The organism is Blautia sp. HCP3S3_H10_2 (assembly GCF_052122375.1).
Taxonomy (GTDB): Bacteria; Bacillota; Clostridia; order Lachnospirales; family Lachnospiraceae; genus Blautia_A.
On sequence record NZ_JBQKCL010000001.1, the window covers coordinates 346,029 to 403,699 of the forward strand.

At 43.8% G+C, this 57,671-nt stretch carries 51 protein-coding genes, 3 tRNA genes and 4 pseudogenes (2 of these 58 cut by a window edge); 48 read left to right on the forward strand and 10 right to left on the reverse strand.

Annotation, left to right across the window (positions count from 1 at the left end; all coding sequences use genetic code 11):
• The 13 genes from secY to ACTQWB_RS01680 form a co-directional block, all read left to right on the forward strand.
• A protein-coding gene (gene secY, locus ACTQWB_RS01620) for a preprotein translocase subunit SecY (RefSeq protein WP_441500036.1) crosses the window boundary here: on the forward strand, window positions 1–885 show its 3' portion. The gene continues 432 nt to the left of window position 1, outside the view; 885 of the gene's 1,317 nt are visible here — the last part of the coding sequence; its start codon lies beyond the left edge, outside the window; it ends in the stop codon at window positions 883–885.
• A 70-nt stretch (window positions 886–955) separates the two neighbouring features.
• Window positions 956–1,600 (forward strand): adenylate kinase, encoded by a 645-nt coding sequence (locus ACTQWB_RS01625; protein WP_441500037.1) that lies wholly within the window; start codon window positions 956–958, stop codon window positions 1,598–1,600.
• 18 nt (window positions 1,601–1,618) lie between these two features.
• Window positions 1,619–2,374, forward strand: coding sequence for a type I methionyl aminopeptidase (gene map, locus ACTQWB_RS01630; protein WP_441500038.1), 756 nt, complete (start codon window positions 1,619–1,621; stop codon window positions 2,372–2,374).
• 54 nt (window positions 2,375–2,428) lie between these two features.
• Window positions 2,429–2,647 carry a translation initiation factor IF-1 gene (gene infA, locus ACTQWB_RS01635; protein ID WP_117852566.1) on the forward strand — a complete coding sequence of 73 codons (219 nt, stop codon included), beginning with the start codon at window positions 2,429–2,431 and terminating at the stop codon, window positions 2,645–2,647.
• A 470-nt stretch (window positions 2,648–3,117) separates the two neighbouring features.
• Window positions 3,118–3,231, forward strand: a complete 114-nt coding sequence (gene rpmJ, locus ACTQWB_RS01640; protein ID WP_003022746.1) for a 50S ribosomal protein L36 — start codon at window positions 3,118–3,120, stop codon at window positions 3,229–3,231.
• A 299-nt stretch (window positions 3,232–3,530) separates the two neighbouring features.
• Window positions 3,531–3,899 (forward strand): 30S ribosomal protein S13, encoded by a 369-nt coding sequence (rpsM, locus tag ACTQWB_RS01645; protein WP_117852568.1) that lies wholly within the window; start codon window positions 3,531–3,533, stop codon window positions 3,897–3,899.
• A 57-nt stretch (window positions 3,900–3,956) separates the two neighbouring features.
• Window positions 3,957–4,352 carry a 30S ribosomal protein S11 gene (gene rpsK, locus ACTQWB_RS01650; RefSeq protein WP_117852570.1) on the forward strand — a complete coding sequence of 132 codons (396 nt, stop codon included), beginning with the start codon at window positions 3,957–3,959 and terminating at the stop codon, window positions 4,350–4,352.
• Between the two features lie 22 nt (window positions 4,353–4,374).
• On the forward strand, window positions 4,375–4,968 hold the full coding sequence (rpsD, locus tag ACTQWB_RS01655) for a 30S ribosomal protein S4 (protein ID WP_118581181.1): 594 nt from the start codon (window positions 4,375–4,377) through the stop codon (window positions 4,966–4,968).
• 54 nt (window positions 4,969–5,022) lie between these two features.
• On the forward strand, window positions 5,023–5,982 hold the full coding sequence (locus tag ACTQWB_RS01660) for a DNA-directed RNA polymerase subunit alpha (protein ID WP_118581178.1): 960 nt from the start codon (window positions 5,023–5,025) through the stop codon (window positions 5,980–5,982).
• A gap of 86 nt (window positions 5,983–6,068) precedes the next feature.
• Window positions 6,069–6,605: a bL17 family ribosomal protein gene (locus tag ACTQWB_RS01665; protein WP_118581175.1), complete on the forward strand. Its 537-nt coding sequence runs from the start codon at window positions 6,069–6,071 to the stop codon at window positions 6,603–6,605.
• 191 nt (window positions 6,606–6,796) lie between these two features.
• Entirely contained in the window at window positions 6,797–7,654 is an 858-nt protein-coding gene (locus tag ACTQWB_RS01670) for a phosphatidylinositol-specific phospholipase C/glycerophosphodiester phosphodiesterase family protein (protein ID WP_441500039.1), read from the forward strand.
• Window positions 7,655–7,805: 151 nt separating this feature from the next.
• Window positions 7,806–9,143, forward strand: coding sequence for a MurT ligase domain-containing protein (locus ACTQWB_RS01675; protein ID WP_441500040.1), 1,338 nt, complete (start codon window positions 7,806–7,808; stop codon window positions 9,141–9,143).
• Window positions 9,140–9,865, forward strand: coding sequence for a type 1 glutamine amidotransferase (locus ACTQWB_RS01680; protein WP_441500041.1), 726 nt, complete (start codon window positions 9,140–9,142; stop codon window positions 9,863–9,865). Before ACTQWB_RS01675 ends, ACTQWB_RS01680 begins: the two co-directional genes overlap by 4 nt.
• Window positions 9,866–9,871: 6 nt before the next feature.
• Here the strand turns inward: ACTQWB_RS01680 and ACTQWB_RS01685 are convergent.
• Window positions 9,872–9,958, reverse strand: a pseudogene (locus tag ACTQWB_RS01685) (DUF6783 domain-containing protein); the annotation flags it as partial.
• Window positions 9,959–10,018: 60 nt separating this feature from the next.
• On the opposite strand from ACTQWB_RS01685, the gene ACTQWB_RS01690 reads away from it, so the two are divergent.
• A complete protein-coding gene (locus tag ACTQWB_RS01690; RefSeq protein WP_441500042.1) occupies window positions 10,019–10,669 on the forward strand; it encodes a hypothetical protein in 651 nt (216 codons plus the stop codon).
• A 71-nt stretch (window positions 10,670–10,740) separates the two neighbouring features.
• The gene (locus tag ACTQWB_RS01695; RefSeq protein WP_441500043.1) at window positions 10,741–12,210 is read left to right on the forward strand and encodes a substrate-binding domain-containing protein; all 1,470 of its coding nucleotides are present in this window, start codon (window positions 10,741–10,743) and stop codon (window positions 12,208–12,210) included.
• Between the two features lie 99 nt (window positions 12,211–12,309).
• On the opposite strand, the gene ACTQWB_RS01700 is transcribed toward ACTQWB_RS01695, so the two are convergent.
• Window positions 12,310–12,882, reverse strand: a complete 573-nt coding sequence (locus tag ACTQWB_RS01700) for a xanthine phosphoribosyltransferase (protein ID WP_441500044.1) — start codon at window positions 12,880–12,882, stop codon at window positions 12,310–12,312.
• A gap of 177 nt (window positions 12,883–13,059) precedes the next feature.
• On the opposite strand from ACTQWB_RS01700, the gene ACTQWB_RS01705 reads away from it, so the two are divergent.
• The 3 genes from ACTQWB_RS01705 (at window position 13,060) to ACTQWB_RS01715 (ending at window position 14,765) form a co-directional block, all read left to right on the forward strand.
• Window positions 13,060–13,287: a hypothetical protein gene (locus ACTQWB_RS01705; protein WP_441500045.1), complete on the forward strand. Its 228-nt coding sequence runs from the start codon at window positions 13,060–13,062 to the stop codon at window positions 13,285–13,287.
• A 110-nt stretch (window positions 13,288–13,397) separates the two neighbouring features.
• Window positions 13,398–13,754, forward strand: coding sequence for a metal-sensing transcriptional repressor (locus ACTQWB_RS01710; RefSeq protein WP_441500046.1), 357 nt, complete (start codon window positions 13,398–13,400; stop codon window positions 13,752–13,754).
• Between the two features lie 180 nt (window positions 13,755–13,934).
• Window positions 13,935–14,765, forward strand: coding sequence for a P-loop NTPase (locus ACTQWB_RS01715; protein WP_441500047.1), 831 nt, complete (start codon window positions 13,935–13,937; stop codon window positions 14,763–14,765).
• Window positions 14,766–14,773: 8 nt separating this feature from the next.
• On the opposite strand, the gene ACTQWB_RS01720 is transcribed toward ACTQWB_RS01715, so the two are convergent.
• A complete protein-coding gene (locus ACTQWB_RS01720) occupies window positions 14,774–15,661 on the reverse strand; it encodes a LysR family transcriptional regulator (protein WP_441500048.1) in 888 nt (295 codons plus the stop codon).
• Between the two features lie 353 nt (window positions 15,662–16,014).
• Between ACTQWB_RS01720 and ACTQWB_RS01725 the strand changes: the two genes are divergently transcribed.
• The 3 genes from ACTQWB_RS01725 to ACTQWB_RS01735 all read left to right on the forward strand — a co-directional run bounded on the left by ACTQWB_RS01725 (window position 16,015) and on the right by ACTQWB_RS01735 (window position 22,018).
• Window positions 16,015–19,812: a phosphoribosylformylglycinamidine synthase gene (locus ACTQWB_RS01725; RefSeq protein ID WP_441500049.1), complete on the forward strand. Its 3,798-nt coding sequence runs from the start codon at window positions 16,015–16,017 to the stop codon at window positions 19,810–19,812.
• A gap of 498 nt (window positions 19,813–20,310) precedes the next feature.
• The gene (locus ACTQWB_RS01730; RefSeq protein WP_441500050.1) at window positions 20,311–20,820 is read left to right on the forward strand and encodes an RNA polymerase sigma factor; all 510 of its coding nucleotides are present in this window, start codon (window positions 20,311–20,313) and stop codon (window positions 20,818–20,820) included.
• Window positions 20,813–22,018, forward strand: a complete 1,206-nt coding sequence (locus ACTQWB_RS01735) for a hypothetical protein (protein ID WP_441500051.1) — start codon at window positions 20,813–20,815, stop codon at window positions 22,016–22,018. Before ACTQWB_RS01730 ends, ACTQWB_RS01735 begins: the two co-directional genes overlap by 8 nt.
• A gap of 193 nt (window positions 22,019–22,211) precedes the next feature.
• On the opposite strand, the gene ACTQWB_RS01740 is transcribed toward ACTQWB_RS01735, so the two are convergent.
• From ACTQWB_RS01740 to ACTQWB_RS01755, 4 genes are all read right to left on the reverse strand, one after another.
• Window positions 22,212–22,904 (reverse strand): hypothetical protein, encoded by a 693-nt coding sequence (locus ACTQWB_RS01740; protein ID WP_441500052.1) that lies wholly within the window; start codon window positions 22,902–22,904, stop codon window positions 22,212–22,214.
• Between the two features lie 96 nt (window positions 22,905–23,000).
• Window positions 23,001–23,074, reverse strand: a tRNA-Met gene (locus tag ACTQWB_RS01745).
• A gap of 59 nt (window positions 23,075–23,133) precedes the next feature.
• A tRNA-Met gene (locus tag ACTQWB_RS01750) sits at window positions 23,134–23,207 on the reverse strand.
• Window positions 23,208–23,225: 18 nt separating this feature from the next.
• Window positions 23,226–23,298 (reverse strand) — tRNA-Val (locus ACTQWB_RS01755).
• A 525-nt stretch (window positions 23,299–23,823) separates the two neighbouring features.
• Here ACTQWB_RS01755 and rhaD point away from each other — a divergent pair.
• The 14 genes and pseudogenes from rhaD to ACTQWB_RS01825 all read left to right on the forward strand — a co-directional run bounded on the left by rhaD (window position 23,824) and on the right by ACTQWB_RS01825 (window position 43,131).
• Window positions 23,824–24,657, forward strand: coding sequence for a rhamnulose-1-phosphate aldolase (gene rhaD, locus ACTQWB_RS01760; RefSeq protein ID WP_118578371.1), 834 nt, complete (start codon window positions 23,824–23,826; stop codon window positions 24,655–24,657).
• Window positions 24,658–24,890: 233 nt separating this feature from the next.
• A complete protein-coding gene (locus tag ACTQWB_RS01765) occupies window positions 24,891–26,462 on the forward strand; it encodes an AAA family ATPase (RefSeq protein ID WP_441500053.1) in 1,572 nt (523 codons plus the stop codon).
• A gap of 672 nt (window positions 26,463–27,134) precedes the next feature.
• Window positions 27,135–28,760, forward strand: a complete 1,626-nt coding sequence (locus tag ACTQWB_RS01770; RefSeq protein ID WP_441500054.1) for an anthranilate synthase component I family protein — start codon at window positions 27,135–27,137, stop codon at window positions 28,758–28,760.
• Entirely contained in the window at window positions 28,757–30,364 is a 1,608-nt protein-coding gene (locus ACTQWB_RS01775) for a bifunctional anthranilate synthase component II/anthranilate phosphoribosyltransferase (RefSeq protein ID WP_441500055.1), read from the forward strand. Before ACTQWB_RS01770 ends, ACTQWB_RS01775 begins: the two co-directional genes overlap by 4 nt.
• 155 nt (window positions 30,365–30,519) lie before the next feature.
• Complete coding sequence (trpC, locus tag ACTQWB_RS01780; protein ID WP_441500056.1) at window positions 30,520–31,314, forward strand: indole-3-glycerol phosphate synthase TrpC; 795 nt, start codon at window positions 30,520–30,522, stop codon at window positions 31,312–31,314.
• A 98-nt stretch (window positions 31,315–31,412) separates the two neighbouring features.
• The gene (locus ACTQWB_RS01785) at window positions 31,413–32,060 is read left to right on the forward strand and encodes a phosphoribosylanthranilate isomerase (protein WP_441500057.1); all 648 of its coding nucleotides are present in this window, start codon (window positions 31,413–31,415) and stop codon (window positions 32,058–32,060) included.
• A 358-nt stretch (window positions 32,061–32,418) separates the two neighbouring features.
• A pseudogene (trpB, locus tag ACTQWB_RS01790) lies at window positions 32,419–33,603 on the forward strand (tryptophan synthase subunit beta).
• The gene (trpA, locus tag ACTQWB_RS01795) at window positions 33,596–34,375 is read left to right on the forward strand and encodes a tryptophan synthase subunit alpha (protein WP_441500058.1); all 780 of its coding nucleotides are present in this window, start codon (window positions 33,596–33,598) and stop codon (window positions 34,373–34,375) included. The pseudogene trpB and the gene trpA overlap by 8 nt, the downstream one beginning before the upstream one ends.
• A gap of 136 nt (window positions 34,376–34,511) precedes the next feature.
• On the forward strand, window positions 34,512–35,405 hold the full coding sequence (locus tag ACTQWB_RS01800; RefSeq protein WP_441500059.1) for a diacylglycerol/lipid kinase family protein: 894 nt from the start codon (window positions 34,512–34,514) through the stop codon (window positions 35,403–35,405).
• 121 nt (window positions 35,406–35,526) lie between these two features.
• Window positions 35,527–37,641 carry a glutamine synthetase III family protein gene (locus tag ACTQWB_RS01805; protein ID WP_441500060.1) on the forward strand — a complete coding sequence of 705 codons (2,115 nt, stop codon included), beginning with the start codon at window positions 35,527–35,529 and terminating at the stop codon, window positions 37,639–37,641.
• Window positions 37,642–37,737: 96 nt separating this feature from the next.
• The gene (locus ACTQWB_RS01810) at window positions 37,738–38,658 is read left to right on the forward strand and encodes an AAA family ATPase (protein ID WP_441500061.1); all 921 of its coding nucleotides are present in this window, start codon (window positions 37,738–37,740) and stop codon (window positions 38,656–38,658) included.
• Window positions 38,648–40,768 (forward strand): cobaltochelatase CobT-related protein, encoded by a 2,121-nt coding sequence (locus tag ACTQWB_RS01815; RefSeq protein WP_441500062.1) that lies wholly within the window; start codon window positions 38,648–38,650, stop codon window positions 40,766–40,768. The genes ACTQWB_RS01810 and ACTQWB_RS01815 overlap by 11 nt, the downstream gene beginning before the upstream one ends.
• Before the next feature lie 39 nt (window positions 40,769–40,807).
• Window positions 40,808–41,677: a YitT family protein gene (locus ACTQWB_RS01820; protein ID WP_441500063.1), complete on the forward strand. Its 870-nt coding sequence runs from the start codon at window positions 40,808–40,810 to the stop codon at window positions 41,675–41,677.
• A gap of 365 nt (window positions 41,678–42,042) precedes the next feature.
• Window positions 42,043–43,131 carry a PucR family transcriptional regulator gene (locus ACTQWB_RS01825; RefSeq protein ID WP_441500064.1) on the forward strand — a complete coding sequence of 363 codons (1,089 nt, stop codon included), beginning with the start codon at window positions 42,043–42,045 and terminating at the stop codon, window positions 43,129–43,131.
• 61 nt (window positions 43,132–43,192) lie between these two features.
• Here the strand turns inward: ACTQWB_RS01825 and ACTQWB_RS01830 are convergent, their stop codons facing one another.
• Entirely contained in the window at window positions 43,193–43,243 is a 51-nt protein-coding gene (locus ACTQWB_RS01830) for a hypothetical protein (RefSeq protein WP_441500107.1), read from the reverse strand.
• A 15-nt stretch (window positions 43,244–43,258) separates the two neighbouring features.
• On the opposite strand from ACTQWB_RS01830, the pseudogene ACTQWB_RS01835 reads away from it, so the two are divergent.
• Window positions 43,259–43,315: pseudogene (locus tag ACTQWB_RS01835) on the forward strand (hypothetical protein); the annotation flags it as partial.
• Here the strand turns inward: ACTQWB_RS01835 and ACTQWB_RS01840 are convergent.
• Window positions 43,313–43,486, reverse strand: a pseudogene (locus ACTQWB_RS01840) (hypothetical protein); the annotation flags it as partial. The pseudogenes ACTQWB_RS01835 and ACTQWB_RS01840 sit on opposite strands and share 3 nt — an antisense overlap.
• 75 nt (window positions 43,487–43,561) lie before the next feature.
• On the opposite strand from ACTQWB_RS01840, the gene ftsE reads away from it, so the two are divergent.
• The 4 genes from ftsE (at window position 43,562) to leuS (ending at window position 48,967) form a co-directional block, all read left to right on the forward strand.
• Window positions 43,562–44,245, forward strand: coding sequence for a cell division ATP-binding protein FtsE (gene ftsE / locus ACTQWB_RS01845; protein WP_441500065.1), 684 nt, complete (start codon window positions 43,562–43,564; stop codon window positions 44,243–44,245).
• Window positions 44,235–45,143, forward strand: a complete 909-nt coding sequence (gene ftsX / locus ACTQWB_RS01850; RefSeq protein WP_441500066.1) for a permease-like cell division protein FtsX — start codon at window positions 44,235–44,237, stop codon at window positions 45,141–45,143. The genes ftsE and ftsX overlap by 11 nt, the downstream gene beginning before the upstream one ends.
• Before the next feature lie 162 nt (window positions 45,144–45,305).
• On the forward strand, window positions 45,306–46,490 hold the full coding sequence (locus ACTQWB_RS01855; RefSeq protein ID WP_441500067.1) for a S41 family peptidase: 1,185 nt from the start codon (window positions 45,306–45,308) through the stop codon (window positions 46,488–46,490).
• Between the two features lie 74 nt (window positions 46,491–46,564).
• Window positions 46,565–48,967, forward strand: coding sequence for a leucine--tRNA ligase (leuS, locus tag ACTQWB_RS01860; RefSeq protein ID WP_441500068.1), 2,403 nt, complete (start codon window positions 46,565–46,567; stop codon window positions 48,965–48,967).
• Between the two features lie 221 nt (window positions 48,968–49,188).
• Here the strand turns inward: leuS and ACTQWB_RS01865 are convergent, their stop codons facing one another.
• Entirely contained in the window at window positions 49,189–49,590 is a 402-nt protein-coding gene (locus ACTQWB_RS01865) for a helix-turn-helix domain-containing protein (protein ID WP_373130931.1), read from the reverse strand.
• A 589-nt stretch (window positions 49,591–50,179) separates the two neighbouring features.
• Between ACTQWB_RS01865 and ACTQWB_RS01870 the strand changes: the two genes are divergently transcribed.
• The 8 genes from ACTQWB_RS01870 to ACTQWB_RS01905 all read left to right on the forward strand — a co-directional run.
• A complete protein-coding gene (locus ACTQWB_RS01870) occupies window positions 50,180–51,697 on the forward strand; it encodes an ASKHA domain-containing protein (RefSeq protein ID WP_441500069.1) in 1,518 nt (505 codons plus the stop codon).
• 108 nt (window positions 51,698–51,805) lie between these two features.
• Complete coding sequence (locus ACTQWB_RS01875) at window positions 51,806–52,348, forward strand: Uma2 family endonuclease (protein WP_368357442.1); 543 nt, start codon at window positions 51,806–51,808, stop codon at window positions 52,346–52,348.
• Window positions 52,349–52,502: 154 nt separating this feature from the next.
• On the forward strand, window positions 52,503–52,883 hold the full coding sequence (locus ACTQWB_RS01880; RefSeq protein ID WP_441500070.1) for a diacylglycerol kinase family protein: 381 nt from the start codon (window positions 52,503–52,505) through the stop codon (window positions 52,881–52,883).
• 233 nt (window positions 52,884–53,116) lie between these two features.
• Window positions 53,117–53,977: a sce7726 family protein gene (locus ACTQWB_RS01885; protein ID WP_441500071.1), complete on the forward strand. Its 861-nt coding sequence runs from the start codon at window positions 53,117–53,119 to the stop codon at window positions 53,975–53,977.
• A gap of 1 nt (window position 53,978) precedes the next feature.
• Window positions 53,979–54,953 (forward strand): sce7725 family protein, encoded by a 975-nt coding sequence (locus tag ACTQWB_RS01890; protein WP_441500072.1) that lies wholly within the window; start codon window positions 53,979–53,981, stop codon window positions 54,951–54,953.
• Window positions 54,950–56,029 carry an RES family NAD+ phosphorylase gene (locus tag ACTQWB_RS01895; protein ID WP_441500073.1) on the forward strand — a complete coding sequence of 360 codons (1,080 nt, stop codon included), beginning with the start codon at window positions 54,950–54,952 and terminating at the stop codon, window positions 56,027–56,029. Before ACTQWB_RS01890 ends, ACTQWB_RS01895 begins: the two co-directional genes overlap by 4 nt.
• Before the next feature lie 109 nt (window positions 56,030–56,138).
• Window positions 56,139–56,555: a phasin family protein gene (locus ACTQWB_RS01900; protein WP_441500074.1), complete on the forward strand. Its 417-nt coding sequence runs from the start codon at window positions 56,139–56,141 to the stop codon at window positions 56,553–56,555.
• 145 nt (window positions 56,556–56,700) lie between these two features.
• Window positions 56,701–57,671, forward strand: the 5' portion of a protein-coding gene (locus ACTQWB_RS01905; protein ID WP_441500075.1) for an ABC1 kinase family protein. It continues 679 nt past the right edge of the window; 971 of the gene's 1,650 nt are visible here — the first part of the coding sequence; the start codon lies at window positions 56,701–56,703; its stop codon lies beyond the right edge, outside the window.

Consider the following 57,671-nt stretch of genomic DNA (forward strand, 5'->3'; position numbering starts at 1 on the left):
TTCTTCAAAGGCTTAACTGTAGTTGCTTGTCTTACAGCTGGTTCTGCCATGCTGATGTGGATTGGTGAGCGTATTACAGAGAAGGGTGTTGGAAATGGTATTTCCATCGTCCTGACTGTTAATATCGTTTCCAGAATCCCAAGTGACTTATCACTGCTTTATGAGAACTTCATCAAGGGAAAAACAATTGCAAAAGGACTGCTTGCAGGACTTATTATTCTTGCAATCATCGTTGTTATGGTCGTATTCGTACTGATCCTCAATGGTGCTGAGAGAAGAATTCCTGTTCAGTATTCCAGAAAAATGGTCGGCAGAAAACTGATGGGTGGTCAGACTACCAACATCCCGCTGAAAGTTAATACTGCTGGTGTTATCCCGGTTATCTTTGCTTCCTCAATCATGTCCTTCCCGGGTGTGATCGCACAGCTTGCAGGTAAAGCAAACGGAACTGGTATCGGTAGCGAGATTATTCGTGGATTATCTTCCAATAACTGGTGTAATCCGAATCAGCTTCAGTATACATGGGGACTGCTTCTGTATGTTGTACTTTGCGTATTCTTCGCATATTTCTACACTTCCATTACATTCAATCCACTGGAAGTTGCAGACAACATCAAAAAGCAGGGTGGTTTCATTCCTGGCATCCGTCCAGGTAAACCAACGTCAGACTATTTGACTAAAATCTTAAATTATATTATATTTATAGGTGCAGTAGGCCTGATCATCGTTGCGGTCATTCCGTTCTTCTTCAATGGAGTATTCGGAGCAAACGTATCTTTCGGTGGTACTTCCATCATCATTATTGTTGGAGTTATCCTGGAGACTGTGAAACAGATCGAATCACAGATGCTTGTCCGCAATTACAAAGGCTTCCTGAACAACTAAAAGAATAAAGGTTGTGGTGCTTACGCGTCACAGCCTTAATTCGTAGTATGAGAAAAATGGAGGGGCTTTTATGAGAATTATCATGTTAGGTGCACCAGGTGCAGGCAAAGGAACCCAGGCGAAGAAGATTGCTGAGAAATATGGTATTCCGCACATTTCCACAGGAGATATTTTCCGTGCCAATATTAAAAATGGTACAGAGCTTGGAAAGAAAGCAAAAACTTATATGGATCAGGGTCTGCTTGTACCGGATGAACTTACCTGCGACCTTGTTGTGGACAGAATCCAGCAGCCGGATGCCAAGAACGGCTATGTACTGGATGGTTTCCCAAGAACAATTCCACAGGCAGAATGCCTTACCGATGCTTTAAGCAAGCTTGGAAGCAAGATTGATTATGCAATCGATGTTGACGTTCCGGATGAGAATATCGTAAACCGTATGGGCGGAAGACGTGCATGCGTAAAATGCGGTGCAACTTATCACGTTGTATTTGCAGCTCCGAAGGTTGAAGGAGTTTGTGATACATGTGGAGAAGAGCTTGTGCTCCGTGACGATGATAAGCCGGAAACAGTTCAGAAACGTCTGAATGTATATCATGATCAGACTCAGCCGCTTATTGACTACTATACAGGTCAGGGCGTACTGAAAACAGTAGATGGTACCAAGAACCTGGAAGAGGTATTTGGTGATATTGTTAAGATCCTTGGCGAATAGAATAGAGGATAAGAAGTAATGTCAGTTTCAATAAAAACAGCACAAGAAATTGAACTTATGAGGGAATCCGGACATCTTCTGGAAAAGGTTCATGATGGACTGATCCCTTATATCAAACCAGGAATGAGCACGAAGGAAATTGACCGTATCGGTGAAGATATGATCCGTTCCATGGGCTGCATTCCCAACTTTCTGAATTATGGAGGCTTTCCTGGCTCCTTCTGCATCAGCCTGAATGATGAAGTGGTCCACGGAATTCCTTCGGAGGACAAAATTATCCAGGATGGTGATCTGGTTAAGATCGACGCAGGTCTGATCTACAAAGGATATCATTCTGATGCGGCCCGTACTTATGCAGTCGGAGAAGTTTCCAAAGAGGCCAGACAGCTTATGGATGTAACAAAGCAGTGCTTCTTTGAAGGAATAAAATTCGCGAAAGCAGGAAATCATCTCAATGATGTTTCCAAGGCAATCGGAGCGTATGTAGCGAAATACCGTTATGGTATTGTACGAGATCTGGTGGGACATGGGATTGGTACCCATCTTCACGAAGATCCGCAGATTCCCAACTTCCCACAGAAACGCAGGGGAGTGAAATTACTTCCAGGTATGACACTTGCCATTGAGCCTATGATCAATATGGGCAGGGCAGATGTATGCTGGCTGGATGACGAATGGACAGTGGTGACCATGGATGGTTCCCTTTCCGCACATTATGAGAACACCATACTGATTACAGATGGCGAACCGGAGATTCTGACACTCACAAAATAATTTTTTATGCAATAGGAAATTTAGGATTCATTAAGGCGATACAGGAGGTTTAAAATGTCAAAAGTAGATGTACTTGAAGTAGAAGGCACTGTTTTAGAGAAGCTGCCAAACGCAATGTTTAAAGTGGAACTTGAGAATAAGCATGTTGTACTTGCCCATATCAGCGGTAAGCTGCGCATGAACTTTATCCGTATTCTTCCAGGAGATAAAGTAACAATGGAGCTTTCCCCATATGATCTTTCCAAGGGAAGAATCATCTGGAGAGATAAATAATTCTTATTCGGTTATAAATTAATAGCTGATTTAAGCTTGAAAAGCAATAAAAAGACTCCTGCTCCTGGATGTACTTCTGAGAGCAGGAGTCCTTCTATTATAGAAGAAAATAATTTTATGATACCAGTGTCAAAAGGTCAAAAAGCTGTTCGTGCTTGCACGATAAAGCTTTTGATCTTGGGACACGCCAAACATGAGGAAGTAGCGATTTACGCAGTAAATCAGCGGATTCCGAATGTTTGAAGGATTGTGTGAGCAGCGTATCTGCGGAACAATCCGTGGTATCGAGTTAGTGTCAAAAGACCTTTTGACACTAACATCATTTTATAAAATGTAAAAAAAATTTAAAAAACTGCTTGCATTTTGTAGACCATAATGCTACAATACAATGCGGACGCGCTTATACCATGTGTATAACTGCGCCTAAACTGCAGATTTTAATGCTATATTTTACGGAAGGAGGATTTCCAGTGAAAGTAAGATCATCTGTAAAACCGATCTGCGAGAAATGCAAGGTCATTAAAAGAAAAGGTTCTATCAGAATTATCTGTGAGAATCCAAAACACAAACAGCGTCAGGGTTGATTTATCCCGTGTTTGTGAATGCGGCTGCAGGTGAAACACCCGGCTGGGTTGTATCATCTGACATATAATGAACTAAGCATGTATTGCCTAATACCGGAGGCAACGTTGGCCCGTTGGCCGCAAATTTCGGAAAGGCTGCGAATCGCCAAAAGCAGCTGGGTGTTTTACCGAGGCACCCCAATTAGGAACTAAGAATGAAGAAAGAGTGCGTGTGGATGCATCCCATTTCACCTTGTATCTGATACAAGTGATGTACGAAGACGCAGGACTTTCAGTAAAGAAAATGGAGGAAACAGTACATGGCTCGTATAGCTGGTGTAGACTTACCAAGAGAGAAAAGAATCGAAATCGGTCTTACCTATATTTATGGTATTGGAAGACCAAGTGCAGACAAAATCCTTGCTCAGGCAAATGTAAATCCTGACACACGTGTCAGAGACCTGACTGATGATGAAGTTAAGAGACTTCAGGCTGTCATTGATGAGACAATGATGGTAGAAGGTGATCTTCGTAGAGAAATCGCCCTGAACATTAAGAGACTGCAGGAAATCGGATGCTACAGAGGAATCCGTCATCGTAAAGGACTTCCGGTTCGTGGTCAGAAGACCAAGACTAATGCTAGAACACGCAAAGGTCCGAAGAGAACAGTAGCAAATAAGAAGAAATAATTCAGTATCCTAACTATAAATTATAATTGATTAAGGAAAGCGTAGGTTAGTTTTAAAATGGCAAAAACAACTAAAAAAGCGACAACAAAACGTCGTGTCAAGAAAAACGTTGAACACGGACAGGCACATATCCAGTCTTCTTTTAACAACACAATTGTTACTCTGACTGACAACGAAGGAAACGCTCTTTCATGGGCAAGTGCCGGCGGTCTGGGATTTAGAGGTTCAAGGAAATCTACCCCTTATGCAGCACAGATGGCAGCTGAGACTGCAACAAAGGCTGCTTTAATTCATGGATTAAAAACAGTAGACGTTATGGTTAAAGGACCAGGATCAGGTCGTGAGGCTGCTATCCGTGCCCTTCAGGCATGCGGTCTTGAAGTAACAAGTATCCGTGACGTAACTCCGGTTCCGCACAACGGATGCCGTCCACCAAAACGTAGAAGAGTCTAATTGAATTAGGAGGTAAGCCAAGATGGCAGTAGATAGAACACCGGTCCTGAAAAGATGTAGATCCCTTGGAATGGATCCAATTTATTTAGGAATTGATAAAAAATCCACAAGACAGTTAAAACGTGCAAACCGTAAAGTATCTGAGTACGGTCTTCAGTTAAAAGAAAAACAGAAAGCAAAATTCATTTATGGCGTTCTGGAGAAACCTTTCCGTAACTACTACAAGAAAGCCGACAGAATGAAAGGTCAGACTGGTGAGAACCTGATGATCATGCTTGAGACAAGACTTGACAATGTTCTTTTCCGTATGGGATTCGCAAGAACAAGAAAAGAAGCTCGTCAGATCGTTGACCACAAGCACGTTCTTGTAAACGGAAAATGCGTTAACATTCCTTCTTATCTCGTAAAAGCTGGTGACAGCATCGAGATCAAAGAGAAATGCAAAGGTTCTGAGAGATACAAAGGAATCCTGGAAGTAACAGGCGGAAGACTTGTTCCGAACTGGCTTGAGGCTGATCAGGAGAACCTTAAGGGCGTTGTAAAAGAGCTTCCTACAAGAGAAGAAATCGACGTTCCTGTAAACGAGATGCTTATCGTCGAGTTGTACTCCAAATAATGAGCCCTGATAATACCCTCAATTGCATACAACCCAGAAGGAGGGAAATTTATAGTGTTTGATTTTAATAAACCAAAAATCGAAATTACCGAGATATCTGAAGATAAAAAATTTGGAAGATTCGTTGTAGAGCCTCTGGAAAGAGGTTACGGTACTACACTTGGCAATTCTCTTAGAAGAATTATGCTGTCCTCCCTGCCGGGAGCTGCAGTAAGCCAGGTTAAGATCGACGGTGTTCTTCACGAGTTCAGCTCCATTCCTGGAGTAAAAGAAGACGTGACAGAGATCATCATGAATCTTAAGAGTCTTGCAATTAAGAATAACAGTGCTGACAATGAGCCTAAGACTGCATACATCGAGTGTGAGGGCAAAGGTGTTGTTACAGCTGCTGATATTCAGGCAGACCAGGATATCGAGATCATGAATCCGGATCAGGTAATCGCTACCTTAAATGGTGGTAAGGACTGCAGACTTGCAATGGAACTTACCATTACAAAAGGCCGCGGATACGTAAGTGCGGATAAGGGCAAATCAGATGACATGCCAATCGGCGTGATTGCAGTTGATGCAATCTACAGCCCGGTTGAGAGAGTCAATATGGTTGTGCAGAATACACGTGTAGGTCAGGTTACAGACTTTGATAAGCTGACACTTGATGTTTACACAAACGGCACGCTGGATCCTGATGAGGCAGTAAGCCTTGCAGCAAAGGTATTAAGCGAGCATTTAAGTCTTTTCATTGACCTTTCCGAGAATGCTAAGACCGCTGAGGTCATGATCGAGAAAGAAGACAATGAGAAAGAGAAAGTTCTTGAAATGAGCATTGATGAGCTTGAGCTTTCAGTTCGTTCTTACAACTGTCTGAAGAGAGCTGGTATCAATACTGTTGAAGAGCTTTGCAATAAGACTTCCGACGACATGATGAAAGTACGTAACCTTGGACGTAAGTCCTTAGAGGAAGTACTTGCCAAGTTGAAAGAGCTGGGCTTACAGCTTCAGCCAACCGAAGAGTAAGATTATTACAGTGGGGATTTGCTAAGCAGCAGTCCAGTAAGACCGAACAAGCGTGGACTGCTGTCCCACAGATGGAGGAAAATTAAATGGCAAAATATAGAAAATTAAGCAGAACAGCTGACCAGAGAAAAGCTCTGTTAAGAAACCAGGTTACAAATCTGTTATACAACGGAAAGATCGTTACAACAGAAGCAAAGGCTAAAGAGATCCGTAAGATCGCTGAAGGTCTTGTAGCTATGGCAGTTCGCGAGAAAGACAACTTCGAGACTGTTACTGTAACAGCTAAGGTTGCCAGAAAAGACGCTGAAGGCAAGAGAGTGAAAGAAGTTGTAGACGGTAAGAAGAAAACTGTTTACGATGAAGTTGAGAAGCAGATCACAAAAGATGCTCCATCCAGACTTCACGCTCGTCGTCAGATGATGAAAGTGTTCTACCCGGTTAAAGAAGTTCCGGCTAAGGGCGCTGGCAAGAAGAAAAACACCAAAGACGTTGATATGGTTAAGAAAATGTTCGAGGAGATCGCACCAAAATACGCTAACCGTAACGGTGGATACACCAGAATCGTTAAGATTGGACAGCGTAAAGGTGATGGCGCTATGGAAGTGCTCATCGAGCTGGTTTAATCCGAAACTGAATTACTGATCATATGGAAAGAGATATTTACGTTTCGTAGATATCTCTTTTTTCTTAATATACGCGGGCAACAAGCCAAAGTCCATGCTTGCATGAGACCTTGGCGACTGCTGCGTTAACGAGTGAAACTCGCTTACGCGGGCAACGAGCCTGAACTGAAGACAATATAAGGAATACAGATGTGAGAAAGTTAATTTATTTTATCGAAATTTGTTTGTTGGCCTGCCTTTTGACAGGCTCTGCCCAGAGAGAATCAAATGCAGATATTCCTGTGAATATACCGGAATTTAACTGGGAAAATTACAACATTATAACACATGCCCTGGGTGGAATGGATGGTCTCACATACTTAAATTCCCGTGAGAGTTTTATCAATTATTATGACAAAGGCTGCCGGCTTTTCGAAGTGGATCTGACACAGACAAGTGATGGCGTCTGGGTATGCCGCCACAACTGGAAGGAACCGCTTGGCCAGTGGGAAGGGGAAGAGCGTAAGGTACTCTCTTCTGAAGAATTTTTGAACACACCCATATATGGAAAATATACGCCGCTGACGTTTGAAGACCTGCTAAAGCTGCTGGATGAGCACCCAGATGCATTTGTTATGCTGGACTCCAAACAATACTCTGTACGCAATTACCAGCGTACGCTGGATGATTATGCCCAGTACAGGGAAATTGCAATAAATGCTGGAATTGAACACACTCTGGGACAGATCATACCTGAGATATACAATTCTGCAATGTATCCAGGAACAGCCCTGCTATATAAGTTTCCGGCATATATTTATTCCCTGTGGCAGGAGTATTCTGCGGATGAACTGCGGGAGATTGCAGATTTCTGTCAGAATAGTAAAATCAAGGCGGTAACGATATACAAAGATTATTGGTCAGAAGATGTGCAGAAAATTTTTGACGAACGGGACATTTTGGTATATATTTATACCATAAATGACAAAGAAGTGGCAAAAGGATATCTGGCGGATGGAATAAAAGGCGTCTGTTCAGATGTGCTGATAGAGTCCACTCTCGATGATTAACAGGAATCTGTCGCTAACGAAAAGACTTTCGTAAAACGAAAAAGGCTTTCATAATTGACAGATTCATGATTCGGATAACACACGAAAATTATACAAAAAGCTGCTGTCAGCCAGAAGATGGCAGGCAGCGACCAAAAAGGATTAAATACACATGAAAATCAGAACAATGGCTGCAGTCTTTGCAGCAAAAACTGCGGGCTTTGTCTGCAGGAAAATGGGCCGCCAGGGAGTTACCTGGGCGGGAAAAATCGCATTAAAGATCAATCCGGATATTCTGGAAGATCTGTCTTCCCAGGTACGAAAGAAAATCTTTGTAACCTGTGGAACCAATGGAAAAACAACTACCAACAATATGCTTTGTGCAGCCCTGGAAAATGAGGGACAGAAAGTAGTATGCAATCATACCGGTTCTAACATGCTAAATGGCGTTGTGGCAGCTTTTGTACTGGCTGCAGGTCCTACAGGTAAGCTGGATGCAGATTATGCCTGCATAGAGGTTGACGAAGCCTCTACACGCCATGTTTTTCCCGGACTGAAACCGGATTACATGCTGCTTACCAATCTGTTTCGTGACCAGCTGGACCGTTACGGTGAAATTGATATCACGATGAACATTCTGGAAGAAATGATCCGTACAGTGCCAAAGATGCAGGTAATCGTAAATGCAGATGATGCACTTTCCGCTTATCTGGCCATGGACAGCGGTAATTCCTATATTACCTACGGAATCAGCAAGCCGGTACAGAAAAGTGCAGCCAATGAGATCCGTGAGGGACGCTTCTGCAAAAAGTGCGGTGCGAAACTGGAATACAGCTTTTACCACTATAGCCAGTTAGGAGATTACAAATGTCCAAACTGTGGATTTGCAAGACCAGCGATCCAGTATGACGCACAGGATGTAAAAGTAGGCGATCAGCTGTCCTTCCAGGTAGAGGATAAGCGTCTGACTGCAAATTACAAGGGATTTTATAATGTATATAATATTCTGGCTGCTTATGCAGGCCTTCGCACAGCTGGTTTTTCAGGAGACCATTTCCAGAATATGCTGCAGAAATTTAATCCTGAGAATGGCCGCATGGAGCAGTTTCGCATTAAAGGCACTGGTGTAATGCTGAATCTTGCCAAGAATCCGGCTGGATTTAACCAGAATATTTCTGCAGTTATGCAGGATAAATCCCAGAAAGATATCATTATCACGATCAATGACAATGCGCAGGATGGAACGGATATTTCCTGGCTTTGGGACGTAGATTTCGATCTGCTTGGAGATGAAAGCATTCATTCCATTACCGTAAGTGGAATCCGTTGTCAGGATATGCGTCTACGAATGAAATATGTGGATATTCCGGTTATGCTGGAAGAGGATGTGGAAACTGCTATCCGGAAGAGAATTGAGGACGGTGTTGGCAACCTGTATGTTCTCGTAAACTATACAGCATTATTCAGTACTCACAATATTCTTAAGAAAATGGAGGGAGAAAAGGAATGAAACTGACAATCGGACATTTATATCCTGATCTCCTGAATCTGTATGGAGACAGAGGAAACATCCAGTGTCTTATGAGACGCTGCCAGTGGCGTGGAATTGAGGCTGAGACTATTCCATTTGAGCTGGGAGACAAGATCGATTTTTCCAGACTGGATATTGTGCTTCTGGGCGGAGGCTCAGACAGGGAGCAGATGCTGGTATGTGAGAAATTGAAAGAGATCCAGCCTGATTTTAAGAAATATGTAGAAGATGGAGGCGTTGTGATCGCTATTTGCGGTGGCTACCAGCTTCTGGGAAAATATTATAAGACAGATCAGGGAACCATTACCGGACTTGACCTGGTAGATCTTTACACAGAACAAGGCGAAGGACGTCTCATCAGTAATATTGTGTTAAAAAGTGAGCTTTTTGACATGCCGATAGTGGGTTTTGAGAACCACGGTGGAAGAACCTGTATCAATAACTGTAAGCCGCTTGGAAAAGTACTTTATGGCTCTGGAAATGACGGCAAAACAGGCTATGAGGGCGTAGTCTACAAGAATGTGATCGGAACATACCTTCACGGGCCGCTTCTTCCAAAGAATCCCCAGCTGGCAGACTGGCTGATCGCTCATGCTCTTGAGAAGAAATATGGGGAAGAAATTCAGCTGGCACCGCTTGATGACACAGAGGAAAAGGCTGCAAATGATTATGTATATCATAGATTTGTGAAAGAAAGCTGATGTATGTGTACCAAAATGTGTTTGAAAAACAATCCATGCAATCTGTATGCCCCACTTTGCTGGAGATTTTGCAAGAAAGCCGTTTTCAAACACGCTCTGGCAGATAAGAAAGATGGACAGTGAAAACAGCAGATAAGAAATAAGGGGAACGATATGGCAAAGGGAATCAATCAAAAAGGAAAACTCCTATATCTTGAAAAAATTTTGAAAGAAACAAGTGAGACACATCCGTGCACTATGCAGGAAATCATTGGAAGGCTTCAGGAATACGGAGTAAGCGCAGAGCGTAAAAGTATTTATGATGATATGGAAGTGCTCAGAAGCTTTGGCATGGATATTAAGTTTAAAAGAGGAAAATTTACGGGATATTATATAACCGGACAGAGCGTTGATCAGAGGGAAAACGTGGATATTCCTGGCAGTAATACTGGATTCGCAGAAGGAACCGCAGGGACTCCAGCCGGTAGCGTTCCGGCGCAGAATTCAGGACAAGAGGATAATGTGCAGGCAAAACAGAAGAAACTTTCCTGGCTGCTTCCCCCTTCCGATTCTGAGGAAGATAAGCCGGTAAAACTGCTTTGCAGCAATAAGAAAAAGAATGATATTATAGCTGCACTTGGAAATTATGCCCAGTATAAAGAAAAAGAGGATGACTGTTTTGTAGCATCTGTGCAGGTGGATGAGAATCCGGAATTTTATGGATGGCTTACACAGATGGGACGGGATGTAGTTATCCTGAAACCTAAGAAATCGGTTCAGGCGTACCGGGAATATCTGAAGAATATATTAAAGCAGTATAAATGAGAGCTTTTTATGTTTTGTGCAGAAATAAAAAGATTGGCTCCTTATAAAAGCTACATAGAAAGGATTTTTTTATGAAAAAGCAAATCGCAGCAATCCTGTCTGGAGTTCTGGTATGCAGCACTTTTTTGACCGGCTGTGGGAAAAATGAGGCTACAGAGGCGGTAAAGGAAAGTGTGGAAACAGAAAAAGAGGGTACCGGAGATCTTGACACTGAGAGCAGCCAGGAACAAAAGTCCGAAAAACAGGACAATGAAAGCTCCCAGGCAGAGGATTCTTTGACAGATGATACGCAGGACTCCCAGGCATCCAGGGAAAATCTTGACAAAGTTGGAGTACTGCTTCCAGAAGAGGGAGAGGATATTAATAGCAGTCTGGAACGGGCAGAACTGAAATCACGCCTGGAGGAGGCTGGGTATAATCCGGCACTTTATTTCGCAGGAAACGATTCAGATACCCAGATTTCCCAGATTCAGGAACTGCTTCAGGATGAGAAGTTAAAGGCATTGGTAATCTCCCCGGTAGATCCATATTCTCTCACAGATGTGCTGGAACAGGTAGAAGAGCAGTCAATTCCTGTAATTGATTATGATGACCTGATCATGGATACTGCTAATGTAAAATACTTCGTTGCCTTTAATACACGGGCAATCGGAAAAGAAATCGCAGATAATATAGTAAAGAAAGCAGAACTGGATAAGGTCCGGGAGGACAGAGGTGTCAGAACCATCGAGTTTTTAATGGGTGCACCGGACGATGATGCCTCTCTTTTCCTGTTCAATGGAATTATGGAAGGTTTGCAGGATTATATAGATGATGGAACCCTGATCTGCCGTTCCGGGAAAACGACATTTGAGGAAACTGCCATTGCAGAAGGCGATACGAGCACTGCAAAAAAACAGCTGGAATCAGTAATTGACGAATATTATCATCAGGAAAAAACGCCGGATATCATCTGTACTGCAGAGGATGCTTTTGCACTGGCAGCCATGGATATTGTAGAGGCAAAACAGATTCAGCCAGGAGATGAGACCTGGCCGCTGATCACAGGTGTGAATGCAGAGGCGGAAGCGGTAAAGAGTATTGCAGAAGGAAAATTAGGCTTTACCGTTATGATGGACAGACGAGATCTGGCCGAGGCCTGTGTGACGCTTGTAGACACTTATCTGAAAGGGGACGATGTTGAGATCAGCAACTATTCCCAGTACGATAATGGAGTGAAAATCATCGGAACCGCTACCTGTGATGGGAAGCTGATCGATAAAGACAATTACCAGATTCTGGTGGATAATGGATTTTATCTGGCGGAGATGATCGCACCGGATGTTTCTCCTACTCCTACGCCAGAGGAAGCTGGTCCTGCACCGGAGGCTTCTGTGACACCAAGCGCCAGTCTTACACCAGAGCCTGGTGCTATTGGAAATACTGCAGATGTAACGCCAAAAGAGAACCCGGAAATTACTACAGAAGAAGTTCCGTCAGTAGAAAATGGTGGGAACGAAGAAAGCAGTACCGATGCATTGGCTGTCGGAAAAGCGAAATAACAATAAAAAGCAGCTGTAAGAGTAACTGGAAATCAGTTCCCTACAGCTGCTTTTGTTCGTATACGCTTATTCATATGAAATGTGGAAATAGCACAGATTTTATTCACGGAAAGTCAGGGAATCATCGGTCATAGAGTCGATGATAGCCAGAGATTCCAGACGGACGCCCATATCACGGATCTGCTGTCCGCCCTGCTGGAAGCCTTTTTCAATAACGATACCAGCTCCCTCGAGAGTGGCACCGGATTTTTTGACAATGTCGATCAGTCCAAGGAGAGCGCAGCCATTTGCAAGGAAATCATCAATCAGAAGAACGTGATCCTCTGGTCCAAGGAACTTCTTGGAAATGATAACGTCATATACTTTCTTATGGGTAAAGGATTCAATCTTGGTGCAGTACATTTCTCCGTCAAGGTTTACACTCTGGGATTTCTTAGCAAAGACTACAGGAACATGGAAGTACTGTGCTGCGATACATGCAATGCCGATACCGGAAGCTTCAATCGTAAGAATCTTAGTGATCGGGCAGTCTGAAAAACGGGCCTTAAATTCTTTACCAATCTCATTGATCAGGTCAATGTCCATCTGATGATTCAAAAAACTGTCTACTTTTAATATATTACCTGGCTTAACAATACCATCTTTCAGAATACGTTCTTTTAAAAGCTGCATGGCTATATCTCCTTCTCGGCTTTTCGTCGTTTTTATTTTAATATTTCTATGATACGACATTCTTGTGAGAAGTTCAATTATTTTTGACAAAAAAGTGTAAAATATCTATAATGAAATTCAGGTAGATATTAGAAATCAGTAAGCAGGTATCAGGCACACATAAAGTGAGGAGAAAAGATGAAAGAATACGAAGTAATCTGGGAAATTTTCAATAAATGTCCACGAAATCAGATGCGTGATGTATTTGTGGAAGAACTGGAATTAGAAGATCCGGAGGAATATGTGAAGAATAAATTCAAAGGCAGGGAAGTATCCTATGAGAAGACCGTTCTTGCAGATGGAACTGTGATTTTTGATATTCAGACTTCACAGATTAAACAGCGCTGTTCTTTTACTGAAATATAAGTGCATAATCATGAGAATTATGATATAATAAAAAATATGGTTGAAAAGAAAATTCTGGCCGCAATAGTCAGTAAGAAACTGAAAAGACTGGAAATTTACAGGGGGATGACATGATCGAGGAGAAAACAAATGAGCAGTTGCATACCCATGTTCTGGAAGATGGCACCACAGTCATGCATTCCCATGGAGAACACGGACATCACCATAGTCACGCACAGACGAAAGCTGTGCTGAACCGGCTTTCCCGGGCCATTGGGCACCTGGAATCCATTAAGCGGATGGTAGAAGATGGACGGGACTGCAGCGAAGTTCTGATCCAGCTTTCCGCAGTGAAATCTGCAATCAACAATACAGGTAAGATCATTTTGCAGGATCATATTGAGCACTGTATTGTGGATGCAGTAGAGCATGGAGACAAGGATGCAATCAAGGAACTGGAACGTGCGATCGACCGGTTTATGAAGTAAAAAATACATGTAACTGTCAGAGATTTACCTATCGCTGTGGGAATGGATTTTTGTGCAAATGTGTTGATTATGCAAGCATGACTGGCATTTAAATCGTTACAGGTCACGGAGTGAACAGTAACCGAAAATCCGCCTGGCGTCCAACAGTTACCTGGATATTATGAAAAAGGAGATATAAAAATGGCAAAAGAATGTGACAGCAAGACTTGCGACAAATCAAGCTGCGAGGGCTGCGCCAGCAAGAAAAATCCGCAGAGCATGCAGGCTGCGATGAATGCAATGTCAAATGTAAAGCATGTGATCGGCATTGTAAGTGGTAAGGGCGGCGTTGGGAAATCCTTTGTGACCGCTTCCCTTGCAAACAGAATGGCGAAGAAAGGCTATAAAGTAGGAATCCTTGACGCAGATATTACAGGTCCGTCTATTCCGAAAATGTACGGCCTGAAAGGGGCTGCCCAGGCAGATGACAGTGGTATTTTCCCGATGGAGACTAAGAATGGAATCAAAGTAATGTCCATCAATCTCCTTCTCCCTACTGAGGACACTCCGGTTATCTGGCGTGGACCGATCCTTGGCAACATGGTAAAACAGTTCTGGACAGATGTAATCTGGGGCGATGTAGACTATCTTTTTGTAGATATGCCGCCAGGAACAGGTGATGTTCCGCTGACTGTATTCCAGTCCCTTCCGATTCAGGGAATCGTGATCGTGACCTCTCCACAGGATCTTGTAAGCATGATCGTAAAGAAGGCTTATAACATGGCTGGAATGATGAAGGTACCGGTTCTGGGCCTTGTAGAGAACTACAGCTATGTGAAATGTCCAGATTGCGGCAAAGAGCTGAAGGTATTCGGCGAGAGCCACATTGATGAAATCGCAGCATCCTTAAACGTACCGGTTCTTGGCAAAATGCCAATTGACCCGGCTTATGCAGCCAAGGTTGATGATGGTGCATTTGATGAGATCGATAACCCTTATATTGAGGCTGCAGACGCTGTTATGCCACAGTAATAAAAATCTCAGATATGAAAATAATCCATAAATTTCTCAGCTGCCTGAGGCAATGGCAGGGTATCATGATGTACCAGTACCAGCTGACGGGTGGGAAGTAGCTGTTTCAGGGTTATCCTGGACAGGGAATGGCTTTGTCCGTGCAGGACAGACAGCATATAATCCGGCACACAGGCAACCCCAAGGCCGATGCGGGCAAGATCAACAAGAAGGTCATTGCTGTTTAGTTCCACTTCGGGAATAAGGTTCTGTCTGTGCGCTGCAAAAAACTGATGGAGATATTCGCTTGTTGTGCTTTTGGAAGAAAGCATAAGGAGAGGAAACTCCATCAGTTTTTTTATTTCCAGTGTTTTTCCTTCAATGGGAAAATAATCCGGATTGGCGATAAACACATCCTGAAATTCTTTTACCACCTGGGTTTTCTTATGTGCGGAAAGCTTTGAATTAGGAAAGTTGCATACGATCAGATCTACCTGGCGGTTGTCAAGAAGCTCCACACAGCCGATAGAAGTGCTGTTGGTAACCTTGATCCGGACACCTGGATAATCCTGGTGAAAACGTTTCAGATAATCAATAAGAAAATAGCGGCAGATGGTATCACTGGCACCGATTCGCAGCTGCCCGGAAAGCCCATCTTCCCCGAGAAGCTGTGCTTCTCCCTGGGAGAGCATTTCCAGGGCAGGCTTCACATGCTGCAAAAGAACTTCCCCTTCAGGAGTGAGGGATACTTTCTTGGTACTACGGAAGAACAGCTCGTGTCCCAGCTTTTTCTCCAGAGCCTTGATGGCCTGACTCACAGCAGACTGGGAGATAAAAAGCTGTCGGGAAGCTTCGGAGAAGCTTAAGGTGGTGGCAACGTAATAGAAGCATTTGTATAATTCAAGATTGATATCCATGGAAACCTCCTGCTTTTGAAAAAAAGTAATGTGATTTGTTTTATCCCTTTTAGATGAACCAGCTGTGAATTTCATGCTCAACAGGTATGTCTGTTGAGCATGAAATTATAAAAACTGAAAATTAATTATTTATAACAATATAATAAGTAACATATATAAGTGATACACATAAATAATATAAGATATATTAATTTTACTTATGATAAATCCTATGATACTATAATAGGCGAAAATGTGCAAGAACGAAACGTAATCCATGCACAGAAATGTAACTGTTCAGATCCGTTTGGTTCTGAAGGATTACCGATAATTGGACAAAAACGTGCAATCACATTCACGAAAGGAGTTTTCCCATGAGTAACGTAAGACGAGTATACGTAGAAAAGAAACCATCCTTTGCCGTAAAAGCCAAAGAACTGAAGCATGAGATCAGCTCTTATCTGGGCATTAAGACAGTAACAAATGTGCGGGAGCTGATCCGCTATGACGTAGAGAATATTTCCGATGATGTATTTGAAAAAGCATGCCACACCGTATTTGCAGAGCCTCCGGTAGATGATCTTTACCTGGAGAAATTTGAAGCAGCAGAAGGTGCCCGCATTTTTTCCGTAGAGTTTCTTCCTGGACAGTTCGACCAGAGAGCTGATTCTGCTGTACAGTGCGTACAGTTTCTGGATGAGAACGCCCAGCCGATCATCCGTTCCGCAACCACTTATGTAATTGAGGGAAATATTACAGAGGAAGAATTTGAGGCAATCAAGAGCCACTGCATTAACCCGGTAGATTCCCGTGAGACAGGACTTCAGAAGCCAGAGACACTGGTTGCGGATTTCAAAGATCCGGAAGATGTGAAGATTTTTGACGGCTTCCGTGATATGGAAGAGGCTCCGTTGAAAGAGCTTTACAGCTCTCTGAATCTTGCCATGACCTTCAAGGATTTCCTTCATATCCAGAACTATTTCAGAAACGAAGAGAAACGTGATCCGTCCATGACTGAGATCCGTGTGCTGGATACCTACTGGTCTGACCACTGCCGTCATACCACCTTCTCCACCGAGCTTACAGACGTAAAATTTGATGAAGGTGATTACAAGGCTCCTATCGTGGACACTTACAAGAAATATCTTTCCGACAGAGAAGTCCTTTATAAGGGACGGGACGATAAATTCATCTGTCTGATGGATCTTGCCCTTATGGCTATGAAGAAACTGAAATCCGAAGGCAAGCTTCAGGATCAGGAAGAGTCTGACGAGATCAACGCCTGCAGTATCGTAGTGCCGGTTGATGTAAATGGCAAAGAAGAGGAATGGCTGATCAACTTCAAAAATGAGACACATAACCATCCTACTGAGATCGAGCCATTCGGTGGTGCAGCTACCTGCCTTGGGGGTGCCATCCGTGACCCGCTTTCCGGACGTACTTATGTTTATCAGGCAATGCGTGTAACAGGAGCTGCTGATCCTACTGTTTCTGTAAAAGAAACTCTGAAAGGTAAGCTTCCACAGAAGAAGCTGGTTCGTGGTGCAGCTCATGGATACAGCTCTTATGGTAACCAGATCGGTCTGGCTACCGGTTATGTAAAAGAAATCTATCATCCGAACTATGTAGCGAAACGTATGGAAATTGGTGCGGTTATGGGTGCTGCCCCAAGACGTGCTGTTATCCGTGAGAATTCTGATCCGGGAGATATCATCATCCTTCTTGGAGGACGTACCGGACGTGATGGTATCGGTGGTGCTACCGGTTCTTCCAAGGTTCATACAGAGGCTTCTATCGAGGTCTGCGGAGCAGAGGTACAGAAAGGAAATGCACCGACAGAACGTAAGATCCAGCGTATGTTCCGTCGTGAGGAAGTCAGCCATATCATTAAGAAATGTAATGATTTTGGTGCAGGTGGTGTGTCTGTAGCTATTGGTGAGCTGGCACCTGGCCTTCAGATTGATCTTGATAAGGTTCCGAAGAAATACGCAGGTCTTGATGGTACTGAGATCGCCATTTCCGAGTCCCAGGAGCGTATGGCTGTAGTAGTTGCTCCGGAAGATGTTGAGAAATTCCTGGGCTTTGCAAATGAAGAGAACTTAGAGGCTGTTCCGGTTGCTGTGGTAACCGAAGAGCCAAGACTGGTACTTTCCTGGCGCGGAAAAGAAGTCGTTAATATTTCCCGTGCATTCCTTGACACCAACGGTGCACATCAGGAGACAACCGTAGAGGTTGAGATCCCGAACAAAGAGGGAAATCTTTTCGAAGAACGCCCGGATGTGGCAGATGTGAAAGAGAAATGGCTTTCCACACTGGCAGACTTAAATGTATGCTCCCAGAAAGGCCTTGTGGAGATGTTTGACAGCTCTATCGGTGCAGCAAGCGTTCTCATGCCTTATGGTGGAAAGAACCAGCTTACAGAGACACAGGCAATGGTTGCAAAGGTTCCGGTACAGAATGGAACCACCAATACTGTAACCATGATGAGCTATGGCTTTGATCCGTATTTATCCTCCTGGAGCCCATATCACGGAGCTGCTTATGCAGTGACAGAATCCGTTGCAAGAATCGTGGCAGCAGGCGGTGATTACAAGAAAATCCGTTTCACCTTCCAGGAATACTTCCGTCGTATGACCGAGGATCCAAAGAGATGGAGCCAGCCATTTGCAGCACTTCTTGGTGCCTATGCAGCTCAGATGGGATTCGGTCTTCCGTCCATCGGAGGTAAAGACAGTATGTCTGGAACTTTCAATGACATTGATGTTCCGCCGACACTGGTTTCTTTCGCAGTAGATGTTGCCAAGCTTCAGGATGTGATCACACCAGAGCTGAAAAAAGCAGGAAACAAGCTGGTATGGCTTCGTGCACCGAAAGATGAGTACGATTTACCGGACTATGCAGGTATTATGGATCAGTACGAGAAGCTTCACAATGACATGCAGGCTGGCAAAGTAGTTTCCGCATATGCACTTGACCGTCATGGTATTGCAGCGGCTGTCAGCAAGATGGCATTTGGTAATGGCATGGGTGTGAAGATCGAGCACAACCTGGATCCACGTGACTTCTTTGCACCAGGTTTTGGTGATCTGGTTCTGGAAGTACCGGATGGAAAAGTTGGAGAGCTTTCCATTACTTATACCGTGATCGGTGAAGTTACAGCTGATGGTAAATTCTCCTATGGAAATGCAGTGATTACTCTTGATGAAGCTTACAAGGCATGGACAGGCACTCTGGAGAAAGTCTTCAAGACAACTTCAGGTGAAGAAAATGACGGACCAAAAGCAGTTGTTGTGAAACCGGCAGATCCGGAAGCAACCTATGAGAACGGTGTATATAATACAAAGAACATTTATGTATGCAAGCATAAAGTAGCGAAACCTCGCGTATTTATTCCGGTATTCCCGGGAACCAACTGCGAATATGACAGCACCCGCGCTTTTGAAAGAGCCGGAGCAGAAGTGGACGTAAAAGTATTTAAGAACTTAAGTGCAGAAGATATCCGTGATTCCGTGGAAATCTTCGAGAAATCTATTGACCAGGCTCAGATGATCATGTTCCCAGGCGGCTTCTCCGCTGGTGATGAGCCAGATGGTTCTGCCAAATTCTTTGCAACTGCTTTCCAGAATGCAAAGATCAAAGAGGCTGTTATGAAGCTGTTAAATGAGAGAGATGGTCTTGCACTTGGTATCTGTAACGGATTCCAGGCTCTGATCAAGCTGGGACTTGTTCCATACGGCGAGATCTGCGGACAGAAAGAGGATTCTCCTACACTGACTTATAACACCATCGGACGCCATATTTCCAAGATGGTTTACACCAAGGTGGTAAGCAATAAATCCCCATGGCTTCAGAAGGCTGCACTTGGCGGTGTATATTGTAATCCGGCTTCCCATGGTGAAGGTCGTTTCGTAGCAAACGAAGAGTGGCTTAAGAAGCTTCTGGCAAACGGACAGGTGGCTACACAGTACGTAAATCCGGACGGAGAACTGGATCAGTCTGAGGAATCTAACATCAACGGTTCTACTTATAATATCGAGGGTATCACAAGCCCGGATGGACGTGTCCTTGGAAAGATGGCTCACAGTGAGCGCCGTGATAATGGTGTTGCAATCAACATTTATGGACAGCAGGATATTCAGATTTTTGAGTCTGGTGTTGAGTATTTCAAATAAATAACTGGAAAGGGATTTCATCTAAGATTTGCATCTGAATGGTGATTTCTGTTTACCAGACATTGCCTTGAATGAAAGCTGGCATCTGTAGAATAAGAAGTGCAGATGCTGGCTTTTTTGCTATTTAATGTGCTGGGCGTCGTTACCCGTACGCGGTCTGGCAATGTATATTCACCGCCGTGCGGAGCAACGTTCCGGCAAGCTAATGACTATCTACGACTAAGACGCTCAGGAGAGCCTTCGCGTCAAGTCTCCGTAAGTCATGGATCTCGCCTCCACTAAAACCGCTCCTGAAATGCACGGCTACGTGAATATACATTGCCAAACCGCTGGTTATCGACAACTGGTTAGAATCGCGGTTTCTCAGCACATTAAATAGCAAATAAAGTGAAATATTCTCCGCCCCATCTCCGTCTAATGAATGTAAAAAGAAAAAGTTACCGCAAGCGTAACAAATGATTTCGTGTACTGCAGAACACAAAAAGGAGCGAAAACCTTATGGAAGATTTGGTGAAAAGGGCGAAATCCGGAGATTCCGGGGCATTTGCACAGCTGATCAGAAAGAATACCCAGAGCATGTACAAGGTTGCCTGGGCCTATCTGAAAAATGATGAGGATGTGGCAGATGCTATCCAGGAAACAATTTTGAAATGCTATGAGAAGCTTTCCAATTTGAAAAATGATTCCTATTTCAAAACCTGGATGATCCGGATATTGATCAATAACTGCAATGAAATGTTGAGGCATAAAGGCCGTGTTTTTCCCACGGTGGAAATGGAAGAGGGAGTCTTCGAGGAGCCAGGCTATCTGGACTGCGAATGGAAGGAAATCCTGGCTTCCCTGGATGAGAAGTATCAGGTGGTGCTTCTTCTGTATTACAGCAGATCCTTAAGTGTAAAGGAAATCGCGGCACTTCTGGAGATTAGCCAGAATACAGTGCTTACAAGGCTTTCCAGGGCCAGAAAACAGCTTCGTGCAGAGTATGAAGGAGAATATATTCATGGATGATAAACTGTTTGATATTTTTTCAAAAGAAACAGATGTGCCGGAATGCGTGTTGAGAAGAGTGGATGAAACTCTGGAAATGATAGAAAACTCTGCGGATGCAGATAAAAGCTATGAGGCAATAGACAGAACTGGCAGGAAAATAAAAAAAGCAGAAAAAACAACAATAACGCTTAATACAGTTGGAAAACGACGAAGTTCCCAAAAGAAAAACTGGAAGCGCAGCCTCATTCTGTCATTTGAAGCAGTTATGGTGTTTGGTGTGGCTGTGTTCGCAGCAGAAAAATATATGGGAATTTCCAGCTTCTGGGATGAAATGGGAAATAAAATGCCAGAAGAAGCTGAAGTCCTGATTGAAAAAGAACCTGTGCAGCAGGAAGATGGCGAGTCTATTCTTTCCTACACAGTGAAGGAAGCACTTTGTGACAAGAATAGTATCCAGATTGTAGTAGAAGCTGCTGCGAAGGAGAAAGGAAAATATTTTGTCATTGGCCAGGATATGATGGACGAGGATTCTGTGAGAAATATTGGAATTGAAAGCGATAAAACTGTTGCAGAATACGCAGCAGAAAAAGGCCTGACTATTGTAAGGGCAGGTGTCAGCTTTGATTTTGGTTCCGAACTTGGAATAAGAAGTGCGATGGGAAATTATCGTCATCAGGAGGATGATGTACTGGATTTCTATTCTTCCGCAGTAAAAGAAAACCAGAGCAAAGATCTTACGGTTTCCTGCATAGGAACAGCGACGCTTCCTGATGCGAAAAGTGTGGATGATGTTATGAGGACGAATATTACATTTAAGCTGGAAGATAAAAGCCAGGGCAGAAGTGTTACCTATGTGCCAGAAGCAACTGCAGACACTGAAAACGGAAACGAGCAGGATGGAATTATAACAGCAGATGGTAAAGTAAAGATCCTGTCTGTGGACATAGATGAATCTGAGACCACAGAATATGTGTCAATTCATTACATTATGCTGGAGAAGTCAGAAAGCATTTCCCTGGATGTGACCGATAAGGATGGAAATCTGTGGCAGATATCCGATCTTGGCGGCTTTGCTCCGATAACAGAAGTCGGGGAAGAAGGCATCTGGCAGTTTGCTTACCAGAAAACAGATTTGCCTGATAAAATTGGAGTCAGGGTATATGATTATGAAAATGATGTAAAGTATGAACCGGTTATGATGGTAATGCAGAAGTAAAACAAGCAGAATAGCGGGAAGGAAAATTGTAAAAAATGAGAGCTGAGTTTTAATGGTATAATAAAACTCAGCTCTTATGTTTGTAAAAAAGTCAATATTGTTATAAAGAAAAACATAATTTATTAAATAGAAGATAAACTTTAAAATTGAAATATTTTGTGATTATTTAATGTATTTTTGCTTTTTGTAAAAATCATTTATAATTTGCCCTAAGCAGCCATTTCTGGTCAATTTTCCGGATCTCATTATCTGAAAAGCGAATGTGTAAGCGAACGGAATTGGGAAACTGGATCACTTCTTCCACGGTACCCTCACCGAATTTGGGATGAGTTACCACATCATTGATCTGGAATTTTATTTCACTGTGTCTGGCACTTTTGTAGGCTTGTTCACGGCGGTAGGTATCACGGATGTGTACTGTTTTATCGTGAATAGGGTTTTTCAGGGCTTTATCATAATCGTGCTTCAGAAGGCTTTCTCCGACTTTATAATAGGGAGTGGGCGCAGCTCCCACAAGCGAACAGCAGTATTTCCAGGCGCTTCCGTGTTTTCCGGCCTGCCAGTTATATTGAGCCGGGATTTTCATATTATACTGCATATAATGAGCATATTCGTGTTTATAAAGATCCAGGCGGTCTTCTTTCGAGAGCGGCTTTTTTACGGCATAGCCAATAAACAGCAGGGAAAAATAGAAGCTCTCTTTCTCATGAGGGGTATTCGGTGTATAGGAGCCGAGCAGTGCCTCGTCATAACCGAAACGGATAGGTACAGATACTCCGCGAAGTCCAAACCTGCGGTCCAGTGTCTGAAATAAGGCGCGAATCTGGGCTTCGTGGATGGTGGTTTCATTGTCAAGAAGTTTTCGGATGGATGGGTCAATGTTCATGAAGATACTCCTTTGCAAATTAAAATGTAGGTTACTTGCTTCAGCACTTTGTTATATAGGCAAAAAAATAGATGCTGCAACCTGCAACATCTATAATAGCGAGAGGGGGATTCGAACCCTCGACACCGCGGGTATGAACCGCGTGCTCTAGCCAACTGAGCTATCTCGCCATATTCAGTTTAAAAAGATTTGCTGAAAAGTCTGTGCGTATAAAAGACTATCAGCAAAGTAGCGAGAGGGGGATTCGAACCCTCGACACCGCGGGTATGAACCGCGTGCTCTAGCCAACTGAGCTATCTCGCCATATTTATTTCATAAGTATGGGGCCTATAGGGCTCGAACCTATGACCCTCTGCTTGTAAGGCAGATGCTCTCCCAGCTGAGCTAAGACCCCATATACAAACTGTGAAGTTTCTTCTCTTCCGCAGCTCGCTTTGCTATTATACTATCAACTGTCGCATATTGTCAACAACTTTTTTTACTTTTTTTTAAACTTTTTTCGCAAATGATTTATTTATTTTTTTCAATATTGTGTACCCTGTTTTTTCAGCAGTTTCATTTTGGGTCCTTATTTGCAAAACTGAAATATAAATTGGCAAGCCAGGTTCTTTTCTGAACGAAAATAAGTGCTATACTGTAGCTGTAATCAAGAAGAACAAACAAAACATACCGAATACCTGCTTAGAAAACATCAAAGATAATGCAGTGTATTCCTATGGTCTCTGCGAAGGTAGATGAACAAAAGGAGAAAAATTCATAGTAGAATTTCTGCTTTTTGTAAATCCTTGAAGAAGGGCTCACAAAAAGCCCGGAGATCATAATTGCGACTGGTCAATAAGAATTTTGGAAGAGGCAGAAGCTGTATGAAATCCAAAGAAAAAAGACTGGCGATACGAAAAGTAGAAAAGGAGAAGATGGTATGAAGATTTTAGATTCCAAATTTATGAAGGGCTTTATTAAAATGGCAGACGATGGTTTCCAGCAGGGCTGGCATGAGAGAAACGGCGGAAACTTAAGCTATCGTCTGAAAGCAGAAGAAGTAGAAATGATCCGTCCGCGTCTGAATGCACCGGGAGAATGGCAGCCAATCGGAACAGAAGTACCGGGACTTGCCGGTGAATTTTTCCTGGTAACCGGAAGCGGCAAGTATTTCCGAAATATTGCAGTTGACCCGGAAGCTTGCCTGGCAATTATCGAGCTGGATGATAAGGGCGTTAATTACAGAATCCGTTGGGGACTTGTGGAGGGCGGCCGTCCTACCAGCGAGCTTCCTACCCACCTTATGAACCATGAGGTAAAAAAGAAGCTTACAAACGGCAGACATCGTGTTATTTATCATGCACATACTACCAATACCATTGCACTTACCTTTGTACTTCCACTTGATGATAAGGTATTTACAAGAGAACTGTGGGAATCCGCTACAGAGTGTCCGGTCGTTTTCCCAGACGGCGTCGGTGTAGTAGGCTGGATGGTGCCAGGCGGAAGAGAAATCGCAGTGAAAACAGCAGAACTGATGAAGAAATATGACGTTGTTATCTGGGCTCATCACGGAATGTTCTGCTCCGGTGAGGATTTCGACCTGACTTTTGGTCTTCTTCATACAGTAGAGAAATCTGCAGAAATCCTTGTAAAAGTCATGTCCATGGCTCCACGCAAGCTGCAGACCATTACACCAGATGATTTCCGCGCAGTAGCAAAAGACTTCCACGTTACCCTGCCGGAAGAATTCCTTTACGAAAAAGAACAGTAGGTAATAGGAAAAAATAAGATTTGTCAGTTGTGAAGCTTTGATAGGATCCCCCTTAAGCAGACAAAATAAAGTCTGCTTAAGGGGGATTTGGTTTTAAGAATAGATTGAAATTCTATGAGTAAAAGGCTAAAATAATAATAGCAATATTAAAGTTGAATTGAGTATAACGTTAAATAAGTTAAGAACAAGTTAGGAAAAGAATAAGTGTAAAAATCAGATTTGGGAGGGAGCAAATGGGCATTTATCTGAATCCAAGTATTGAAAATTTTCAAAAAATGATCAATTCAGAGATTTATGTGGATAAAACAGGTTTATTGAATTATACAAATAAAGTGATAAATACCATGCAGGGATATCTCTGTGTCAGCCGTCCCCGTCGTTTCGGAAAATCAATGGCTGCGAATATGGTGGCAGCTTATTATAATTGTGAATGTGATTCCAGACTCTTGTTTTCCAAGCTGGAAATTTCACGAAGTTCGGATTTTGACAAATTTTTAAATAAATATGATACCATTTTTCTGAATATGCAGGAATTTCTGAGTCAGAGCAAGGACATGGATTCTATGATTGCACTGATACGAAAAAGTGTATTATGGGATCTGCTGGAAAAATATTCTGATTTTCGCTATTTTGATCCTGGCAATCTTACAAGGACCATGCAGGATATTTATAATCAGACAAAACGTCCGTTTGTGATTGTGATAGATGAATGGGATTGTGTTTTCAGGGAATGTAAGATTGATAAGGAGTCTCAGGAGCGGTATCTGGATTTCCTTCGGGATCTCATGAAGGACAAAGGATATATTCATCTTGCATATATGACTGGGATTCTTCCGATTAAGAAATATGGAACCCATTCGGCGTTGAATATGTTTGATGAGTTTTCTATGATAAATCCAGGACCGCTTGCCCCATATGTAGGATTTACAGAAGAAGAAGTGGAGGCACTTTGCAGGAAGTACGGTCTGGATATGGAAGAAATAAAAAGCTGGTATGATGGCTATTCTTTTGAAAATGCGTTATCTGTCTATAGTCCGCGGTCGGTGGTAAATTGTATGCGGTTTGGGAAAATTGAGAATTACTGGAATCAGACAGAGACATTTGAGGCCCTTCAGGTTTATATTGATATGAATTTTGATGGCCTGAAGGATGACATTTTAAGCATGATGGCAGGCGAAGAGGTTCCTGTAAATACTGGAAGTTTTACCAATGATATGACTACCTTTCGCAATGAAGATGATGTGCTCACATTATTGATTCACCTTGGATATCTGGGATACGACGGAAAGAATAAAAGCGTTTTTATTCCCAATAATGAAGTACGGGCAGAATATGTGAGCGCAGTTTCCGCATCTGACTGGGGCGAAATTTCCAGGGCACTGAAGAATTCGGCTGATACGTTAAATGCAATCTGGCAAGGCAGACCAGCGCAAGTGGCCCAAAGTATGCAAGAAGCCCATTTTGAGACATCACACATCCAGTATAACGATGAAAATGCTCTAAGCTATACCATTTCACTTGCACTTTATGCTGCCCGGAATTATTACACTGTTTATCGTGAACTGGCGGGCGGGAAAGGATATGCTGATTTAGTCTTTATACCACGTAAGAAGTTTTTGGATAAACCAGCTCTGGTAGTGGAATTAAAGTGGGATAAAAGTGCCATGGGTGCTATTGAACAGATCAAAGAAAAGAAGTATTGCAAAAGTCTTGATGAATACAAGGGGAATATTCTGCTGGTGGGGATTAATTACAGCAGGAAAACAAAGGAACATGAGTGCGTGATTGAAAGCTGTCAGAAATAGTTTGGCAAAGTAGTGTGCAAATTCTAATTGAAATTTTCTGATAAAAATTTTGTGATGTGAATTTTGTTGAAATGCTTGACAATTTAATTTCGGTATGCTATTTTATATAAAAATTCAATTTAACGAACTAAACCGTTGAAGCGGAAATAAAAACAATCGTGCACCCACAGAGAGTCCGGGAGGCTGAGAACCGGATGGTAATGCAGTTTGTAAGAGCTATCAGGAGAAACTGTAGTAGAACAGTGTTAAGATCTGTAGCTCGCTAAATGGGCCGCTGAGGGCGCATGGAACGGCTGATAAGCCAAGTATGATGCGACGTAAGACATACGTCAGTTGTCAGGAATATGATGGTATTCCGTTAAGAGCACGATTTTTGCATCGTGAATCAAGGTGGCACCGCGGGTGGATTATCCAGACCCGTCCTTGACAGACATAGAAGTTCTGTCATGGACGGGTCTTTTTACGTAATAAGAAATTTCGTTAGAGCCTTCTATTACATAAAAGACACTTCGTGCCAAGGCGTATTCTTTGGGACAAAGTTACGGCAGGACATGGAAGAGAAGCTTGTATGACAATTCTTGCTTTTAACCATCATGTTTTTGTATGCATGGCAAAGTGAGTCGCTGTGAACTTGGTGAATCGTAAAAGTTCAGAAAAAACGGGAGGTGCTCTATGTATCCAACATTTGACAAGATCAGGGAAATGGCAGCAGCGGGAGATTACAAAAGAATTCCCATCTGCAAAGAGTTATACGCAGACAGTTACACACCGGTAGAGATGATGAGAATCTTGCAAAAGGCAAGTCACCATTGCTATCTGCTGGAAAGTGCCAGCCAGAATGAGGTGTGGGGCAGATATTCTTTTCTTGGATATGACCCTTCCATGGAAATTACCTGTACAGACGGAATTTTGCGAATCCGACGGACGGATGAATTGTTTGAAAACAAAACAGATGCTCTGAACACTGAAAAAGCGGAACCAAAGAAAACGGATGCACTGGTGAATGGGAAAACAAGAACTAACGAAGCGGATTCATTGCATGATAAAAAAGCAGAAAATAATGTCAGAAAAGAAAAAAAACAGTCAGAAGAGGTCATGCAGGTTACTCATCCAGGTGATGCCATCCGGAAAATCATCCAGCAGTATAAAAGCCCTGTGATGGACAACATGCCAACCTTCACCGGTGGCCTGGTGGGCTATTTTTCCTACGACTACATCAAATACAGCGAACCAAAACTGAATCTGACCGATGCAGAACAGCAGGATTTCCGGGATCTGGACCTGATGCTGTTTAACGAAGTGATCGCATTTGACCATTACCGTCAGAAGGTACTTCTGATCACAGGAGTAATGACAGACAATCTGGATGAGTCCTATAAGCGGGCCTGTGAAAAACTGGAAGAAATGACAAGACTTATCAAAAATGGTGAGAAAAAAGAGTTCCCTCCAATCTGTCTCCAGTCAGAAATCCAGCCACAGTTTCCAAAAGAAAAATATTGTGAAATGGTGGAAAAAGCCAAGCACTATATTCACGAAGGGGATATTTTCCAGGTGGTTTTATCAAACCCCATGCGGGCGAAGGCTACAGGCAGTCTGTTTGATACCTACAGAGTACTTAGGGCTACGAATCCCTCTCCCTATATGTTTTATTTTTCCAGTGACGACATTGAAATCGCCGGAGCATCGCCGGAAACCCTGGCGAAGCTGGAGCATGGCAAGCTGAGTACTTTTCCCCTTGCAGGAACAAGGCCCCGTGGAAAAACTCCACAGGAGGACAAAGCGCTGGAAGCAGATCTTCTTCAGGATGAAAAAGAACTTGCCGAGCACAACATGCTGGTGGATCTTGGAAGGAATGATATTGGAAAAATAAGCAGGCTTGGAAGCGTAAAAGTGGAAAAATACCTGACTGTGGAGCGTTATTCCTGCGTTATGCATCTTGGCTCCACCGTTACCGGAACCATTGCAGATGGCAGGGATGCCATTGATGCAGTAGATGCGATCTTACCAGCGGGTACTCTTTCGGGAGCACCGAAATTCAGAGCCTGCCAGATCATCCAGGAGCTGGAGCAGAGCAAACGAGGTATTTACGGAGGTGCCATCGGATATGTGGATTTCACCGGAAACCTGGATGTGTGCATTGCAATCCGGCTTGTGTATAAGAAAAAAGATGAGATCTGCATCCGTTCAGGAGCTGGAATTGTAGCAGACAGTGTACCGGAAAAAGAGTTTGAAGAATGTCAGAATAAGGCAAGAGCGGTGGTAAGGGCCATCAGCCAGGCAGAGGAGGGATTAGAATGATTTTACTGATTGATAATTACGACAGTTTTTCCTACAATCTTTACCAGCTGATCGGGTCCGTTAATCCGGACATTCAGGTGGTGCGAAATGATGAAATCACTCTGGCAGAAATTGAAAAGCTGGGACCAGAGGCAATTGTTCTTTCTCCCGGACCTGGACGCCCGGAGGATGCAGGAATCTGCATTCCGGTAATAAAAGCGTTCGCAGGAAAAATCCCAATCCTGGGTGTGTGCCTGGGACACCAAAGTATCTGTGAAGCCTTTGGTGGTGTAGTTTCTTATGCAAAAGAACTGAAGCATGGAAAAAAGGATATGATGATCCAGCAAAACAGTAATGTCCTGTTTAAAGGACTTCCACAAAAATTCCCCGCAGCCAGATACCATTCCCTGGCAGCACTGGAAGAGACACTTCCGGAAGACCTGGTGGTGACTGCCAGAGCCGAAGATGGGGAGATCATGGCGGTAGAACATAAAGAATATCCGGTTTACGGAGTGCAGTTCCATCCGGAATCCGTTATGACACCGGATGGGAAAACTATGATAGAGAATTTTCTGGCAGCCGCACGGGCATTTTCAGAGAGGAGTACAAAAATGATCAAAGAAAGCATTATCAAATTATCGAAAAAACAAAATCTTACTTATCAGGAAGCAGAAGAGGTTATGGATGAGATCATGAGTGGCAAGGCTACTCCGGTGCAGATGTCCGCTTACCTGACAGCCCTTGCATTAAAGGGAGAGACCATTGACGAGATTACTGCTTCAGCTGCTGGGATGAGAGCCCACTGTATCAAGCTGCTTCATGATATGGATGTACTGGAAATCGTTGGTACAGGTGGTGATGGTTCCAACTCCTTTAATATTTCCACAACAGCCTCCCTCGTAATTGCAGCTGGCGGTGTGCCGGTGGCAAAACATGGAAACAGAGCTGCTTCTTCTAAATCCGGAGCAGCAGACGTATTGGAAGCTCTTGGAGTTAAGATCACGATTCCGCCGGAAAAAAGCCAGGAGCTTCTGGAAAAAATCGGAATCTGCTTCCTGTTTGCCCAGAACTATCACATTGCAATGAAATATGTGGCTCCGATCCGCAAGGAACTTGGAATCCGTACCGTATTTAATATTCTCGGCCCCTTAAGCAATCCGGCTGGTGCAAACATGGAGCTGATGGGTGTTTATGATGAGGCATTGGTAGAGCCTCTTGCACAGGTTATGGCAAATCTTGGTGTAACAAGAGGTATGGTAGTTTTCGGACAGGACAGCCTGGATGAGATTTCCATGAGTGCACCGACCTCTGTATGCGAGATTAAGGATGGAAAATTTACCTCCTATGTACTTACACCGGAACAGTTCGGCTATGAGCGCTGCACGAAAGATGCGCTGACTGGTGGAACACCACAGGAAAATGCCGCAATCACAAGAGCAATCCTTGAGGGAAAAGAAACTGGTGCGAAACGCCATGCAGTCTGCCTGAATGCCGGAGCTGCCCTGTATATCGCTGGAAAAGCTGAATCCATTGAGTCAGGTGTGAAAATGGCAGAGCAGCTGATCGACACTGGAGCTGCCCTTGGAAAGCTGGAAGAATTCATAGAGAAGAGTAACCAGGAATAAAGTAACTGGGAACAAAGTAACCAGGAATAAGGTAATCAGGAATAAGATAACCGGAAATAAGAAATACAAGTCTATCATAAAAGAAGATGTCTGCTTAGGCAGATTCCACTATGATGGTATGTAATTAATAGCAGAAAAGTAAAATAGGAGATTTCATGAGCATATTAACAGAGATTGCAGCGCGCACAAAAGAACGCATTGAAGAAGAAAAATTCAAAGTCCCATTAAGAGTACTTATCTCACAGCAAAATTCAGAACTGGCCAGGAAAGCAGAGGAAAAGCAAAGCTTTCTGGAAGCTTTAAAAAAACCAGGAATGTCCTTTATCTGCGAAGTAAAAAAGGCTTCTCCGTCAAAGGGCCTGATCGCACCGGATTTTCCCTATCTGGATATTGCAAGGGAATATGAACAGGCAGGAGCTTCTGCAATTTCCTGTCTCACGGAGCCTTTTTATTTTCAGGGCGCAGACCGGTATCTGCAGGAAATCGCACAGGCGGTAAGTATTCCAGTGCTCCGCAAAGATTTTACCGTGGATGAGTACATGATCTACCAGGCAAAGACATTTGGGGCATCTGCTGTGTTGTTGATCTGTGCCATTCTGGATGACAGCCAGCTGAAAGCTTTTGGGGAGCTGGCACAGGAGCTGGGACTGGATGCCCTGGTGGAAGCCCATGATGAATGGGAAGTGGACAGAGCATTGAATCTTGGGACAAAGATCATAGGTGTGAACAACCGGAATCTCCATGACTTTTCTGTTGATATGGGAAACAGCATCCGGCTTCGGAATATGGCTCCAGAGGATACGGTTTTTGTGTCGGAGAGTGGAATTAAGACAGCGCAGGATATCCGGGTGTTATACGAAAATAAGGTGGACGCGGTATTGATCGGAGAGACACTGATGAGAAGTCCTGATAAAAAGGAGGCACTTGCAGTTTTAAGTCAGGAAATTTAAAATGGAAAATTGAAGTAACAGCTCAGAGCCGGCTCTCAAAATACGCTTTGTGGAACTGTTACTAATTAAAATAACAGAAAGTAAAGGAAACAAATAATATGGCAAAATTAAAAATCTGCGGCCTGACCTGTGAACAGGACATTGCCGCGGTGAATGAAGTAAAACCGGACTTTGCAGGTTTCGTGATCGAAGTCCCGGGAAGAAGACGAAGCCTTAGTGCCGAGCAAGTGAAAGTCCTGGTTAAGGGACTGGACAAGGAAATCCTTCCAGTGGGAGTATTTGTAAATGCAGCTCCAGAACTACCGATTTCTTTATTAAGAGATGGAACGCTCTGGGCGGCCCAGCTACATGGAGATGAAGATGAGGATTACATTGAGAAAATCCAGAATATGACAGGAAAGCCTGTGATCAAGGCCTTTTCCATAAAGACCCCGGAGGATGTGAAAAAGGCACTTAGAAGTCCTGCTGATTACATTCTGCTGGATCAGGGAAATGGAGGAACAGGAGAGACGTTTGACTGGGAACTGGTACCGCCAGTGAGACGGCCATTTTTCCTGGCAGGAGGAATCAGCTCTGAAAATATCCGCAGCGCCATCGGTACCCTGCATCCTTGGGCTGTTGATCTGAGCAGTAGCCTGGAAACCGATGGTAAGAAAGATCCTGCAAAGATCTGTCAGATCGCCCGGATGCTGAAGCAGATTAATACGCTGGAAGCATATAAAAAAGAGCGTGAAGCGGATTTATAATTAAGAAAATTGCTATTTAATGTGCTGGATGTCGATTCCCGGACGCGGTCTGGCAATGTATATTCACCGCCGTGCGGAGCAACGTTCCGCTGAACTAGCTGCTAACTTCGACTAAGACGCTCGGGAGAGCCCTCGCGCCAAGTCTACGTAAGCATCGGATTTCAGCTACACTAAAACCGCTCCTGAAATGCACGGCTACGTGAATATACATTGCCAAACCGCTGGTTATCGACAACTGCAACTGACCAAACAGGAGTTTATTGGCGGGAATTCACTGTGACCGAGTACATACGCCCTGAGCACATTAAATAGTTAATAAGATAGACAATAAAATAATAGCAGAAAGGAACACCCCACCATGTCAAAAGGAAGATTTGGAATCCATGGCGGCCAGTACATTCCGGAAACACTGATGAACGCAGTAATCGAGCTGGAAGAGGCCTACAACCATTATAAAAATGACCCAGAATTTAACCGGGAACTGACAGAGCTTTTAAATGAATATGCAGGACGGCCTTCACGCTTGTACTATGCAGCTCATATGACAGAAGATCTGGGCGGCGCCAAGGTATACCTAAAAAGAGAAGACCTGAACCACACCGGAGCTCACAAGATCAACAACGTATTAGGACAGGTGCTTCTTGCCAAGAAAATGGGCAAAACCCGTGTGATCGCAGAAACAGGAGCGGGCCAGCACGGCGTGGCAACGGCTACAGCGGCAGCCCTTATGGGAATGGAATGCGAGGTTTTCATGGGAAAAGAAGACACCGAGCGCCAGGCTCTGAACGTATATAAAATGTGTCTTCTGGGGGCAAAGGTTCATCCGGTAACCTCAGGAACTGCCACTTTGAAGGATGCAGTATCCGAGACCATGCGTGAATGGACAAACCGCATTGCAGACACCCATTACGTGCTGGGCTCTGTTATGGGACCTCATCCTTTCCCAACGATCGTACGTGATTTCCAGGCAGTTATTTCCAAAGAAATCAAAGAGCAGATGCTGGAAAAAGAGGGAAAGCTTCCAGATGCTGTGCTTGCCTGTGTAGGCGGCGGCTCTAACGCCATCGGAACTTTTTACCATTTTATAGAAGACAAAGAGGTACAGTTGATAGGTTGTGAGGCAGCCGGAAGAGGCGTCAATACTGCAGAGACAGCTGCAACCATTGCTACAGGAAAGCTTGGTATTTTCCATGGCATGAAATCCTATTTCTGCCAGGATGAGTATGGATAGATCGCACCGGTTTATTCTATTTCCGCAGGTCTGGATTACCCTGGAATCGGACCGGAGCATGCACACCTGTACGACATTGGCCGTGCTCAGTATGTACCAGTCACCGACGAAGAAGCGGTGGAAGCTTTTGAATATCTTTCCAGGACAGAGGGAATCATTCCAGCTATCGAAAGTGCCCATGCAGTTGCCTATGCGAAAAAAATCGTTCCAAAGATGGGCAAAGACCAGTGCGTAGTGATCACGATTTCTGGCCGCGGGGACAAGGACTGTGCGGCAATCGCAAGATACAGAGGGGAGGATCTTCATGAGTAACAGAATTTCAGAAGTATTTGCAAAAGGAAAGGCATTTATCCCGTTTATCACCTGCGGAGATCCGTCTCTTGCCATCACGGAACAGCTTGTCTATGCCATGGAGGAGGCAGGGGCAGACCTGATCGAGCTGGGAATTCCGTTTTCCGATCCTACCGCCGAAGGCCCTGTGATCCAGGCAGCCAATGTGCGTGCCTTAAGCGGCGGTGTGACTACAGATAAGGTGTTTGACATGGTAGTGAAAATTCGTGAGAAAACAAAAATCCCAATGGTATTTATGACCTATGCCAACGTTGTTTTTTCCTATGGAACAGAGCGTTTTATCAAGAAGGCAGCAGAAGTGGGAATGGATGGACTGATCCTGCCGGATGTGCCTTTTGAAGAAAAAGAAGAGTTCGATGTGGTGTGTAAGCAGTATGGACTTGATCTGATCTCCCTGATCGCACCAACCTCACATGAGAGAATCGCGCAGATTGCAAAGGAGGCAAATGGATTTGTATATTGCGTGTCATCTCTTGGTGTAACGGGAACCAGAACCCAGATCACAACCGATATCGGAGCTATGGTGAAGCTGGTAAAAGAAGCGAAAGATATTCCATGTGCGGTCGGCTTCGGAATTTCCACTCCTGAGCAGGCGAAGAAAATGGCAGCCCAGTCGGATGGCGCAATCGTTGGCTCTGCTATCGTGAAGCTGTGCGCAGCCCATGGGGAAAACTGCGTGCCGTATGTGAAAGAGTATGTAAAATCCATGAAGGAAGCTGTAAATAACGCTTAAAGGAGAAAATGATTTAATTCTAAAAAGACTATAAAAGAGGGCAAAAGCGTTGACAATTTGCCCTCTTTTTTTTATAGTATCATATGTGAATTAATTTTTATGTGTAAAATAAAGGTAATGAAAAAGAGGAATGAAGTTGGAGAAAAAACTGGTATTTATTTTTAATCCCAAAGCAGGAAAAGGCAAGATCAAAACATCCCTGATGGATATAGTAGATATCTTTAATAAAGGCGGTTATGAAGTGATCATCCGTGCGACCCAGGCTCCAAGGGATGCATATGAGCAGGTGAAGAAATATGCAGATCACGTAGATCTGATCGTGTGCAGCGGCGGCGACGGTACACTGGACGAGGTGGTGACCGGTATTACAGAGGTAGGAAGTCATGTTCCGGTTGGATACATACCTGCAGGAAGCACTAATGACTTTGCTAACAGCCTTTTTATGCCTAAGAATATGCTGGATGCAGCTTCAAACATTATGGAAGAGCAGATCTACCGCTGTGACATTGGCAAATTTAACCATCAGACATTTGCCTATGTGGCTGCATTTGGTCTTTTCACAGATGTTTCCTATGAGACCAGTCAGGATCAGAAGAATATCCTGGGACATCTGGCCTATGTGCTGGAAGGAGCCAAGAGACTTCTTGATATCAAAGCTTACCATCTGAAAGTAACCACAGAGAGCGGCGTGATCGAGGATAACTTTATTTACGGTATGGTTACCAATTCCAGATCTGTTGGTGGATTTAAGAATCTGACCAAGGATGTGGATATGAATGACGGTCTTTTTGAAGTGACATTGATCGTGCAGCCGAAGAATCCTATAGAAATGCAGGAGATCATCCGCAATCTTGTAAGTATGGAGGACAATTCCGACCTGATTTATTCTTTCAAGGCAAGGAAGCTTTCTGTAGAGGCAGAGGAAGAGGTTGCATGGACTCTGGATGGAGAGTATGGCGGAAGCCCGAAGATTGTGGAGATTGAGAACCTGCAGCAGGCCCTGAACCTGTATCTGAAGAGTACGAAGTAGAGTAAAAACCAGCAAAAAACCAGCAATAACCAGCAATGTGTGATGATGAATTACTGCCAGCGCAGGGTTTTTGAAGGAAGATCTTTGTCCTGGCTGTAAGATGGATGAGAGGAGAGGAACAATGGGAGATTATGTTAATGTGAAGGAATTATTCGGATGTGATGTATTCAATGATTCTGTCATGCAGGAACGTCTGCCGAAGAAAGTTTACAAGGAACTGAAGAAAACCATCGAAGAGGGCAAAGAGCTCTCCATGGAGGTTGCGGATGTGGTTGCCCATGAGATGAAGGAATGGGCCATTGAGAAGGGTGCTACCCATTACAGCCACTGGTTCCAGCCCCTTACAGGCGTGACCGCAGAGAAACATGACGCATTTATCACCGCACCTATGGAGAATGGAAAGGTTCTGCAGAGCTTTTCCGGTAAAGAGCTGATCAAAGGTGAGCCGGACGCATCTTCTTTCCCGTCTGGCGGACTTCGCGCTACCTTTGAGGCCAGAGGCTATACCACATGGGATTGTACCTCACCGGCTTTTGTACGCCATGATGCAGCAGGCGGAACCTTATGTATCCCGACTGCTTTCTGCTCCTATACAGGAGAGGCACTGGATCAGAAGACACCTCTTCTCCGTTCCATGGAAGCCATCAATATACAGGCATTACGGCTTCTCAGACTTTTTGGCAATACTACCTCTAAGCATGTGACCCCATCTGTAGGCGCTGAGCAGGAGTATTTCCTCGTTGATAAAGAGAAATATATGCAGAGAAAGGATCTGGTTTATACAGGCCGTACCCTTTTTGGCGCAATGCCGCCTAAGGGACAGGAGATGGATGACCATTATTTCGGAACCATCCGTCAGAGAGTTTCCGCATATATGAAAGAAGTAAATGAAGAGTGCTGGAAGCTGGGCGTGACAGCCAAGACACAGCATAATGAGGTGGCACCGGCACAGCATGAGCTTGCGCCGATCTATGCACCTGTGAATATTGCAGCAGACCATAACCAGATCATGATGCGTATCCTTAAGAAAGTAGCAAGCCGTCATGGCATGCGCTGCCTGCTTCATGAGAAGCCATTTGCAGGGCTGAATGGTTCTGGTAAGCATAATAACTGGTCTCTTACCACAGATGACGGAATCAATCTTCTGGAGCCAGGCAAGACACCGCATGAGAACGTACAGTTCCTTCTGGTACTCACCTGTATCCTGAAAGCAGTTGACAAGCATGCAGATCTTCTTCGTGAGTCTGCTGCAGATGTGGGAAATGACCAGCGTCTGGGCGGTCATGAGGCTCCGCCTGCTGTTATTTCCGTATTTCTTGGTGAGCAGCTGGAGGATGTACTGGAGCAGCTGATCAGCACTGGTACAGCTACCAGAAGTAAGACTGGGGAGAAGCTGGCGACTGGTGTTAAGACCCTTCCGGATTTTATGAAGGATGCCACAGACCGTAACCGTACCTCACCTTTTGCATTTACCGGTAACAAATTCGAATTCCGTATGGTTGGCTCCAAGGATTCCATTTCCGCATGCAACGTGGTGCTGAATACCATCACAGCAGAGGCATTTAAGGAAGCCTGCGACATTCTGGAGAAAGCAGAGGACTTTGACCTGGCAGTTCATGACCTGATCAAGAAATATGCGACTGAGCATCAGAGAATCGTATTTAACGGTAACGGCTATGCACCGGAGTGGGAGAAAGAGGCACGCCGCCGTGGTCTTCCAATCCTTCCGTCTATGGTTGATGCAATCCCGGCACTCACCACAGACAAAGCTGTACAGCTGTTTGGTGAGTTTGGCGTATTTACGAAGACAGAGCTGGAATCCAGAGCGGAGATCCAGTATGAGATCTATGCGAAAGCAATCAATATTGAAGCAAAAACAATGATCGACATGGCTACCAAGCAGATCATTCCTGCAGTTATCAAATATACCACGGTTCTGGCAAAGTCCATCAATCAGGTAAAAGCTGTGGGACCAATTGATGTAAGTGTACAGATGGATCTTCTGAAGAAAGCAAGCAAGCTTCTCAAGGAAGTGAACAGTGCCATGAACAAGCTGAGCAAGCTGGTAAGCCAGGTAGAGGATCATCCGGAAGGACGTGACAGAGCAGTGTTCTGCAGAGAGAAATTAGTTCCGGCAATGGAGAAATTAAGAGAGCCGGTGGATGAACTGGAAATGCTGGTAGATAAAGAAATGTGGCCGATGCCATCCTATGGAGATCTGGTAATTGAGCCGTAAATAAATTGGGAGGACTGCAGCCGCAGTCCTCTTTTCTGTTAAAGGAGTAAAGTGATAAGGGAAAATTAACATAAGAAACAGGAGTGGTAAGTTTTCATGAATGAATTTAAGTTCTTAGAAGAACAAGGCGTAAGCAGCCAGCTTATTAAGGCAGCAGAAGACTTTCGAAAGGAATATGGCGTATCAGAGGAAGCGAAGCACCGTCTGATGAAGCCGTCTCTTCCGTTTTATGGGAAAGAGACTTTGGAGATGGCCATGGCGGCCGTACTGGAAGGGGAAAATCTGCTTCTGGCAGGCCCTAAGGCCACAGGAAAAAATGTACTGGCTGAGAATCTGGCCTATATTTTCGGTAGACCGGTGTATAATGTATCTTTTCATGTAAATACAAACAGTGGGGATCTGATCGGTACCGATACCTTTGTGGACAATCAGGTGAAGCTGCGTAAAGGCAGTATTTACCAGTGTGCCCAGGAAGGAGGCTTCGGAATCCTGGATGAGATCAATATGGCGAAAAATGATGCAGTTTCCGTGCTTCATGCCACATTGGATTACCGCCGTTCCATTGATGTGCCAGGATATGATAAGATTGACCTTCATCCGGCAGCCAGATTTATCGGCACGATGAACTACGGATATGCAGGAACCAAAGAGCTGAATGAAGCCCTTGTCTCCCGTTTCCTAGTAATCGATATGCCAGCCCAGAATGAAGAGACTCTGGGATTTATTTTTAACCGGATGTTCCCGGACGCGAAAAAAGAGGCAGTGGAGCAGTTCATCGGTGTGTTCCTGGATCTGCAGCAGAAATCCATGAACAGCGAGATCTCTACCAAGCCACTGGATCTCCGTGGACTGCTGGCTGCCATGAAGATCGTGCGGACAGGACTTTCCCCATGGCAGGCAGTACAGATGGGAATTGTGAACAAGACATTTGATGTGTTTGAGAAAGAAATCGTGGAGGATGTGGTGCGTACCAGGATTCCGCAGGGATGGACACGGGAAGATGTTTATGGCGAATGAAAAAACGGGAACTGTGAGACATTCTCTGGAAGCGTCAGGGGACACAAATGTGAAGCTTTCTGCGAAACAAATAGATAAAGAGGATGCCGAGGAGGCGCTGGCAAGAAGAGGGGACAGTGAAGAGCCTGGGATTTTGGATTACCAGCTGGAGCTGGAAAACCGAATCCGCAATCTTCTGTGGACCATCAGTGGAGATTACACCCAGCAGATGAAGCCAGATGTTTCCTTATTTCTCAGATCGAAGAATATTGCTTTGTACGATGGAATTAAGCAGGGGGCTCTGGCGAAGTTTTTCGACAAGGAGTTTCTGGGAATGTACCTGGTGAAAAAGATTTTCATGGGTGCAGATGAGGCATCTCTGACCTTCGTGTCCCAGCTTTGCATTGAGGAAGCCATTGGCGAGAGAATCTGTGAACTGCGTCCTGGAATCTGGGACATGCAGAGAAAAGCCTGCGAAGACATTCTGGATCAGGAATATGAAGTGATGCCGTCGGCAGCAGATCGTCTCGGGTATCTGCGGGTGAATCTGCTCCGCCGGAGAATTGACCGGGGACAGGAAAAGAAACAGAAAAAACAAGTTGTAAGTACGGAAAGCATTGCAGATGGAAAGATAAAAACAGTAACAGAAGAAGCGGTAATAGAAGAAGCGATAATAGAAGAAGCGGTAACAGAAGAAACAATAATAGAAGAAACATTAAAAGAAAAAACTGCAACAGAGAAAACGAAAATAGAAAAAACAATAACAAAAGAATCAATAACAGATGATGTCCGAGAAAAATATAACGGAATTTATCACTATATTAACTTGATATCCGGCGCAGCAAATGTGCAGGACACCATGTCCCTGATCCGCATCATTGATACCATATATAATGAAGTGGCAGATCCGGATTTCGGAAAAAAGGTGACGCTAGAGCAGGTACTTGCAGTCACCATGGAAGATCTGACAGAGTTCGACTGGCAGGATTATCTTTCAGAAGAAATGTATGAGGACGCCCTGGAAAGCTATATGGAGCAGCTGACCTCCAATGTGGCAGGGATGGAAAACGCGGACGTCACAAAGGAGATGGAAGAGGAACGCCAGACGAAGCAGAAGATCACAGTACTTCCGCCTGAGGCACTGGAAAAAGCCCACACATATGTGGAACTGAATTTCGGTAAAACCTATCTGAATGAGACGGAAGAAAAGCGGATGAACCAGCTGATGTGCCGGGACATTCACAGCGACTGCAGCCTGTATTTCACAGAGGGAATCCTGAAAAATCCAGTAAAACGAAATTACCAGTATGAATATGCGAAAAGGTTGAAAAATAAGAATATCTGGCTTTATCATGATAAACACCGGATCGTGAAACGGAATATAGCCCTTCTTACGGATATGTTGAAGAAATCGCTGATCATCAAAAGTGAGAGCCAGGAAATCCTTTCTGACCGTGGGATTATTGTGCCCTCAAGGTTATGGCGTCTGGGCAGAAGCAGTGAGGCACGGATCTTTAAACGGGAATTGAAGGGCGATTCCTCGGATTTTGTGGTGGATGTACTGATCGATGCCAGCGGTTCCCAGATGAGCCGTCAGGGAGAAGTGGCGCTGCAGGCTTATATAATCAGCGAAGCTTTAAGCAATGTTGGACTTCCACACAGGGTAATGAGCTACTGCACATTCTGGGATTACACCATTCTTCACCGTTTCCGGGAATATGATGATCCCCGAACGGCGAATGAAAACATTTTTAATTATGTGACATCCTCCAATAACCGGGATGGACTTGCTATCCGGGCGGCAGGATATGGACTTCTGAAACGGGAAGAAGAAAAGAAAATCCTGATCATTTTAAGCGATGGACGGCCTTATGACGTAATTGTGAACCGGCCAAATGCAAAGAATCCTGCACCCTATCATGGGAAATATGCCATTACAGATACGGCCGCCCAGATCCGTAAGCTGCGCAGCCAGGGGGTAAGCGTACTTGGTGTCTTTGCAGGAGAAGAGAAAGACCTGGCGACAGAGAAGAAAATTTTTGGAAAGGATTTTGCCTATATCCGGAACATCACCGGATTTTCCAAGATCGTGGGAAGGTATCTGACGAAGCAGCTGGAGGATGACGAGTGATAGAGCGTGTTTGAAAAATACCAAAAAAGGAGGTATCCCATGTTTCAGAATAACAAAAAAGCCATATATCTGGACTATCTGATGATCATTGTGGGGACAGCGCTTATGGCGACTGCGGTAAACAGTGTTTTCGATATGTCTGGCATGGTAACCGGAGGTTTCTCCGGTATCGCCATTCTGGTAAAAGAGTGGACTGAAGGAGTAGTACCAGGAGGGATTCCACTGTGGATCACCAACTTAAGCCTGAATATTCCCCTTTTTCTGATTGGAATGAAAATCGGGGGATTTCAGTTTGTGAAAAAGGCACTGGTGGGAGAAGTCTGTCTCTCCTTCTGGCTGGCTGTCCTGCCAGCTTTTGACATAGCAGGCAATGACCTTTTACTGGCCGCTGTCTATGGTGGTGTGATCCAGGGCGTTGGAATCGGCCTTGTGTTTCTGGGAAGAGGAACCACAGGCGGTACCGACATGATGGCAGCACTTCTCCAGAGAAAGCTCCGTCATTACTCCATTGCCCAGATCATGCAGTTTATTGACGGTGCTATTGTACTGGTAGGTATGTACGTATTCGGTGTGCAGAAGGCATTGTATGCCATCATTGCCGTTTTCCTTGTGACAAAAGTATCAGACAGCATGATCGAAGGTCTGAAATTTTCCAAGCAGGCCTACATCATTACCAGCAAGCCCCAGGAGATTTCCAGTGAGATCATGGAGAAGCTGGACCGTGGTGTGACCGGAATCCATGGAAAAGGCATGTACTCAGATCAGGATAAGCTGCTGCTTTATTGTGTGGTAGGACGCAAAGAAATCGTAGTCTTAAAAGAGCTGGTGGATGATATCGACCCGGATGCGTTTGTGATCGTGTCTGATGTAAGAGAAGTTCTTGGAGAAGGGTTTATAGAGAGGAAGTAATTTGGAAAAGCCCTCTCCAAACAGGTTTTGGAATCTGCCAGGAAAATTTACACAAATTTCGTCTCAAAATCCTGCTTAAGCAGAGAAAAAAGTGCAAAATAAAGTGCAAAAAATGGTAGGATATAAAAATATCAGAAAAAAACAACCGGAGTTTTGTAAAAAATTTCTACTTTCCTCTTTTCTTTTTGGTGATTTTGTATTAAAATAGTGTCATGGATTTTTTGAATCAGTAGATTTTCCTATGCTAGCCTATGGTTTTGTGCACTTTTACAGATTACAGAGAGCGATTTTTGTGCACATAGCAGGCAGCCATTCATGCCGGAATCCGGCACACATATAATTTTACAAGAAGGGATGGAAGGGTAATGATATCAAATCAGGTACTGCAGAATACACTTGAGGGGCTCAAGGAGATATCCAGGACGGAGTTTTGCATAATTGACACAGATGGCAAGACACTGGCGTCCACCTACAGCGATTTTGAGATTCAGCCACAGGATGTTCAGGCATTTGTGGAATCCCAGGCTGCCAGCCAGCTTGTGAAAGGTTACCAGTATTTCAAGGTCTGTGACGATTACCAGCTGGAATACATTCTGGTTGCCCACGGAGAAGATGAGGATACTTATATGGTCGGTAAGCTTGCAGCTTTCCAGATCCAGAGCCTGATCGTAGCTTATAAGGAGCGTTTTGACAAGGACAGCTTCATTAAGAACCTGCTTCTTGATAACCTGCTCCTGGTAGATATTTATAACCGTGCGAAGAAGCTTCACATCGAAGCAGACGTACGTCGTGTGGTCATGATCCTGGAGCTTGAGCAGGAGAGAGAGCACAGCTCCATGGAGAGCGTGAAGAGTCTTTTCAGCGGTAAGAGCAAGGACTTCATCACCGCAGTTGATGAGAAGAGCATCATCATTGTCAAAGAGCTGGAGGAGAATGAAGGATACGAAGAGATGGACAAGCTTGCCCAGACAGTCCTTGATACCTTAGGCTTTGAGAGAGAGAATCATACACATATCGCATACGGAACCATCGTAAGCGAGCTGAAGGAGGTTTCCCGTTCTTACAAGGAAGCCAGAATGGCTCTTGATGTAGGTAAGATCTTCTCACCGGAGAAGGATGTGATCGCCTACAGTTCCCTTGGAATTGGCCGTCTGATCTATCAGCTTCCGATTCCGCTGTGTAAGGTGTTCATTAAGGAGATCTTCGGTGGCAAATCTCCGGATGATTTCGATGAGGAGACACTGGTTACCATCGACAAGTTCTTTGAGAACAGCCTGAATGTGTCCGAGACCTCCAGACAGCTTTATATTCACCGTAATACTCTTGTATACCGTCTGGATAAGCTCCAGAAGAGCACCGGACTTGACCTTCGTGTATTTGAGGATGCGATTACATTCAAGATCGCACTGATGGTTGTCAGATATATGAAGTATATGGAGACGCTGGAATATTGATTTAAACTGTCAATTCGATATTCGTAAGTTATGTGCCTGTCGTTTTTTGCGGCAGGCATTTTTATGTAATCCCTCTAGAGCGTGCCCCCAAAATCATTCCTGCAATCTGCACGCCCCACTTTGCGGTATATTTTGCCCTCTTTCAGTCGGCGTAGCCCGCTACGCCTCCCTCAATCGGACAAAATCTCCCACAAATTGTGGCGCACATCTTGCAGAAAGCCTTTTGGGGGCACGCTCTAAATCTAAACATTTTGTGAAAAAGGAGAAGATATATTGATTTCCATATAAAACAGGGTATAATGCAATCGTTGGCAGAAAAACCAAAGAAAAAACCAGTTGCATTTTCTATAGACATATATTACAATAATGTTACATAAAAGTTAAGTGAACTGCCGCCAGGCAGTTTTTCCATGAAAACAAGGAGGATACCATGATTGATCTGATAGATGTAAGCAAGTCCTATGGACCAGGACTGCCGGCAGTGAATCACGCCAATCTCCATGTAGATAAAGGCGAATTCGTATTTATAGTAGGAAATAGTGGTTCAGGTAAATCCACCCTGATCAAACTGCTGCTGAAAGAACTGGATTCCACATCAGGTAAAATTATCGTAAGCGGAGAGAAGCTTGAGGGCATGAAGCACCGCCGTGTAGCGAAATACCGCCGTAAGCTTGGAGTTGTATTCCAGGATTTCCGTCTTCTGAAGGACAGAAATGTATATGAGAACGTAGCTTTTGCCCAGCGTGTGGTAAACAGACCTACCCGTGTGATCCGCAAGAGAGTGCCGGAGGTACTTCAGGAAGTAGGACTGGCTGGAAAATATAAGGCATTTCCTGATGAGCTTTCCGGTGGAGAGCAGCAGAGAGTGGCCCTTGCCAGAGCCATTGTGAACCGCCCGGATATCCTTCTGGCAGATGAGCCTACCGGTAACCTGGACCCGAAGACCTCTGAGGAGATCATGAAGCTTCTGGAGGAGATCAATGAGCGTGGAACCACCGTTCTGGTCGTAACCCATAACAAAGAGATCGTCAATTCCATGAAGAAGCGTGTACTGACCATGCACAATGGAGTGATCATCAGCGACGAGAAAGAAGGAGAATATTATGAGGCCTAGTACCATCTGGTATACTCTGAAGCAGGGTATCAAGAATATTAAAAGAAATTTCATGTTTTCCGTAGCTTCTGTTATCACGATGGCAGCATGTATTTTTCTTTTCGGAATTTTTTATTCTATTGTAAATAATGTAAACACACTGGCACACAAGGTTGAGGAAGATGTGCCGATCACTGTACTTTTTAATGAAGGCACCACACAGGAGCAGATGGATGCAGTGGGCGAGCTGATCAAGCAGCGTCCGGAGGTTGCCAAGATCGAGTTTGAATCAGCCGACGAAGCATGGGAAAAGATGAAGAAGGAGTACTTCGGTGATGACGCTGAGGCGGCAGACGGATTCAAGGACGATAACCCGCTGGCCAATTCTTCCAACTACCGTGTATATCTGAACAATATCGAGAAACAGTCAGAGCTGGTTGCATATATTAAGACTCTGGACAATGTCCGTGAGGTAAATATGTCCGAGCAGGCAGCCAAGACACTGGGCTCTATCAACCGTATTGTTTCTTATGTATCAGTTGCAGTGATCATTATTTTGCTTCTGATCGCAGTATTTCTGATCAGCAATACCATTTCAGTGGGTATTACAGTCCGTAAGGACGAGATCGGAATTATGAAATATATTGGTGCTACAGATGGATTTGTCCGCGCACCGTTCCTTCTGGAGGGTATGATCCTTGGTCTGATAGGAGCCGGAATTCCGTTGATCGTTTTGTATTTTTGCTATAACAATGTGGTAACCTATGTATATACCAAATTCAGCGTGCTTATGGGCGTTGTGGATTTCATTCCGGTTGGAGAGATCTATCAGACACTGGTTCCGGTAGCACTGGCTCTGGGAATTGGAATCGGTCTTGTGGGAAGCTTTATTACCACAAGAAAACACTTGAAGGTGTGAGAATTCTGTTTTACAATAAAAACGGTTATTCGCGTTCCACCTGAGAGTGTATTTGGAAAATCCAAATACAGGAAGGTTATTTATGATAAAATATGGGGCTGCCGGAGAAATCTGGCAGCTCTTTTGTATAAAGAGAAGCAGTAAATAATGAGGAGCAGATAAATGGCAGATAAACAATTTTTAAAAGGAGCAATAACTGGCGTGGTCTGTGCATCCCTGGTGCTGGGCGGCGGATATGTGGGCTTGCAGAAGGCGGGCCGGGCTGGCAGCAGTGTGCTGTCTGACGTGGCCGTCACCCAGAAAATCAGTTACCTGGAAAATATAATCGACCAGAATTACCTGGATGAAGCAGACGAAAATTCTCTGAAGGAAGGACTTTACACAGGTCTTCTCTATGGCCTTGGAGATCCTTATTCCCGATATTATACAGAAGAGGAATATGAGGAAGAGACAAGGGATACAGAAGGGTCCTATTCCGGAATCGGGGTGAGTATCACCCAGAATACAGAAGGGGGTATTCTGGTAGTGGAGTGTTACGAGGGCGGCCCCGCAGATGTTGCCGGGGTGAAAAAGAATGATGTGATCACAGCTGTGGATGGAACTGATGTGACAGACATGACACCTTCCCAGGTTTCCAAAATGATCCGGGAAAAAGAGGATGGGACTTCTGTTCTCACTGTTTACCATCAGGAGCAGGACGAACCGGAAGAAATTACAGTGACCATAAGTGATGTGGAGCTGCCGACAGTTTCCTATGAAATGCTGGAGGATTCCATTGGCTATCTGAAGATTACAGAATTTACTATGGTGACGCCCCAGCAGTTTGCGGATGCCTACAAGGATCTGCAGGCAAAAGGAATGGAGAAGCTGATCGTGGATCTCCGCGATAATCCAGGCGGCGTGCTTTCTTCGGTGTGTGACGTGCTTCGGCAGATTTTGCCAGAGGGACTGATCGTGTATACAGAGGACAAATATGGGGAAAAACAGGAGATGAAGTGTGACGGTGATACGCCGATCGACATCCCGTTTGCCGTGCTGGTAAATGAAAACAGTGCCAGCGCTTCGGAAATCTTTGCCGGGGCGGTGAAGGATTATGGAATCGGAACCATTGTGGGAACTACCACTTATGGAAAGGGAATCGTCCAGAGCCTTCAGAAGCTTTCCGATGGAAGTGCCGTGAAGCTGACTACAGCCAGATATTACACCCCGAAGGGCAACAACATTCATAAGGTAGGAATCACTCCGGATGTGGAAGTGAAACTGGATGCCAGTCTCTTGAACAAGTCCGAAATTACCCATGAGGAAGACAATCAGCTTCAGACTGCAATACAGGCGGTTTCTCGTTGACAAAACTACTTTGTTGGATTAGAATGGTAAAAGGATTTTTGTAAGATAGGTACAAATTTTATGGAGGAACCATAATGAAACACAATTTTAAGAAGATCGAGCCGAAATGGCAGAAAAAATGGGAAGAGCAGCAGGCATTTAAAGCTGTTGACGGAAGTGATAAACCGAAATTCTATGGCCTTGTAGAGTTCCCATACCCAAGCGGTGCCGGAATGCACGTAGGTCATATTAAGGCATATTCCAGTATTGAGGTACTTTCCAGAAAGAGAAGAATGCAGGGATACAATGTACTGTTCCCAATCGGATTCGATGCGTTCGGACTTCCTACTGAGAATTATGCGATCAAGACAAATACACATCCTCGTGAGATCACAGACCAGAACATTGCGAAATTCACAAACCAGCTGAAGAGCGTTGGATTCTCCTTTGACTGGAGCCGTGTGATCGATACCACACAGGAGGATTTTTATAAATGGACCCAGTGGATTTTCCTGAAAATGTTCGAGAACGGACTTGTTTTCCGTGATAAGACACTGGTTAACTACTGTCCATCCTGTAAAGTAGTCCTTTCCAATGAGGACAGCCAGGGCGGTAAATGCGACATCTGCCACAGCGATGTTATCCAGAAGTCCAAGGACGTTTGGTACTTAAGAATCACCCAGTACGCAGACAAGCTTCTTGAGGGACTCAACGACGTTGACTATCCGGCAAATATCAAACAGCAGCAGGTAAACTGGATCGGTAAATCCACAGGTGCTTTCGTAAACTTCACAGTTGACGGAATCGACGAGACTCTGCAGATCTACACCACCAGACCAGATACCCTGTTCGGTGTTACCTTCATGGTTATCGCACCAGAGCATCCGCTGATCGACAAATATGCTGACCGCATCACCAACATGGACGAGATCAAGGCTTACCGTGATGAGTGTGCGAAGAAGACTGAGTTCGAGAGAACCCAGCTTGTAAAAGAGAAAACTGGTGTATGCATCCAGGGCCTTGAGGGCGTGAACCCTGTAAACGGCAAGAAGATCCCGATCTACATTGCAGACTATGTAATGATGGGATATGGTACTGGCGCGATCATGGCAGTACCTGCACATGACCAGAGAGACTATGACTTCGCGAAGAAGTTTGGCATTGACATTATCCAGGTTATCAAGGGCGGCGACATCGAGAAAGAAGCCTACACAGGCGACGGCGAGATGATCAACTCCGATTTCCTGAACGGCTATACAAATAAGAAAGATTCCATCAAGCGCATGCTTGAGGAACTTGAGAAGAAAGGCATTGGTAAAGCTGGTGTCCAGTACAAGATGAAAGACTGGGCATTTAACCGCCAGAGATACTGGGGCGAGCCAATCCCGATCGTTCATTGTCCGAAGTGCGGTGACGTAGCAGTTCCATATGAGGAGCTTCCGCTTCGTCTGCCGAAGATCAAAGACTTCCAGCCAGGTGAGGACGGACAGTCACCACTGGCGAAGATTGATTCCTTTGTTAACTGTAAATGCCCGAAATGTGGCGGAGATGCTAAGAGAGAGACAGATACCATGCCTCAGTGGGCTGGATCTTCCTGGTATTTCCTCCGTTACGTGGATCCACATAATACAGAAGCTCTTGCAGACCGCAAGAAGATGGAATACTGGATGCCGGTTGACTGGTACAATGGCGGTATGGAGCATGTAACCAGACATATGATCTACTCCAGATTCTGGCATCATTTCCTGTATGACATGGGTATCGTAAATACTCCGGAGCCATATGCGAAACGTTCTGCACAGGGTATGATCCTTGGTTCAGACGGTGATAAGATGAGTAAATCCAAGGGTAACGTTGTTGACCCGCTGGATATTGTAAATGAGTATGGCGCAGATGCACTTCGTACCTACGTTCTGTTTATGGGTGACTATGGCGCAGCTGCTCCGTGGAATGACAGCTCCGTAAGAGGCTGCAAGCGTTTCCTTGAGAGAGTTGCAGGACTTACCGACATTATGACAGAAGAGCCGGCAGATAAGAATATGGAGGTTAAGATCCATAAGGCAATCAAGAAAGTATCCGCTGATATCGAGGCTATGAAGTTTAATACTGCAATTGCCTGCCTGATGACTCTCATTAACGAGATCTATGCTGTTGGCAAGATCAGTAAGGATGACCTTGTAATCTTCATCAAGCTTCTCTGCCCATTTGCACCTCACCTTTGCGAGGAAATCTGGGAGTTCATCGGCGGAGAAGGCTTACTTTCCCTTTCCCAGTGGCCGGAATATGAGGAGAGCAAGACCGTAGAGGCTTCTGTAGAGATCGGTGTACAGGTTAATGGTAAAGTACGTGGAACCATCGTCATCCCGAATGGCTGTGCGAAAGAGGAAGCTCTTGAGCTGGCGAAGAAGGACGAGAGAGTAGCTTCCTTCCTGGAAGGCAAGACTCTTGTAAAAGAGATTTATGTACCGAATAAGATCGTGAACTTTGTTGCGAAATAAAGATTACTGGAATTGAGAAACTCCCCACTGAATGATCGGTGGGGAGTTTTTTGAATTACAGCAGTTATCTTCAAATAAAAGAATAAAAGACTATCTTATAAAAGAAGATCAGTGGTCAGATAATATGAAGACTGACGGCACACTTGGAAAATTATAGCCAGAGAAAATGCAGAGATAGTCCACTGCTGGCTATAGAAGTATATAGAAAATGCATAAAACGATTATGACTGTTTTAAGAAATTAAACGCTTGCTCATAATGGAGAATGCGGTTTTTTTGATTTTCCAATAAGGTGGTTCGCTTTAATTCAATGGCAATTGTGTAATCTACAAGTTCTTTTCCAGTGCAGTCGAGAAGACGATATTTCTCGATAAGCTGCTGTTCGGAGATGGATTGAACATCGACAGCTGTAGTCGCTCTTTCTTCTGTTAACCCTAACAGGTAATCTGTAGAGACATGAAAAAGCTGCGACATCTTTATAAGGAATGGAAAGCCTGGTTCCCGAATGTCCATTTCGTAATTGCGCAAAGTGTTGGCAGGAATGCCAAGTTCAGCCGCGAAAGTGTCGCGATTGCGATAACCATGTTCTTTACGTAGCTGCATAAGTCTTTTTCCAAAAGTCATGATAAAAATCCCTCCATTTTCTATTATTGATTGACAAAATCATATAGAATAGATATAATATACTCACCAGAACAGCTGGAAGGTAGATGCTCTCTACCCGCTCCTGCTAGTGCGGTAATGGACTTATGAATAGTCGTCCTCGAACTTTGCGGGCTCAGGACGGCTATTTCTTATGTATGGCAAACTCCAGAATTGATACAAGTAAAATACCTGCGGTTAAAATAACCATAAATTCTTCGTATGTTGACATAATAATCACCCCCTTCCGTAAAAACTCGGACGGGTGAGAGCACGTCCCCCAGCTGCTCAGGAAAATATATTAAATTTAAAAACTTAATTGACAATATAGTATAGAATAGATATAATATACTCACCAGAACAGTTGGAAGGTAGATGCTCTCTACCTGATCCTGGTATATTGGGCGTTGACTATTGAGATAGCCGTTCCGCAACTTTCCGAGGGTTAGGACGGCTATTTCTTATGTATGGCGAATTCCAGAATAGAAACAAGTAAAATACCTGCGGTTAAAATAACCATAAATTCTTCATAGGTTGAAAAATGAGTAAAAAAATAAGGAGCTGAAAAACGATGAACGGACTCAGCCAAAAACGATATCTCGAACTCCCCCTCCCAACAGAAGACGATCCCCGCTCAGACCAGCAGCGGATCCTGGATAGTCTGGCGGCGGCAGGTGTGGAAGAGCGGGTTCATATACCTGTCCACATTTTGCGGGAGTTATACCCCTTGCTGGACAACGCAAAGTGGAAAATAACGGTTTCCATTGCCTGGAATGGGGATAAATGGGAAATGGTGGAGATTGAGGAAGGAGATACCACCGCGCAGCATTATGGGCTGGCGGTGGATCTGGGAAGTACCACTGTGGTGGCGAGACTTCTGGACTGCAACAGTGGAGAGATTTTGAAGGAAGTCAGCTGCTTTAATAAGCAGATCCAGTGGGGGACAGATATTCTGTCCAGAATTTTTTACTGTAAAGATAATAGGGAAAAGCTGGAAGAAGTGCGGCGGGCTACGGTGGAATCCATATGTGAATGTTTGGATAAGCTGGATGCAAGCCACTCCGCGCTCTCCATGGTAATCGCGGGCAACACCACTATGATTCACTTCCTTCTTGGAATGGACGCTTTCTGCGTCTTTTATACCCCACACGCAGTCCATGCCGATCGCCCCGGCTTCCAGCTGGCGCGCGATCTGGACATTCCGCTGAAAGGCTACGTTTATTGTTACCCTGCCAAGTCAAACTACCTTGGTGGCGATATTATCAGCGGCATGATTGACACTGAATTATACAAGAAAAACGAGATCAGTGTTTTCTTCGATATCGGAACCAACGGCGAGCTGGTGATTGGAAATAAAGAATTTCTTCTATGCGGCGCAGGCGCAGCAGGACCAGCGCTGGAGGGAGGCGTGGTGCGTACTGGAATGCGGGCGGACATAGGGGCAGTAGATGAAGTGAAGATAAGGGATGGAAACATCTTTGTGCATGTAATTGGAAATTCTGCGCCTCAGGGAATCTGCGGTTCCGGCATTATAGACCTGATCGCAGAGCTTTTTCTGGAGGGCTGGATCGACATCCGCGGCAAGTTTTCCCCGGAAAAAAGCCCTCTCATTCAGGAGAGAGACAACCAGCTCTGCGTAGAATATGCCCCCGGTCTGTACTTCTACCAGAAGGACATCGACGAATTTATCCGCACCAAATCCGCCGCTCACACCATGGTAGAAATCATGCTCCGTGAATCCGGTCTTGACTTAAACCAGGCTGACCGCTTCTACGTGGCAGGAGCCTTTGGCAAACATGTATCCAAAGAATCCGCCATCACCATCGGCATGTACCCCGATATGGACCGCGACCACATTATTAACGCTGGAAACTCCTCACTGGAAGGAGCCCAGAAGCTTCTTTTAAACCGAAGTCTCCTCACTTACATCGACCAGATCCTGGAAGAAATGGTTTATATTCAGTTCGCCGAAGTGGAGGATTTCCTGGAATTAATGGTAGCAGCCCAGGCTTTGCCCCATACAGATTATAAGCGGTATCCTACGGTTATGGAGAAACTAAAAGAACGGCAGAAAGATATAAAGTTATAAACTGCTTTTTGATTTATATCAATGAAAATTCATTTTCAAATGGTTGATTTGAAGAAGTTCTTTCGATATACTTAGAAGTAATAGAAATCATCGAAAAGGAGTGATTACATGCCATTACTCGAAGAAAAAGTTTATACAATAGATGATATATATGCTCTTCCAGAAGGGGAGAGAGCGGAGCTTATTGATGGACATATATACTATATGGCACCACCTAACAGAACACACCAGAAAATATCCATGGAACTGTCAGCCAGAATTCTTGAGTACATCCGTTCCCATAAGGGGAAATGCGAAGTCTATGCTGCTCCATTTGCAGTATATCTGGATGACACGACTAGTACTTATGTAGAGCCAGACATTTCAGTGATTTGCGACCCGGATAAACTGGATGATCAAGGCTGCAATGGTGCACCAGACTGGATTATTGAGATTGTTTCTCCTGCAAGTAAACGAATGGACTATTATACGAAGCTTTTTAAATACAGAACAGCAGGTGTAAGAGAATACTGGATCATAGATGCGGCTAAGAATCAGATATTTGTATATAATTTTGAAAAAGGAGATACGGAACAATACACACTGCAGGATTCGGTAAAAGCAGGAATTTATGAGAACCTGGTGATTGATTTTAGTAAACTGGATATTTAGAAAATGCATGTAAGGGCAGGCCTGTTTTGCAGCTTGCCCTTTTTGCAATTCGTACAGCAATAATGAGAAAAATGTAAAAATTATCTAAATTTATAGTAATTTCTCACAAAATATGCTATACTACTTCCAAACCAACAGACAGGAAGTGTACGAAATGACAGCACCCAAGAAACCACCAATTACGAAAAGTTTCGGATACGCATTTGAAGGAATTTTCACCTGCATCCGTAAGGAACGGAACATGAAGATTCACTGTATCATGGCAGTCCTGGTAGTGACCGCAGGCATCATCCTGAAGCTTTCCCCAGTGGAATGGTGCATCTGTCTTGGCCTTTTCGGACTGGTGATGGCACTGGAGCTGGTGAACACCGCCGTAGAATCCGTGGTAGACCTGGTAACCAGTGAGTACAAGCCCCTGGCGAAGATCGCCAAGGACACCGCCGCCGGAGCCGTCCTAATCGCCGCAATCATGGCCGCCATCGCCGGATTGATCATTTTCGTACCTAAAGGGCTGGTATTTCTGGGAGTCCTATAAACAGAGTGATATAAAAGAGTTCGTTAAAAAGAAATACTGTAAAAGCTTGCGTTACTATGAAAATGGTAAATAACACTGAGCTTGTAATTATTAGAAGAGAGTGACCAAGATGGTTACTCTCTTTTATAAAAAATGGCAATAGCAGATTAAAGAGAAGTATGGTAATATAAAAATATAAATGGTTTTAGAATCTAATTTTGTAAGAGTGAAAAATATGGAATGAGGGAAAATTAATGAACAAATTATATGATTATTTTATAAATAAGGTTTTCACAGTTCCATATATTGATAAAATGATTAGTGGAAAAAAGGATAAAGATATATTTTTTAAATGTGTTAGCAGATACGTTAAAGAAAATGAAAATATTACTTATGGAGAAGCCATAAGTCAAATATATCATTACATGGATCATTCGTATAGAAACGAATATTTTTTTAAAAATACAATTTTAAATCAACTGCTGATAAAAAAACATGATTTATATAATACTGTGGCATTAACTGAACTACCTATAGGTGATTCGAAAGCAGACTTTATAATGATTAATGGTAGAGGTGTTGTATACGAAATAAAAACTGATCTGGACAATTTTAATAGATTGAACAGTCAGCTTTCAGACTATTATAAGGCATTTAAGTATGTAAATGTTGTTGTCGGGAATAAGCAATATGATAAAATAAAGGATATTCTTGATGAGTCGAAAGTGGGAATCTATGTTCTGGGGAAAAATGGAAATATTCGTTGCAAAAAGAAAGAAAAATGTAATGATCGTGAATTGTCTTATGAAACAATGTTTGGAATTTTGAGAAAGAAGGAATTTGAGAGCATTTTGTTAAAACATTATGGCAAATTGCCAGATGTTAATAACTTTCAATATTATCGGGAATGCCTTAAATGGGCACAAAGAATAAATATTAGAACTTTTCAAAAAGATATGCTTGAATGTCTTAAGAAAAGAATGCAGTTAGTTGTAGAAGATGTATTTGAAGAAACAATACCGTATGAATTGCGCTTTTATACATATTTTTCGAAGGAAAATCATAATCAGTATGAGCTTATAAATAAGTTTTGGAACGAGAAACTGGAGGTGTAAGATGTATTATCCATATTTAAGAGGAAGACAGAATGAACTATTATGTTTAATGGAATTGCTGGAATCAAAAAAATTAAGCAAATGTGTTACACCGGTTCTTGAACCAGTAAAATTCAGTAGTACCTTTGTGTCAACTTTGAAAAAATTTGCTGAAAATGAAAGACAGATTATTTTAATAAAGAATCCTGCAGTGGGAAAGTTTGAAGATGAATTTCAAAAAGCTATAGTGGATTCTGAAAAAGCGGATACGGATGAAAAAAGAACAAAATTGAAAAAATTGCTGGATGAATATGACAGTATTTTAAAAGACAAACATATTTGTAAAGCATATTTAGTTGATGCCGAAACAATAGATAAAGTATTGAAAATGCCAGAAGCAGAACGAGAAAAATTATATCTGTTAAATCAAAATAGAGGAAATGATGAATTTTATATAGAACATGGCAATGAACTTTTAGTGGAAGCATCATTTATTCCGAAAGATGAAGATTTTAAAGATGAAGTGGTCGGAAATGCTATTATTCTGGAAGATTGTTATCAGAAAGCAAAAAGAAATGCTGACTATATTGATGAGCCAGATGTATTTTTTAGCAAAAATCATTTAGTTTATGCAAGGAGAGGATATCAGGGCTTTTCTGATTATTCAATAGTAGGAAATGAATATGATGAAAGCGGTTTTGCACCTGTAGCAATTGCAGTTCATATTGTTTATTTGGGAGAACGGAAGGAATTAAGAGTTCACCATTTTGTATCTGATTCGAATAGAGGTTATTCTGATGTACCAAGAAAATTTGAGGAAGCCATGGATAAACTTGTTGAATGGGACAAATTAGATCAGATCAGAAGGACAAGAGGGGGAAGAAGTTTAATTAATTATTACGAAAACGGAAGATTTCCAGGCTTGGGCGTGATAAAAAAATATTCGTTAATGCATCACCTTGAACTGATGGGAGATTTTCTGGAGGAAAATATATGATTTGTTGTGTGGAATGCTTTAAGGATCCAGAAATAAGGGCCTCCATAGAATCTCTTAATCATAAAGGGCAGTGCCCTATTTGTGGGGCTAAGGATACTTGGATTTATGACAGTGATTCAGATTCTTGGAATTCAGATTTTGAAGAATTGTTAACATCCATAATAGAAATATACAGTCCTGAAGAAAACTTGGATGCAGCTTTTCCAGATGACGCGAAAAAGAATATAGAACAACATATAAAAAATGATTGGAAGATTTTTAATCTTGAAGAAGCAGGAATAAGAACAATTCTTGAAGAAATAATAATATCATCGATTGATTTGGATGAACGGCTTTTGTCTCAGAAGGTTGGAATACCCAAATTATATGAAGATACTTTTTTAGAACAAAACTCTGTTTTGGGAAAATATCAGTGGGAAGATTTCAGAAGGTATTTGCGCAATGAAAATAGATTTCATGCGAAATACATTAATCTGGAAATGTTGGCTGAAATTTTGAGAGAGATTGTTTCTATTATTCCGAAAGGCACCAGATTATATCGGGCACGAATTGCAAAAGATGCAAACGGGTATAAACCAAGTGAGATGGGAGCACCTCCAGATGATGTAGCGTCCGCTGGAAGAGCAAATTCAAAGGGAATCAGTTGTTTGTATTTGGCAAATGAAAGAAAAACAACGATAAAAGAAATTCGTGCTGGAGTTTTCGACTTTGTTACAATTGGTACATTTAGAGTTAAGCAAGATTTGAAGATTATTGATCTAAGTATGATCACACACAATTCACCGTTCTATGCAGATAAAGACAAGGTGAAATTTTTACTTAATGAAAAACATCTTCGAAATATAGAAAAAGATCTTGCAAAACCCGTGAGTAAAAGAGACAGTGATCTTGATTATCTGCCAACTCAATATATAAGTGATTTTGCGAAATATTTGGGGTATGATGGAGTGAAATATATCAGTACTTTTGATAAGAATTCCTATAATGTTGCTATATTTGATGCAAATACATGTAAATGTACATATAAAAGAAGTTATATGATTGGTGATTTAGATTATAAAATGAAGGCGTTATAGGAAAAAATATAGCTATTTTTAACAAAACGTGTTATACTGTGGAAACAAAAGAAATTGTACCCAAAGGACTTGTATTTCTGGGAGTCCTATAAAGAAAGGAGCACACACTATGGAGCTTGGAGAAGGCATCAAAAAAATTTTACTTGCAGGAATCGGCACTGCAGCAGTGACCGCAGAGAAATCCAAAGAGGTTTTGGATGAACTGGTAAAAAAAGGTGAGCTCACCGTAGAACAGGGCAAGGTTCTCAATCAGGAACTGAAGCACAATATCAAAGAGAGCGTGAAGAAGAACGTAAACGTAACCCTGAAGCCATCCAACCCGGACGAGCTGAAGGACGTCCTTAGCAAAATGACCCCGGATCAGCTTGCAGCATTGAAAGAGCAGATCAGCAGGATGCAGGAGAAGGATGTGGATGCAGAGGAAGCTGCACCGGAGGAGCCGGTGGCTGAAGAAACAGAAACCGAGGAAGAAGAGGCAGAAGCCGAGGAAGCCAAAGAAGAATACGAGGCAGATCCACAGGAATAAGCAATAACATTTTCGGGAAAAAGAAATATTATTGCCTTGTTTCAGAAATGCGGTACCGCATTTCTGAACAAAATAAAGAAATTCAGAAAGGCAGGACGAGGAAAGAAAGAACCCGAATCCTGCCTTTGTAGTAAGGGGAACAGACATGGGTGTGACAGAAGAAACAGAAAAAAGGAACCAAAAAGTGGAGACAGACAGCGCAAAGGCCAGAAACCAGAACCCGAAAGATTCTGGTAATTACAAAGAACGTCTAAAGGAAATCACCGCCGTCCTCCATAAACACGCCATCACCCGTGGCGTGTCCCCGGAGAAGCTCCGCCTGATCCTCACCGACCTTGGCCCCACCTTTATCAAATTAGGCCAGATCATGTCCCTGCGCTCCGACATTTTGCCCAAGCGCTACTGCGACGAGCTGATGAAGCTTTGCTCAGACGTCCCACCCATGCCATTTTCCGAAGTAGAAGAAGTCCTCCAGGAAGCCTTCGGCTGCCCCTGGCAGGAAGAATTCCAGGAAATTAGGCAGAAGCCCCTTGGCTCAGCCTCCATCGCCCAGGTCCACCGCGCCGTCCTGAAAACCGGCGAAGAAGTAGTGGTGAAGGTTCAGCGAAAGGGCATCTACGAAGTCATGGCCCGGGACATTGGCCTTATGAAAAAAGCGGTGAAACTCCTTCCACCGGTAAGCATTAAGGAAGCCGTAGACCTGAACCTTGTGCTGGAAGAGCTTTGGCGGGTCACCCAGGAAGAGATGAACTTCCTCACCGAAGCCGCTAATATGGAGGAATTTTCCCGCAAAAACAAAAACGTGGCATTTGTAAAAACGCCCATCCTTTACCGGGAATACACCACCGCCAACGTGCTGGTCATGGAATACATCGACGGCATCCCCATCGATGACAAAGAGACCCTCCTGGCCGGAGGCTACGACCTGGACGAGATCGGCAGCAAATTCGTAGACAACTTCATCAAACAGGTGATGGACGACGGCTTTTTCCACGCAGATCCCCATCCTGGAAATGTGATGATCCAGGGCGGCAAGATCGTCTGGATCGACATGGGAATGATGGGCCGTCTGAATGACCACGACCGTGAACTGATCGGCCAGGCCATCGAAGGCGT

Bases quoted from the DNA above. Each gene is read 5' to 3' on its own strand.
- ACTQWB_RS01825 (WP_441500064.1), top strand. From the start codon at position 42,043: ATGATATCAAATCAGGTACTGCAGAATACACTTGAGGGGCTCAAGGAG.
- ACTQWB_RS01700 (WP_441500044.1), bottom strand. From the start codon at position 12,882: ATGCAGCTTTTAAAAGAACGTATTCTGAAAGATGGTATTGTTAAGCCA.
- ACTQWB_RS01775 (WP_441500055.1), top strand. From the start codon at position 28,757: ATGATTTTACTGATTGATAATTACGACAGTTTTTCCTACAATCTTTAC.
- ACTQWB_RS01815 (WP_441500062.1), top strand. From the start codon at position 38,648: ATGGCGAATGAAAAAACGGGAACTGTGAGACATTCTCTGGAAGCGTCA.
- trpC (WP_441500056.1), top strand. From the start codon at position 30,520: ATGAGCATATTAACAGAGATTGCAGCGCGCACAAAAGAACGCATTGAA.
- leuS (WP_441500068.1), top strand. From the start codon at position 46,565: ATGAAACACAATTTTAAGAAGATCGAGCCGAAATGGCAGAAAAAATGG.
- ACTQWB_RS01625 (WP_441500037.1), top strand. From the start codon at position 956: ATGAGAATTATCATGTTAGGTGCACCAGGTGCAGGCAAAGGAACCCAG.
- rpsD (WP_118581181.1), top strand. From the start codon at position 4,375: ATGGCAGTAGATAGAACACCGGTCCTGAAAAGATGTAGATCCCTTGGA.
- rpsK (WP_117852570.1), top strand. From the start codon at position 3,957: ATGGCAAAAACAACTAAAAAAGCGACAACAAAACGTCGTGTCAAGAAA.
- ACTQWB_RS01665 (WP_118581175.1), top strand. From the start codon at position 6,069: ATGGCAAAATATAGAAAATTAAGCAGAACAGCTGACCAGAGAAAAGCT.
- ACTQWB_RS01885 (WP_441500071.1), top strand. From the start codon at position 53,117: ATGAACAAATTATATGATTATTTTATAAATAAGGTTTTCACAGTTCCA.
- ACTQWB_RS01705 (WP_441500045.1), top strand. From the start codon at position 13,060: ATGAAAGAATACGAAGTAATCTGGGAAATTTTCAATAAATGTCCACGA.
- ACTQWB_RS01855 (WP_441500067.1), top strand. From the start codon at position 45,306: ATGGCAGATAAACAATTTTTAAAAGGAGCAATAACTGGCGTGGTCTGT.
- ACTQWB_RS01805 (WP_441500060.1), top strand. From the start codon at position 35,527: ATGGGAGATTATGTTAATGTGAAGGAATTATTCGGATGTGATGTATTC.
- ACTQWB_RS01765 (WP_441500053.1), top strand. From the start codon at position 24,891: ATGGGCATTTATCTGAATCCAAGTATTGAAAATTTTCAAAAAATGATC.
- ACTQWB_RS01720 (WP_441500048.1), bottom strand. From the start codon at position 15,661: ATGGATATCAATCTTGAATTATACAAATGCTTCTATTACGTTGCCACC.
- ACTQWB_RS01900 (WP_441500074.1), top strand. From the start codon at position 56,139: ATGGAGCTTGGAGAAGGCATCAAAAAAATTTTACTTGCAGGAATCGGC.
- ACTQWB_RS01680 (WP_441500041.1), top strand. From the start codon at position 9,140: ATGAAACTGACAATCGGACATTTATATCCTGATCTCCTGAATCTGTAT.
- ACTQWB_RS01810 (WP_441500061.1), top strand. From the start codon at position 37,738: ATGAATGAATTTAAGTTCTTAGAAGAACAAGGCGTAAGCAGCCAGCTT.
- ACTQWB_RS01895 (WP_441500073.1), top strand. From the start codon at position 54,950: ATGATTTGTTGTGTGGAATGCTTTAAGGATCCAGAAATAAGGGCCTCC.
- ACTQWB_RS01730 (WP_441500050.1), top strand. From the start codon at position 20,311: ATGGAAGATTTGGTGAAAAGGGCGAAATCCGGAGATTCCGGGGCATTT.
- ACTQWB_RS01675 (WP_441500040.1), top strand. From the start codon at position 7,806: ATGAAAATCAGAACAATGGCTGCAGTCTTTGCAGCAAAAACTGCGGGC.
- ACTQWB_RS01770 (WP_441500054.1), top strand. From the start codon at position 27,135: ATGTATCCAACATTTGACAAGATCAGGGAAATGGCAGCAGCGGGAGAT.
- ACTQWB_RS01865 (WP_373130931.1), bottom strand. From the start codon at position 49,590: ATGACTTTTGGAAAAAGACTTATGCAGCTACGTAAAGAACATGGTTAT.
- ACTQWB_RS01715 (WP_441500047.1), top strand. From the start codon at position 13,935: ATGGCAAAAGAATGTGACAGCAAGACTTGCGACAAATCAAGCTGCGAG.
- ACTQWB_RS01870 (WP_441500069.1), top strand. From the start codon at position 50,180: ATGAACGGACTCAGCCAAAAACGATATCTCGAACTCCCCCTCCCAACA.
- ACTQWB_RS01735 (WP_441500051.1), top strand. From the start codon at position 20,813: ATGGATGATAAACTGTTTGATATTTTTTCAAAAGAAACAGATGTGCCG.
- ACTQWB_RS01695 (WP_441500043.1), top strand. From the start codon at position 10,741: ATGAAAAAGCAAATCGCAGCAATCCTGTCTGGAGTTCTGGTATGCAGC.
- ftsX (WP_441500066.1), top strand. From the start codon at position 44,235: ATGAGGCCTAGTACCATCTGGTATACTCTGAAGCAGGGTATCAAGAAT.
- ftsE (WP_441500065.1), top strand. From the start codon at position 43,562: ATGATTGATCTGATAGATGTAAGCAAGTCCTATGGACCAGGACTGCCG.
- ACTQWB_RS01820 (WP_441500063.1), top strand. From the start codon at position 40,808: ATGTTTCAGAATAACAAAAAAGCCATATATCTGGACTATCTGATGATC.
- ACTQWB_RS01690 (WP_441500042.1), top strand. From the start codon at position 10,019: ATGGCAAAGGGAATCAATCAAAAAGGAAAACTCCTATATCTTGAAAAA.
- ACTQWB_RS01740 (WP_441500052.1), bottom strand. From the start codon at position 22,904: ATGAACATTGACCCATCCATCCGAAAACTTCTTGACAATGAAACCACC.
- ACTQWB_RS01785 (WP_441500057.1), top strand. From the start codon at position 31,413: ATGGCAAAATTAAAAATCTGCGGCCTGACCTGTGAACAGGACATTGCC.
- ACTQWB_RS01890 (WP_441500072.1), top strand. From the start codon at position 53,979: ATGTATTATCCATATTTAAGAGGAAGACAGAATGAACTATTATGTTTA.
- map (WP_441500038.1), top strand. From the start codon at position 1,619: ATGTCAGTTTCAATAAAAACAGCACAAGAAATTGAACTTATGAGGGAA.
- rpsM (WP_117852568.1), top strand. From the start codon at position 3,531: ATGGCTCGTATAGCTGGTGTAGACTTACCAAGAGAGAAAAGAATCGAA.
- trpA (WP_441500058.1), top strand. From the start codon at position 33,596: ATGAGTAACAGAATTTCAGAAGTATTTGCAAAAGGAAAGGCATTTATC.
- ACTQWB_RS01710 (WP_441500046.1), top strand. From the start codon at position 13,398: ATGATCGAGGAGAAAACAAATGAGCAGTTGCATACCCATGTTCTGGAA.
- ACTQWB_RS01725 (WP_441500049.1), top strand. From the start codon at position 16,015: ATGAGTAACGTAAGACGAGTATACGTAGAAAAGAAACCATCCTTTGCC.
- ACTQWB_RS01875 (WP_368357442.1), top strand. From the start codon at position 51,806: ATGCCATTACTCGAAGAAAAAGTTTATACAATAGATGATATATATGCT.
- infA (WP_117852566.1), top strand. From the start codon at position 2,429: ATGTCAAAAGTAGATGTACTTGAAGTAGAAGGCACTGTTTTAGAGAAG.
- rhaD (WP_118578371.1), top strand. From the start codon at position 23,824: ATGAAGATTTTAGATTCCAAATTTATGAAGGGCTTTATTAAAATGGCA.
- ACTQWB_RS01880 (WP_441500070.1), top strand. From the start codon at position 52,503: ATGACAGCACCCAAGAAACCACCAATTACGAAAAGTTTCGGATACGCA.